At 38.5% G+C, this 41,204-nt stretch carries 34 protein-coding genes and 6 pseudogenes; 11 read left to right on the forward strand and 29 right to left on the reverse strand.

The features are described from left to right. From A3I7_RS0104700 to A3I7_RS0104730, 7 genes are all read right to left on the reverse strand, one after another. The coding region (locus A3I7_RS0104700) for an IS630 transposase-related protein (RefSeq protein ID WP_018375625.1) at window positions 1–236 on the reverse strand (236 nt) is incomplete at its 3' end. A 148-nt stretch (window positions 237–384) separates the two neighbouring features. After that, the gene (gene nadE, locus A3I7_RS0104705) at window positions 385–1,209 is read right to left on the reverse strand and encodes an ammonia-dependent NAD(+) synthetase (protein WP_018375626.1); all 825 of its coding nucleotides are present in this window, start codon (window positions 1,207–1,209) and stop codon (window positions 385–387) included. Beyond that, window positions 1,206–2,666, reverse strand: coding sequence for a nicotinate phosphoribosyltransferase (locus A3I7_RS0104710; RefSeq protein ID WP_018375627.1), 1,461 nt, complete (start codon window positions 2,664–2,666; stop codon window positions 1,206–1,208). The genes nadE and A3I7_RS0104710 overlap by 4 nt, the downstream gene beginning before the upstream one ends. A 425-nt stretch (window positions 2,667–3,091) precedes the next feature. Next, complete coding sequence (gene trxB, locus A3I7_RS0104715) at window positions 3,092–4,006, reverse strand: thioredoxin-disulfide reductase (protein WP_018375628.1); 915 nt, start codon at window positions 4,004–4,006, stop codon at window positions 3,092–3,094. A 62-nt stretch (window positions 4,007–4,068) separates the two neighbouring features. Beyond that, window positions 4,069–4,293 carry a DUF4059 family protein gene (locus A3I7_RS0104720; RefSeq protein ID WP_018375629.1) on the reverse strand — a complete coding sequence of 75 codons (225 nt, stop codon included), beginning with the start codon at window positions 4,291–4,293 and terminating at the stop codon, window positions 4,069–4,071. 85 nt (window positions 4,294–4,378) lie between these two features. After that, window positions 4,379–5,122, reverse strand: coding sequence for an amino acid ABC transporter ATP-binding protein (locus A3I7_RS0104725; RefSeq protein WP_018375630.1), 744 nt, complete (start codon window positions 5,120–5,122; stop codon window positions 4,379–4,381). Then, window positions 5,122–5,925: an amino acid ABC transporter permease gene (locus A3I7_RS0104730; RefSeq protein WP_018375631.1), complete on the reverse strand. Its 804-nt coding sequence runs from the start codon at window positions 5,923–5,925 to the stop codon at window positions 5,122–5,124. Before A3I7_RS0104730 ends, A3I7_RS0104725 begins: the two co-directional genes overlap by 1 nt. 173 nt (window positions 5,926–6,098) lie before the next feature. On the opposite strand from A3I7_RS0104730, the pseudogene A3I7_RS14850 reads away from it, so the two are divergent. The 3 pseudogenes from A3I7_RS14850 to A3I7_RS13590 all read left to right on the forward strand — a co-directional run. Continuing rightward, window positions 6,099–6,236: pseudogene (locus A3I7_RS14850) on the forward strand (IS30 family transposase); the annotation flags it as partial. Window positions 6,237–6,499: 263 nt separating this feature from the next. Further along, a pseudogene (locus A3I7_RS14855) lies at window positions 6,500–6,690 on the forward strand (IS3 family transposase); the annotation flags it as partial. Further along, a pseudogene (locus A3I7_RS13590) lies at window positions 6,656–6,853 on the forward strand (transposase); the annotation flags it as partial. The pseudogenes A3I7_RS14855 and A3I7_RS13590, both read left to right, overlap by 35 nt. A gap of 33 nt (window positions 6,854–6,886) precedes the next feature. Here the strand turns inward: A3I7_RS13590 and A3I7_RS13595 are convergent. The 7 genes and pseudogenes from A3I7_RS13595 to A3I7_RS0104780 form a co-directional block, all read right to left on the reverse strand. Further along, a pseudogene (locus A3I7_RS13595) lies at window positions 6,887–7,517 on the reverse strand (IS630 transposase-related protein); the annotation flags it as partial. A 108-nt stretch (window positions 7,518–7,625) separates the two neighbouring features. Continuing rightward, window positions 7,626–7,802 (reverse strand): preprotein translocase subunit SecE, encoded by a 177-nt coding sequence (gene secE / locus A3I7_RS0104755; protein ID WP_018375637.1) that lies wholly within the window; start codon window positions 7,800–7,802, stop codon window positions 7,626–7,628. 26 nt (window positions 7,803–7,828) lie between these two features. Then, a complete protein-coding gene (gene rpmG / locus A3I7_RS13600) occupies window positions 7,829–7,981 on the reverse strand; it encodes a 50S ribosomal protein L33 (protein WP_083907206.1) in 153 nt (50 codons plus the stop codon). 979 nt (window positions 7,982–8,960) lie between these two features. Beyond that, on the reverse strand, window positions 8,961–10,211 hold the full coding sequence (locus A3I7_RS14040; RefSeq protein WP_018375639.1) for a glutamate-5-semialdehyde dehydrogenase: 1,251 nt from the start codon (window positions 10,209–10,211) through the stop codon (window positions 8,961–8,963). Window positions 10,212–10,220: 9 nt separating this feature from the next. Further along, window positions 10,221–11,024 carry a glutamate 5-kinase gene (proB, locus tag A3I7_RS14045; protein WP_026217128.1) on the reverse strand — a complete coding sequence of 268 codons (804 nt, stop codon included), beginning with the start codon at window positions 11,022–11,024 and terminating at the stop codon, window positions 10,221–10,223. A 52-nt stretch (window positions 11,025–11,076) separates the two neighbouring features. After that, complete coding sequence (locus A3I7_RS0104775; protein ID WP_026217129.1) at window positions 11,077–12,693, reverse strand: hypothetical protein; 1,617 nt, start codon at window positions 12,691–12,693, stop codon at window positions 11,077–11,079. A gap of 5 nt (window positions 12,694–12,698) precedes the next feature. After that, a complete protein-coding gene (locus tag A3I7_RS0104780) occupies window positions 12,699–13,433 on the reverse strand; it encodes an ABC transporter ATP-binding protein (protein ID WP_018375642.1) in 735 nt (244 codons plus the stop codon). 317 nt (window positions 13,434–13,750) lie between these two features. Here A3I7_RS0104780 and A3I7_RS13360 point away from each other — a divergent pair, with 317 nt between their 5' ends. From A3I7_RS13360 to A3I7_RS0104795, 3 genes are all read left to right on the forward strand, one after another. Further along, window positions 13,751–14,515 (forward strand): hypothetical protein, encoded by a 765-nt coding sequence (locus A3I7_RS13360; RefSeq protein ID WP_018375643.1) that lies wholly within the window; start codon window positions 13,751–13,753, stop codon window positions 14,513–14,515. A gap of 164 nt (window positions 14,516–14,679) precedes the next feature. Next, window positions 14,680–15,270: a hypothetical protein gene (locus A3I7_RS12505; protein WP_018375644.1), complete on the forward strand. Its 591-nt coding sequence runs from the start codon at window positions 14,680–14,682 to the stop codon at window positions 15,268–15,270. After that, window positions 15,270–15,764, forward strand: coding sequence for a YgjV family protein (locus A3I7_RS0104795; RefSeq protein ID WP_018375645.1), 495 nt, complete (start codon window positions 15,270–15,272; stop codon window positions 15,762–15,764). Before A3I7_RS12505 ends, A3I7_RS0104795 begins: the two co-directional genes overlap by 1 nt. Before the next feature lie 75 nt (window positions 15,765–15,839). Here the strand turns inward: A3I7_RS0104795 and A3I7_RS0104800 are convergent, their stop codons facing one another. Then, entirely contained in the window at window positions 15,840–16,685 is an 846-nt protein-coding gene (locus A3I7_RS0104800) for a DegV family protein (protein ID WP_018375646.1), read from the reverse strand. Window positions 16,686–16,884: 199 nt separating this feature from the next. Here A3I7_RS0104800 and A3I7_RS0104805 point away from each other — a divergent pair, with 199 nt between their 5' ends. Continuing rightward, the gene (locus A3I7_RS0104805; protein ID WP_018375647.1) at window positions 16,885–17,445 is read left to right on the forward strand and encodes a TetR/AcrR family transcriptional regulator; all 561 of its coding nucleotides are present in this window, start codon (window positions 16,885–16,887) and stop codon (window positions 17,443–17,445) included. Between the two features lie 29 nt (window positions 17,446–17,474). Here A3I7_RS0104805 and A3I7_RS0104810 read toward each other — a convergent pair whose 3' ends face one another. From A3I7_RS0104810 to A3I7_RS0104830, 5 genes are all read right to left on the reverse strand, one after another. Further along, window positions 17,475–18,284: a Cof-type HAD-IIB family hydrolase gene (locus A3I7_RS0104810; protein WP_018375648.1), complete on the reverse strand. Its 810-nt coding sequence runs from the start codon at window positions 18,282–18,284 to the stop codon at window positions 17,475–17,477. Next, the gene (locus A3I7_RS0104815) at window positions 18,277–18,900 is read right to left on the reverse strand and encodes a trimeric intracellular cation channel family protein (RefSeq protein WP_018375649.1); all 624 of its coding nucleotides are present in this window, start codon (window positions 18,898–18,900) and stop codon (window positions 18,277–18,279) included. Before A3I7_RS0104815 ends, A3I7_RS0104810 begins: the two co-directional genes overlap by 8 nt. A gap of 78 nt (window positions 18,901–18,978) precedes the next feature. Beyond that, entirely contained in the window at window positions 18,979–19,185 is a 207-nt protein-coding gene (locus tag A3I7_RS0104820; protein ID WP_018375650.1) for a heavy-metal-associated domain-containing protein, read from the reverse strand. 551 nt (window positions 19,186–19,736) lie between these two features. Next, the gene (locus tag A3I7_RS0104825; RefSeq protein ID WP_018375651.1) at window positions 19,737–21,974 is read right to left on the reverse strand and encodes a heavy metal translocating P-type ATPase; all 2,238 of its coding nucleotides are present in this window, start codon (window positions 21,972–21,974) and stop codon (window positions 19,737–19,739) included. Then, complete coding sequence (locus A3I7_RS0104830) at window positions 21,971–22,408, reverse strand: CopY/TcrY family copper transport repressor (RefSeq protein WP_018375652.1); 438 nt, start codon at window positions 22,406–22,408, stop codon at window positions 21,971–21,973. The genes A3I7_RS0104825 and A3I7_RS0104830 overlap by 4 nt, the downstream gene beginning before the upstream one ends. Window positions 22,409–23,079: 671 nt before the next feature. Here A3I7_RS0104830 and A3I7_RS0104835 point away from each other — a divergent pair. After that, on the forward strand, window positions 23,080–23,916 hold the full coding sequence (locus A3I7_RS0104835) for a hypothetical protein (RefSeq protein ID WP_018375653.1): 837 nt from the start codon (window positions 23,080–23,082) through the stop codon (window positions 23,914–23,916). A 101-nt stretch (window positions 23,917–24,017) separates the two neighbouring features. On the opposite strand, the pseudogene A3I7_RS14500 reads toward A3I7_RS0104835, so the two are convergent. The 7 genes and pseudogenes from A3I7_RS14500 to A3I7_RS0104865 all read right to left on the reverse strand — a co-directional run. Further along, a pseudogene (locus A3I7_RS14500) lies at window positions 24,018–24,315 on the reverse strand (Smr/MutS family protein); the annotation flags it as partial. A gap of 353 nt (window positions 24,316–24,668) precedes the next feature. Further along, complete coding sequence (locus A3I7_RS0104840) at window positions 24,669–25,442, reverse strand: AraC family transcriptional regulator (RefSeq protein ID WP_018375654.1); 774 nt, start codon at window positions 25,440–25,442, stop codon at window positions 24,669–24,671. Window positions 25,443–25,909: 467 nt separating this feature from the next. Beyond that, window positions 25,910–27,007: a beta-glucanase gene (gene bglS, locus A3I7_RS14730; protein WP_018375655.1), complete on the reverse strand. Its 1,098-nt coding sequence runs from the start codon at window positions 27,005–27,007 to the stop codon at window positions 25,910–25,912. Between the two features lie 63 nt (window positions 27,008–27,070). Next, on the reverse strand, window positions 27,071–28,339 hold the full coding sequence (bglS, locus tag A3I7_RS14735; RefSeq protein ID WP_018375656.1) for a beta-glucanase: 1,269 nt from the start codon (window positions 28,337–28,339) through the stop codon (window positions 27,071–27,073). A gap of 315 nt (window positions 28,340–28,654) precedes the next feature. Next, complete coding sequence (locus A3I7_RS0104855; protein WP_245538840.1) at window positions 28,655–29,503, reverse strand: carbohydrate ABC transporter permease; 849 nt, start codon at window positions 29,501–29,503, stop codon at window positions 28,655–28,657. 9 nt (window positions 29,504–29,512) lie between these two features. Continuing rightward, a complete protein-coding gene (locus tag A3I7_RS0104860; RefSeq protein WP_018375658.1) occupies window positions 29,513–30,448 on the reverse strand; it encodes a carbohydrate ABC transporter permease in 936 nt (311 codons plus the stop codon). Between the two features lie 55 nt (window positions 30,449–30,503). Further along, on the reverse strand, window positions 30,504–31,877 hold the full coding sequence (locus A3I7_RS0104865) for an ABC transporter substrate-binding protein (RefSeq protein ID WP_018375659.1): 1,374 nt from the start codon (window positions 31,875–31,877) through the stop codon (window positions 30,504–30,506). 567 nt (window positions 31,878–32,444) lie between these two features. On the opposite strand from A3I7_RS0104865, the gene A3I7_RS0104870 reads away from it, so the two are divergent. Both A3I7_RS0104870 and A3I7_RS0104875 read left to right on the forward strand, forming a co-directional pair. Beyond that, window positions 32,445–35,144: a GH36-type glycosyl hydrolase domain-containing protein gene (locus tag A3I7_RS0104870; protein WP_018375660.1), complete on the forward strand. Its 2,700-nt coding sequence runs from the start codon at window positions 32,445–32,447 to the stop codon at window positions 35,142–35,144. Window positions 35,145–35,646: 502 nt separating this feature from the next. Continuing rightward, a complete protein-coding gene (locus A3I7_RS0104875) occupies window positions 35,647–38,058 on the forward strand; it encodes a glycoside hydrolase family 94 protein (RefSeq protein ID WP_018375661.1) in 2,412 nt (803 codons plus the stop codon). Window positions 38,059–38,772: 714 nt separating this feature from the next. On the opposite strand, the gene A3I7_RS0104880 is transcribed toward A3I7_RS0104875, so the two are convergent. Further along, complete coding sequence (locus A3I7_RS0104880; RefSeq protein WP_018375662.1) at window positions 38,773–40,134, reverse strand: sensor histidine kinase; 1,362 nt, start codon at window positions 40,132–40,134, stop codon at window positions 38,773–38,775. Beyond that, window positions 40,118–40,789: a response regulator transcription factor gene (locus A3I7_RS0104885; protein WP_018375663.1), complete on the reverse strand. Its 672-nt coding sequence runs from the start codon at window positions 40,787–40,789 to the stop codon at window positions 40,118–40,120. The genes A3I7_RS0104880 and A3I7_RS0104885 overlap by 17 nt, the downstream gene beginning before the upstream one ends. Window positions 40,790–41,005: 216 nt before the next feature. Here A3I7_RS0104885 and A3I7_RS13125 point away from each other — a divergent pair. Beyond that, window positions 41,006–41,204, forward strand: a pseudogene (locus A3I7_RS13125) (IS4 family transposase); the annotation flags it as partial.

Below are 41,204 nucleotides of genomic sequence, written 5' to 3' on the forward strand. Positions count from 1 at the left end.
TCAGTCAAATAAGCATCCGGATGGTCATTAAAATAGTTTTTGAGTCTATCTCTATCAACTTTTCTTGGTTTTGTTCCTTTTGCTTGATGGTTTAGCTTCCCTGTTTTCTCTTTTAGTTTTAACCAGCCATAAATGGTATTTCGTGAGATTTGGAAAACATCTGATGCTTCTGTGATACTACCTGTTCGCTTACAATAGTCGAGAACTTTTTTACGAAAATCTAATGAATATGCCATAAAAACATTATATCACATTATGTACTATTTGTGTTTCATTTTACTATAAGTAAAAAGCAGAGTTAATCCAAACTTCTGCTTTCTGTATCTAATATAGAAATGATTTATATGTCTAGGCCCAAGCCAATAAGTTGTTTTTCGAAGAGTACTATTTCCAAAAATCATCGAAAAGAGTGATTGGCAAGTGGCGTTTATGCTGACCTTTGTGCCACCAATTTTCAATTTTAGTCTTAGCTTCTGATGAAACTTTTTTACCTTCCAAATAATCATCAATATCATTGTAGGTCACACCCAAGGCGATTTCATCTGCAATTCCTGGCTTATTTTCCTCAAGATCCGCAGTTGGAATCTTTTCATAGATAGCTTTATCAGCTCCCAATTCTGCCAAAAGTTGTTTTCCTTGGCGTTTATCAAGGCGGTAAAGTGGCAAAATATCTGCTCCGCCATCTCCAAATTTGGTAAAGAAAGCAGTGATATTTTCAGCAGCATGATCCGTTCCAATCACTGCTCCACTGTACTGACCCGCTATGGCGTACTGGGTAATCATACGCTGACGTGCCTTAATATTTCCTTTGTTAAAATCAGAAACTTCAACACCTGCCGCTACTAAAGCTTCAACCTGACCATCTACAGCTGCTTTGATATTCACCGTCAAACTGACGTCTGGCTGAATAAAAGCAAGGGCGCGTTGGGCATCTGCCTCATCAGCTTGAATGCCATAAGGTAAGCGAACCGCAATAAACTGATAACTGTCGTCCCCAGTCTCTGTTCTTAATTCTTCAATAGCAAGCTGGGCGAGACGACCAGCCAGACTAGAATCCTGACCGCCAGAAATACCTAAAACGTAGCTTTTCAAAAAAGTATGCTTTTTAAGATAGCCTTTTAGAAAATCAATGGATTTTCTAATTTCTTCTTTAGCATCTATGACTGGCTTTACGCCTTCATAGGCGATAATTTCATCTTGTAAACTCATTTGACTTCTCCTTTTGCATGTGCTTCTTTTCGAATACGATCAATCAAATCCATCTTATTTTGCCATACATCTGGCGCAAGATCGACAGGATAATCTTGAGGATTAAGAACACGTTTGTATTCATCCCAGAGTTTGTCAAATTCCTTACGAGCGTATGCCTGAATATCCTTCAGCTTAGGAAGTTTATAAACTAATTTTCCTTGGTCAAAGATATCTACTAAAAGTGGAACAGCATCAAAATCACGCACCGTCTTATTGATGTAAGTATAAGTTGGGTGGAACATGTAAAGTTCTTCAAGTTCACTAACATCAACATCTGTGAAGGTGATATAGTCTCCTTCAGATTTCCCTTTGGCACGGCTCGTAATTCGCCAAACTTGTTTTTTACCTGGGGTGGAAACTTTTTCCGCATTATTGGAAAGCTTAATGGTATCCTGCATAACGCCATTTTCATCTTCTATGGAGACAATTTTATAAACTGCACCAAGAGCTGGTTGATCATAGGCGGTAATTAATTTTGTTCCCACTCCCCAAACATCAATTTTAGCGTGTTGCATCTTCAGGTTTAGGATAGTATTTTCATCTAAGTCATTAGAAGCATAGACCTTAGCATTGGGATAACCAGCTTCGTCGAGTTGTTGGNGGACTTTTTTAGACAAGTAGGCCATATCTCCTGAATCAATACGAACACCTAGAAAATTAATTTTATCTCCCAATTCATTGGCTACACGAATGGCTGCTGGAACACCTAGTCTTAGTGTATCGTAAGTATCTACTAAAAAGACACAATCTTTATGGGTGCTTGCATATGCCATGAAGGCTTTGTAGTCATCACCATAAGTTTGAACCAAAGCATGGGCATGCGTTCCAGAAACGGGAATATCAAACATCTTACCTGCGCGAACATTTGATGTGGCATCCGCACCACCGATGACAGCCGCACGGGTTCCCCAGATAGCAGCGTCCATTTCCTGTGCTCGGCGCGTTCCAAATTCAAGCAAAGGTTCATCTTCAATTACCGAGCGGATACGAGCAGCCTTAGTAGCAATCAATGTTTGAAAATTAACAATATTGAGCAGAGCTGTCTCAACTAACTGACATTGGGCTAATGGTCCTTCTACCTGAACAATGGGCTCATTAGCAAAAACCAAATCCCCCTCTTGAGCTGATCGCACCGTTAACTCTAATTTAAAATGTTTTAGGTAGTCAATAAACTCTGCGGGATATCCCAAATCTTCTAAATAAGCAATGTCCGTTTCAGAAAATTTGAGTCCTTCAAGATATTCAACCATACGCTGTAACCCTGCAAAAACAGCATAGCCATTACTGAAAGGTTCTTTGCGAAAATAAACTTCAAAAACTGCTCGTTTATTATGAATGCCTTGTTCAAAATAGACCTGCATCATGTTAATTTGGTACAAATCTGTGTGTAGCGTTAAACTGTCGTCCTTATACATCGCTAACTCCTTTTTCAAGTGTATCTCACACAATATTGTGACTATTATAACACATTTTCAGATATTTTCGGAAAATCGCAGAGCAAAAAACAAAAAAAGCAGGCAAAACCTGCTCAAAAGAGTTTTATTTGGTGAACCTCAATTCTTTGAAAATCAAAACAATACTTTATCACCTTGTTCTTATGAACTTAAACTTTAAGAACCTGTACTCACCATTCAGCACTTCCATCTAAGGCTAGTTTTTAAGCTACTCATCGCTAGTTTTTTTTTCAAAATACAGGCAGTATTTCCTAAAAAACTGCCTTGCTTAGCGAAAAACTATCTCTTATATAAAAGCACCTAACTTGTGAATACACCTTCTAATTACGACTTCTTTTCATGATTTTCATTGAATAACCAAAGCGGTCAAATACTCTTAGTTATTTTCAAAAATGTTCTGTAATATAATGATAAACTCCTTGACCAGCAATTGCCCCTTCACCCACAGCTGTTGCAATCTGACGCAGATCTTTCTGACGAACATCACCAATAGCATAAATTCCTGACTGACTGGTTTCCATCTTGTTATTTGTCAAAATCCAACCTGCTTCATCTGTGATACCTAACCCAGTCACCATATTTGAGACGGGATTCATTCCGACATAGATAAAGATTCCGCCAAACTCGTGATCACTTATTTCACCTGTTTTGACATTTTCAACGGTCGCACCGGAAACTTTGACATCACCGCCCTTGATTTCTTTGACAACAGAGTCCCAAATGAACTTGATTTTCTCATTAGCAAAGGCACGATCTTGCAAGATTTTCTGCGCACGCAATTCGTCACGACGATGAATGATGGTCACAGACTTGGCAAATTGTGTCAAGTAGATGGCTTCTTCAACCGCAGAATCTCCGCCACCAACGACTAGTAAATCTTGGTTACGAAAGAAAGCTCCGTCACAAACTGCACAGTAAGAAACACCACGACTCGTATACTCCTCCTCGCCAGGAACATCTAACAATCGATACTTAGCCCCCGTTGCAAGAATAACCGTTTTTGCCTCAAAAGTTTCATCTTCTGTCACAACGCGTTTGATAAGTCCGTCATTTTCAATGCTTTGAACAATACCATAAATATGTTCAACGTTGAATTTTTCCAAGGGCTCATACATCTTCATAGACAATTCTGGTCCTGAAATATGCTCGTAACCAGGATAGTTTTCAATTTCAGAAGTGTTATTCATCTGACCACCTGGAGCCCCTTGTTCAATAATCCCAACTTTGAGATTGGAACGTGCGGTATAAAGTGCAGCCGTCATTCCAGCAGGTCCTGAACCAATAATTAAAGTATCATACATTTACTTTTTTCTCCTTACATTTTCTCTCTTCATTGTACCAATCTAAACAAATAATGCAAAGATTACGACTTCATCATCAGTAAAATTGCCATATAAGCAAAGGAAAGAATTGGAGCAGTCATCACAGCAATCATCAGTGTCTCGTACAAAATTGCCTGTCTAGCTTTAACCGTCTTATCTAGCTTTCTAACGGCTCGCCAAACCATCCACAAACTTCCAACAATGAAAACCGTCACAATAGATAATATCAGCCCTTGAACATAGACGGCAAAAATTTCTAAAAACATCTTATCACCTTTACCAATCGTCCCATCTCTAATAGAAAAGGAGCGAGAATTTCTCAACTCCTCTCATTATATCAAAAGTCTAGCATTAAATGTACGTTTTTGCATAACTAGCAAAAAATTCCTTGGTACGTTCTTCTTTGGGATGATTGAAAATCTCATCTGGGCTACCCTGTTCAAGAATTTTTCCCTTTTCTAAGAACAAGACCTTATCAGCAACTTGATAAACAAAGTTCATGTCATGACTGACCAAAACCATGGTCTGACCTGATTTAGCAGCATCAGCAATTGATTTTTCAACTTCGCCTACCAACTCAGGATCAAGAGCGGACGTTGGCTCATCTAGGAGCAAAACATCAGGCTTCATAGCAAGAGCACGCGCTAAGGCAACTCGCTGTTTCTGACCACCAGATAAGTGACGGGGATAATGGTTTTCGCGATCTGAAAGACCAACCTTGCGCAGTTCCTCCTTTGCAATGGCTGTCGCTTCTTGGTCGGACATTTTCTTGACAACTTTAAGGCCCTCTTTAACATTTTCAAGAGCCGTACGACGCTCAAAAAGATTAAACTGCTGAAAAACCATGGCAAGTTTACGACGCAGGGTTAAAATGTCATCTTTGCTAATCTTAGTGAAATCAACCTTAAAATCATCAATCTGAATACTTCCAGAATCTGGCTGCTCAAGGTAATTCATGCTACGCAGAAAAGTTGATTTTCCTGCACCCGATGCCCCAACCAATGCAATCACTTCTCCTTTTTGGATATTAAGAGTCAGACCATCTAAAACCTTCTGACCGGAGAATTCCTTTGTTAAATTTGAAATGGAAATCATTAACGAACACCTCCTGGAACATCGCTAGTAATATTGTCAGGAGAGGTAATCTCCATCCGCTTTTCAAGCAAGCGACCTATATTTTCAATGATAATGCTGACTAACCAGTAGATCAAGGCAACAGAAATATAGCGTTCAAAATATCGGTAGTCCGAGCCGCCAAGAATTTGAGCCTGAGCAAACATTTCAACAATCCCAGCATTGAATGCCAAGGATGTTCCTTTCGTTAGACCAATCAAGCCATTGATTAAAGTTGGTGTGGCAATGACCGCTGCATTTGGAATAATAACGCGACGATAAACTTGAAACGAAGTCATTCCCAAACTGCGTGCAGCCTCGATTTCTCCCGAATTAACCGCCTGAATAGCTGCTCGAATGGTTTCACTGGTGTAAGCTGCTTCATTGAAGGCGAAGGCTGTGATAGCAAAAATTTCTGCTGGTATAGCATTGATATTCCAATCAAAACCATATTTTTGATTTAGAAATTTCAAGAAAAGAGGAATTCCATAGTAAGTCAGCATAAGCTGTACCAAGATCGGAGTTCCCCGTAAAAAACTGACAAAAACAGCTTGGATTGGATAGAGAATTTTTACTCGATTGATTTTAACAATCGCAAAAAGCAAAGCTAATAATAAGCCAAAAACAGCACCAGCTAAGGTTAAGCCTAGCGTGGTTGGTAGATGCTCTAAAATGCTGGGAATAGCATCAAAAACAGCATGCCAGCTAAATAATTTTCCTTCTGGAATTGGCTTAATAAGTTTTTCATACCAAGCCCAACCCGATGTTAATATTGAAAAGATCATATTATTCCCTTATATCTCTAGTTTATCTTAGTATTCTAACACGTCAATAGTTAGTCTGTAAATTATATTCTTTCTATCACAGCGATAAAGAAAACCTATCACGACTGATAAACCAAAAAAGATTAACCCTCTAGGGAAAGAAAAAATGAAAAGGAGGTGATTCCATACCTATCAAAAGCAGTTACTTGAAAGCTGTGGAAGAGACATTGATTCAGGAGTGGGAAGATAAGTTAAATAATAGACCAAGAAAATGTCTTAACTGGAAAACATCTTATGAGATATTTTATGGAAAAGATGTACAATTATTTTGACAATTCAAAAGCATAAAAACACCTATAAAGCTTATACCAAGTTAAAGAAAAGTAAACAGGAAGATTTTTATAACGAGCAGACAGCAAAAATTATTTTATTTACATAAAGTAAAATGGAGTACCTAGCTCTTCAACTAGTGGATAGATGGCGAAATCCTTGCCTCTGGCCGATGTGGAGGTTTTCAAAGCCTCTTTGGGAAAGAGAGTACAGAACTGTTTTATGACTGAAAATATGGACTTGCCTATTCTGTCAAGAATTTTGAAGACTAGATAAAATTGAGTTTATTCATCAAAAAAACTTCCACTCGCTGGAAGAATTAACCCTTAAACTAAAGATTATGTTCACTATTGGAACCGCCATCAAATTCGTAGTAGTCTCAACTACCAAACACCAATGACCACGCAAGTATTCTTAAGCTCTCAAATACAAGGCTCACATCATCAATGCTCTTGAGCTGCCTTATTCCAATGCCAAGTTGGAGGCTCCCAACAAGCTTATCAAGGAGATTAAACACCAAACTTTTGGCTTTCGAAACTAAAAAAACTTCAAAACCAAACTTCTCATCGCTTTGAACATGCAAAAAGAGAGAAGTAATTCGATTCTCTCTCGTTGCTAATTATAAGTCACCCACTACAGCTGACAAAGAGGCTAAAAGTCTATACCCCTGCTCCTTACACAAGACTTTTAGTTGATTCATCCTATGAAACTTTGCATTGTCCACAATGATAACTGATGGTGCCTCTAAGGTGGGGAGTAAGAATTTTTAGAACCAGGCTTCAAAAGAGTCACTAGTCATAGTGTCTTTGTATATCATTGGAGCAATAAGCCCACCATTTATGAGACCTGCAACTAAAGACAGCCGCTGGTATCTTCTTCCAGAGACCATACCCTTTATCAATTGCCTTAAGCTATTAAATTCTTTAAGGAACAGGTCTACTTTTTCAGGGTCTTGTTCGTTGTAGATACAGCTTTTTTCGAGTATATCCCATAGCTTTGAGAGCNTAATGAATAGCTGTTGGATGACAGCCAAATTCAGAAGCTATTTCAGTCAAATAAGCATCTGGATGAGTTTCAAGATAATTCTTTAATTTATCCTTATCAACTTTTTATGGCTTGGCTCCTTTAACTTGGTAATGAAGCTTGCCTGTTTTCTCTTTTAGCTTTAGCCATTGATAAATGGTGTTGCGCGAAATTTGGAAAACAGCAGCTGCTTCGGTAATACTGCCAGTTTTGTCACAGTATGCGAGAACTTTTTTACGAAAATCTAATGAATCTGCCATAAAAACATTATATCACAAGCGTACTGTTTTTATTTCATTTTACTATATTACTGACGAAGAATTAAAAATTTGTCATTTAGACAATGTACCTACACTTAGTCTATAAGTTTAAAAACGATTGATCAGATCAATGACACCAAAAGCTAACAATTTATCAAAAATATAGATAACCAGGGTAAAGAAGGCCGTATACTCTAAAACCGAGAGAAAATCCTTCCAACGTTGATTATGGTCAGGCCATGTCGTGTCCTTTAAAACAGTGAAAATACTTCCTATGAATCTCACTTTAATCTCCTTTACTTATTCTATGATTAGCGCGTTTCTTTATGCAAGGTATATTTTTTACAGTGTTTACAAAATTTATTAACTTCTAATCGTGTTGTTTTAGTTGTGCTACTAACTGCAATCGAATAGTTACGACTGCCACATTCTGCACATGCCAAACTTGCTTTTTTTTGTGCCATAACGCCTCCGTAAGCTTGATTTTACCACATTTATCTGTTTCTGGCAAATTAAAATCAAAATCTGAATTTTCCTACTATCTTTTACTAATAATTGATTTGAGGGTTGCATTCTTTTAATCATAGGATCACCTCTTGTAACTTTACCAATCATACTCCCAAACATTTGAAAATTCATATTGAAACTATAGTTGTGAATTTTAACCTAGACTTGTTCACTAGAGTTCATTTCAGGTTTGTTATAGTAAAATGAAAAGTAAACTCTATATTTTCAAGCACATCCAATATCTGAAACTTATACCCTACGGAATTATACTTGGTTGGTTCTTTGTAGCTCTATAGAACTGCAGATGATAGTTAGCGTAGAAATTTATTCAACCAATCGCTATTATAACCACCAATATAATGAAAAACGAATTCTCTGCACATTCCTCCACTGATCCACAACAAGGATAGCAGGCATAGGTGTGAAGACCGTCTATATGCTTTCTTTTAGACAGACATTAAAAATTGTTCTTTAAGAAAAACTTCTTCTACTTCAAGGAAACGTCTGTAAGAATGACAACGTTCACGACTCTTCCCTTAGGAGCAATCTTTTCATCTAATTAACGAGTCAGTAGATTTTGTACTGTTTGATGGATAAAACCTATGTTTTTGATTTTTTTGTTAGCTATTAGACTATTTCTTTCTAAACGAAAAACATATGTCCGTCCTGAGCATTACGCCCACGGATAACCACTTTTGACAAGTTAATTTTACTATCTATTAATATTTTCAAGCATATAGTACTCCGAAAAAGCAGCTTACATTTTTTTGATTTTTACTAACGTAGAATAGATGATACAATTATCCATTCGAGAAGCATAGGCTCCTCAAAGCTTTCACGAAATCTAGAGCAAGACCTCAGAACTCCTTGCAAATGTTTCATTTTCACCTCAGCAATGAAAATTTAGCCTTAGGAAGAACGTTGTACCTCACTTCTTTATTGTCTTACCTGTCCTTGACCATTAATGTAGAACTTTGTAGAAGTTAATGCCTCAAGTCCCATTGGACCTCGAGCATGCATTTTTTGTGTTGAAATACCGATTTCTGCTCCCAGACCGAAAACAAACCCATCTGTAAAACGTGTTGAGGCATTGACATAGACGGCTGCTGCATCAACTTGGTCTTGAAATGATTCAGCGTGTGTAATATTTTGGGTGATAATTGCTTCCGAGTGATGAGTCGTATGCCTATTTATCCAATCAATAGCCCGATCTACGGAAGTGACAAGTTTTACTGACATGATGTAATCAAGAAACTCAGTGTTAAAATCTTCCTCGGTAGCTGGAACTGCATTTTTAAAGAGTTTTAGCGATTCCTGATCAGCTCGAAATTTAATAGGATGTACTTTGGAAATTTCTTCCTCTAATTTTGGAAGAAATTGCTCTGCTATTTTTGCGTGAACTACCAAGGACTCTGCAGAATTGCAGACACTTGGTCGCTGCGTTTTAGCATTAATGACGATGTTAATCGCCATATCTAGATCGGCACTGTCATCAACATAAATATGACAATTTCCTACTCCTGTTTCAATAATTGGGACTTTTGATTTTTCCTTAACTGTTTGGATGAGGCGTGCTCCTCCACGAGGGATAAGGACATCAACATAGTCTACAGCTTGCATCAATTCTTCCGCTACAGTATGACTTGTGTCTTCAATAAGTTGAACGACATCGGCATTGATTCCAGAAGTGGCGAGTACCTTTCTAATAACGGAAACAAGAGCTGTATTGGAATGAATGGCATCTCTGCCACCACGAAGAATAATGGCATTCCCTGTCTTGAAAGCTAGTGAAAAGGCATCAACAGTAACATTTGGCCGACTTTCAAAAATCATAGCGATGACACCTAACGGCACACGCTTTTGCACTATTTTAAGCCCATCCAAATTGGTATAACCACGAACAACTTGACCAATGGGGTCTTGTAAATCAGCAACTTGATTCACTCCTTCCGCAATGCCTTTGATTCTTTCTTCGGTCAAACGTAATCTGTCTAGCATAATATCTGAGATTCCATTTCCCTTGGCTGCCTTCAAATCACGGTCATTCTCTGAAAGAATATAATCAGTTTGAATAATCAAAGCCTGAGCAACTTGTCGAAGAATGTTATTTTTTTCTGAACTTCCCAGTCCAAGCAAGGTTTGACTAGCTGCTTTCGCATTTTTCCCTAAATTATCAATATATGTCATTTGAGCCTCCTATTTTTCTTGGGCAAACCAGGTACCAATCTGGTCACCGCTTAAAACACGAAGTATATCACGAGGTTGGGCACCATTCATCAAAATCATTTGGCTTTGATTTTCAAAAACCATCTGAGCGCTCTTTACTTTACTGAGCATTCCACCCGTTCCAAACTTACTTCCCGCACCTCCTGCTGAGGTGATGATTTCGTCTGTGATTAACGAAACATGACTTCGTAATTTGGCATCATCATAAATATTAGGATTCTTATCAAAAAGTCCATCAATGTCTGACAACATGATAAGTAAATCAGCCTTTGTGATTTTAGCAACGACAGCAGAAAGGCGGTCATTATCGCCAAACTTAGTGATGTGATCCATCTCATCAACACTAATAGCATCATTCTCATTTACGATAGGCACAACTCCTATTGAAAGTAATGATTCAAAAGCATTGGTGACATTAGATAAGCTTTCAGGGTACTCAACAACATCACGTGTGAGCAAGATTTGAGACACTGTTGTTTGGTAGTGTGAAAAGATCTGTGAGTAGAGACTCATCATAGCTACTTGTCCGACACTTGATACTGCTTGTTGTTGGGATATTTCAGCCGGTCGTTTCTCCAAACCTAAAACATCCAGTCCAAATCCCATGGCACCTGATGATACTAAAATTACTTCTTTCCCTGTATTCATCAGGCTAGAGATAACAAAAGCCAGTTGATCAATTTTGGATAAATTAATCTTTCCATTAGGCAAAACAAGGGAACTTGTTCCAATTTTAATTACAATACGTTTTACAGTTTCAAAATTTCGTTTCATAGGTATAATTATACTATAAATACCGTGCGTATGCACGGTATTCTTTTTGATATTAACCAAGTTGTTTCCAGAATATCTTATTCACAAAGAGCTGGGTAAGCCCCAATAACAATACAGAAGCTATTGTCACAGCGCTGTTAACTGCTAGAGGATTTTTCGTTATGATACTGGCGAATATGGCTATAGCAACAACAATACCCCCAAATATGAGATTTCCAAACATAAAAGCCATCATCGTCCACTGACCCGCACCGCGGGTAAACAATTGGGTGACATCTTGCCATTTCAAATCTAACAATTTGTAATCACGGCGATAGACGAACTCCCCTTGCAAGCTTGCCATTAAAATGAACCCTAACACAAAGGAAACTACAAGAATTGGATGAAATTTGAGAACTACCAATCCTAGCCCTGCATAAACAAGAACAGGAATAATCACTTGAAGTCCTAGCAAAACAAGAAACTTTTGATGTAAAAATCGTTTGAAATTTAAAGGTAGTGATTTAAAGAATGTATAATTTTCTCTTTCAAGCGAGATCCCTACACCAAGAAAAGAGGTCGGAGTACTACACATACTTCCTAAAATCATGCCAACTAGTAAAGCAATGCCAAAGTAGTCTGGGGTAATCATCGTTGAAAAATTACTACCATTAATTGCCATGGGCATAACAAAAGAAACTGCAAAAATGAGCGGCATAAGATAAGTTTGTGTCAAAAGCGTCGCGTTTTGGAGTGTTGATAAATGATGACGAATCAAAACTTTAGATAAGGATGCATCAATAGTTTCTTTAGGCTTTCTAATTCTCCGTGCTTGACTTTTAGCATTGACGTAAAGTGCTTCTTGATAGTAGTTTGGCATGATATATTTGATAATACCCACAATCAACAAAACAAGAACTAGTAATGGTAACCAAAAGTTTAGCAAGGCATTTAAACCAAAAGGTGCTACAACAACATCATGAAATCCTCTAAAATAAGGAACGATTCCTCGGTCAGAGATAACTCCTTCTTCAACCATACGGGTCTGATTGGTTGCATTTAGATAAAAAATGAGACCTACAGCACCAAATGTCGACAAAAACATCAGTGCCGTCGAAATCAATTTACGTTTTGGGCTTCTGACAATAACGCGCCCAATGAGGCTGTTAAGGTAAAGTGCGAGCGTCATAGAGGAGACCAGCAAAATCGCAAAAAGTAAGATAGCCAACGGAATCGCAACAAACGCACCAGCTATTTGCCAATAAGCAATACCAAAGAGAGATAGAAGGGGCATAAGAAAAACAGACCCCATCCCCAAGGAAGAAATAATCTTTGCAACGTAAAGTTCGGATGATTTTACAGGTAAATAGACATAAAGCTTAACATCATTACTCTCATAAAAAATAGTATACATCGCTGTGAAAGCAGATATAGTTGCCATGACAAAGAAAATAGCCACATAAAATGAAAAATATCCTGGATAACGCGCAAAATCCATACCAACAAACATAAACAAGTAGATAACCATAAAGACGGCAATCATAATTGCCTGTTGCTGAAACATGCTCTTGTAGGCTGAAAACTTTTTATTAGGTTTACGTTCTTGCTTCTTCTTTAGCGCTGTCAGTGTTTGAGGATTAGAGTATAAGATGTTAATTTTAACGAGTTCCCAAATAATCTTCCAATTCATCTTATTCACCCCACTTCTTGTGATTTGCGACCAGCCATTTCCAAATAGATTGTTTCTAGGTCTTTTTCTGGGTGGTTTGCTTTAAGCTCATCTAATGTTCCAACAAAAATTAGTTTCCCTTGTTTTAAAATTCCAATTCGATCACACAATTGCTCTGCTACTTGGAGTACATGTGTGGAGAAAATTACTGTATTTCCCGCTTTTGCGTGCTCTTTCATCAATTCCTTCAAGTCAAAAGAAGCCTGAGGATCAAGTCCTGTCAAGGGTTCGTCCAAAATCCAAATATCAGGATTTGAAACCAAAGCACCGATAACGATAACTTTTTGACGCATTCCATGTGAAAAACTATCAATCATTTCCTCTTTCTGAGTAGAAAGATCAAATAGTTTGCTCAACGTCTCAATGCGCTCCTCTGCAAGATTCTTATCAATATCGTAAATTTTTGCAAGAAAGTGCCAATATTCATTGGCGGTCAAATTTAGGAAAATATCTGGTGAATCTGGAACGTAACCAATCTTTTTCTTTATTTCATCACGGTGTTGTGACAAGGCCAAGTCATCCAAATATACTTCTCCATAACTGGCTTCAATAATAGATGTTAAAATACTAATTGTCGTTGTTTTACCAGCTCCGTTATGACCAATCAATCCAAAAATTTCACCATTGTTAATGGTCACATTAAGGTCGCTTAGAGCTTCTTTTTCACCATACAATTTTGATACATGATCAAATTTTATCATCTTAATCCTCCTCGTAAAACTATTCATTTAATCTCACACTTTTGTTCTATCAAAGCAACACAAAAGTTACTATCATTATACTCCTCATTTCTCATTTGTCAAGCGTTTCCAATTCGTTTTTAGCCATTTTTATTCTTTAATGAAATATTTTGAAGCAGCTGACCGAATTCTCTTCTGATAAAAGTTATTATCACTTATATACAATTTAATTCAAAAATGGTCGTATACCCACAAAAGAAATGCAGGGCTTTTTTATCAGAAAATTAAAAACATCTCACTTTTATGTTATAATAGTAAAAAAGTCGAGGAGATACCGTATGAAATTTGAAAAGAAAGAAATGTTAGCACTTGCTGCCAGCTCTGTATTGCTATTGTTTGCAGCGACAATTTTTTTTGTACATGAAAATAAGGCACAGTCAGCTGCCAACAAAAAACTTGATTCATCAAAAGAATCACAGGTAGATATTGCAAAAATTCAGAGTTTATTGACAAGTATTGAAAAAGCACCAAGCGATGCCAGTATCAAGAACATTGATAACTTATTGAAGAAACTCCCAGATTCTGAAAAAAAGCAAGATCTCATCAAACGTTTGGATACTATTAAGATAAACTTAGCCAAAGAAGCCGCAGAAAAAAATGCTATCGCAGAAGCAGAAAACGCAGTTAAGACCTTGGAAGATAATCAAAATCAAGACAATTTGACTGCTGCTCAAGAAGCTATCAATAAAATTGCCAAAGAGGAAAATAAGAAAGCGTTACAAGAACGTCTTGCTGCTGTTAAGGCTAATTTAGAAGCTATTGCAGAAGCAGCACAGGCAAGTGCCAATACAGTAATTCAAGATAACACCTCTCAAACACAACAAAACAATAGCAATAACTACACTTATAGTACACCTAGCGTTGTTGTTCCTAATACAAATTCTTCTGTTCCTTCACAAACACCAGTACCAAGTCAGGAGCCCACACCTAATCCTACGCCTACCTCTGAGCCACAACCATCTGAAACACCTAGTACTTCAACTCCCGAAACAGCACCATCATCAAATACTGAATCTAATGAGAATGTTTCAGCTAACAATTAAAACCACTATGCCCTGGAGGTTATAAAGACTAAGTTCTTATAACCTCTTTACTGTGAAACTATGTTACTTTCTACCATAATAAACTTACGAAAGTATTGAATTATTGAAAAATCCGGTTTATAATGGATGTATTGGAATTTTTTACAAATGCGAAAGGGATTTTAATGAAAACTTCTAAAAGTGAGATTGTCTATCTCATTCTAAGTATCCTAATGGTTGCTTTAGCAGGTAGCGTTTACTTCCTTTTTGGAAATAAAAATAATGCTACAAACTCATCAGTAGCTACTAAACAAGTATCCACTGAACAATCTACTCATTCAGAATCAAAAGAGCTTAGTGCTGCCAAAGCTGCTGTTGAAGCTTTGGAGTCTAATCCTAGCCAAGAAAATCTGACTGCTGCTCAAGAAGCCATCAAATCTGTTAAAGATGACGTTAAAAAGACTGAATTGCAGATTCGCATCGATACGGTCTCAGCTGAGTTAACCAAACAAACAGCTGCAGAAGAGGCTGTTAAGACTGCTGAGGAGACGCAAACTACTGTAAATGTTGCTGCTGCTCAAGAAGCCATTGATGCCTTAACTGATAACTCAAAAAAAGCTGAACTTCAGGTACGACTTGATGCTGTCTCTAAAGCTATTGCTTCTCAAGCTAGCGCAGTTACTAGTTATGACTCTATGAATACTTATTATTCTAATACTTATTCAAATCAAGCACCATCAACTTATACATCTGAAATCATTCAGCAGGAGCAATAATGTCTATTGGACTTATTTTCTCTGCTATCGGTGCTAGCTGTCTTGCCGTCTCGGCTTTTACTAAACACAAAGATAGAATGCTTGTTTGGCAGGTTGCTGATTATGTTTTTACAATGATAGCTAATCTCCTCCTTGGAGGCTACACTGGAGCTATTTCTATTAGTATTTCTATCATTCGCAACTTATTAATGATTAAGAAATGGTATTCTTGGGCGACTGCAACCTTATTTGTATTTCTCCAACTTAGCTTAGGGGCTTACTTCAATAATCTTGGTTGGGTTGGTTTTTTCCCCATTATATCCTCTATTTCTTATACCCTTGCAACGTTTATGACCAATAAAATACAATGGTTACGCTGGGTTATTATTGAAAATATGTTACTTTGGTCTTTCTATGATTGGACTATTAAAGCTTATCCTGCCCTAATAATGGATTTTTTCATTATTACTACAACACTCATCGCTATCAAAAAAAGTAAGAGGAGCAAGATTTAATCTCGCTCCTTTTGTTTGCATGATATTTAAATTTTTCGTCAATCAAGTCAATAATATTTGCTTTTCAATGGATAACTAGGAAATTTCGTAACCTAATAATACACCACCTTCTTCAGCATAAAAGCTACATAAACCAGATGTTGCAAGGAAAGTGACTTTAGCTTCTGGAAATTTTTCTTGAATTTTTTCTGCCAATTGTTGGCAGATTTTTATATTATTGGCATGTGCAATGACAACACGACCACCTTTATAACCTGCTTTGAGTAATTCTTCAACAGCAATAATTACAGATTTCTTATGGCCACGCGCCTTTTGAAGAAGTTCAAGTTTTCCTTCACTACTTGCTTCTCCCACCATACGAATATTTAAAAGACCTACAACTTTGCCGACAAGCTTACTAAGGCGCCCATTTTTGACTAGATTATCAACTTTAGAAAGAATAAATAACAGTTTTGTCTTAGACTGATAATCAGTGATGGCCTTCACAACTTCCTCAAAACTCAGTCCCGCTTCAATTAGGCGTATAAGTTCCAAAACAATCAAATCCATTTCTCCTCCTGCTGACAGTGAGTCAATCACGTGAACATTGACAACAGGATTTTCCTCCAAAAGTAGGTTTTTTGCTAGTTGAGCGCTATTTTGGCTACCCGAGAGAGAACCTGTAATAGTCATGGCAATGACATTTTCTGCTCCTTGGTAAGCTTGTAAAAAGGCATCTGGACTGGGACAACTTGAACCTGCTGATGATTTGGTGGCATACAATGTCTCCATCATTTGGTCAATATTTAACCCTTCGTCATCAACAAAAATTTCAGAACCAATTTGAATGGTTAAAGGTACATTTTGAAAAGACACTCCCTCAGGTAAATTTTCTACAGTTTTAAAATCACATCCAGAATCAACAACAATTTTCCATTTCATCTCTACTTCCTCCAGTCTAATTCTTTCTAATGATAAAATTTCAGGACAATTAGTCTATAACTCTGCCTTGAAGCCTGATTTTACGTATTTATTGCTTACTTTATTTGACAAATAAAGCCTTTTCACTTAAAATTATACCATTAAAGACTTTTTTTCTTTTTGAAAAAACGTCCGCTGTCACAACTAAGGAGAATTTGTCATGACTGAAAGGCAGGTTTCAGCTAATTCTATCAGAAACTTAACCCAATTCAATACAGAAAATCGCTCTTTAACACGGGAGGCCATAGAGACTGCTCTGCTATTTTTTATGGAAAGTAAGCAACTTTCTCAGATTACTATCTCAGAATTGGTCAAAAAGGCAGGCGTTTCACGTAATGCTTTTTATCGTAACTACCACTCAAAAGAAGATATTTTGGAAAGCCTCTTGAAACAGACTGTCCGCCAGGTAGGGCGTGGTCTAAAACAATTTGAGCTAAAAACACAGACTTATCAAGCCTGGCTTTATCTTTTCCAAGAAGCTCGCAAAGAGGCTCATATCCTTGCTCTAATTTTCAAAAACCATTGCGAAGATTTGTTGAACAAGATTATAGCCAAACGAATTGCCGCCTACCAGCGGTATAAACGCAAATGTCTCATTGCATACAGCAATTCTTTTTGGAGTAGTGCCATCATTTCTGTTCTTCGTAATTGGATTACAGATAACATGCGTATTGCCGAAGAAGATTTGGCTGCCATGGATTTACCTCTATTGCCATTTTAAAACAACAAAGGAACCACAATGGGTTCCTTTTATAATGCATAATCGTAGATAGCCTTGGCAACCCCAGCTTCATCATTGCTGCTAGTCACATATCTACAGCGCTTCTTGATATCCTCTGTTGCATTACCCATAGCCACGCTGTGAGTAGCAAATTCCAGCATTTCAAGGTCGTTAGCCGCATCTCCTAGAGCCATGACTTGATCTGGAGAAAAGCCCAACTTCTCAGAGAGACTTTTAAGGGCACTGGCTTTGGTGTGACCTTTTGGCATCACTTCGAAAATGTAATCTTGGCTGCGCACTACACTGAAATCTTGAGATAACTCTGCCTCTTTGCTATTTTGGAAAGCATCTAATAACGACTCTTCAGCCATGTACATGGCTTGAAAGATAATCTCGGAGCTTTTCTTTACTTCTTCTAGGCTAATTGACTTAGCTTCCGCAAACACTAGGTCAGCATCATATTGAACAAGCATTGGTACTTTATTAGCGACAGCATAATAATTTTCTTCTCCTGTTAAGGTCAAACACACATCTGGATGACTTTGCGTTGCTTGATAAAGGCTTTCCAATTCTTTTGTAGTCACCTGAGCATAGTCCATTAACTCCCAGTTTTTTGTACTATAGATAGTACAACCATTGTTCATAATAATGTATTCTTCCTCAGTCAGACCAAGCTCCTCAAAATAAGGTAAAATTCCAGATTTGGGCCTACCTGTACACAGAACAACTTTGATACCAGCTGCAGCTGCCTTTTGGATAGCAACAATATTTTCTGCTGGTATTTTTTTATTGGAATCAAGAAGCGTTCCGTCCATATCAATTGCAATTAATTTAATCATTTTCGTCTACCTTCCATTTTATTTTAGGCAAATGCCATTGACGCCAATAGCCAATCATCCGTAAGCATGTTAAAACTAGCACCAAGAGATAATAATCTGGATCGTTTTTAGCAATTTTACAATAAAGTAATAGAGCAGCTAAAATAGACCAGCCAGCGTAAATCTCACTTCGCAGAACACTTGGTTTTCGTCCAGCTAATACATCTCGAACCACACCGCCACCAGCTCCAGTTAAGACAGCGGCAACGATAACTGCACTTAGAGGTTGATGTAACTTTACTGCATAAAGCGCCCCTTGGACACTAAAAGCCGCTAAACCGATAGCATCTGTTAGCACTTCAGCTTTCAGCCAACCTTTGCCTACCCATTTTGGGAAAAATATCAGCAAGATCATCGCAGCAAAAGCAAAATGAAAAGCTTGTCCTTGACTCCACAACGCACTGATAGGCAGACCGATGAGAACATTCCGAATAGCACCGCCGCCAAAAGCCGTCACAAATCCTAAAATAAAAATCCCCAGCAGATCAAAGTCTTCCTCCATGGCTACGATGGCTCCTGACAGAGCGAAAGCCACACTGCCAACAATACTTAAAATTTCCCAAACATCTATCGTCATTTGTCACCTAAGCAAAATTTTCCTACTCCATAAGTTTATCATTTTTACAACTAAAAAAACAGGAGGACTCCTGTTTTTTTAGCAAACTTCTTTGCCTAATGTAAACTTTGTCCCTTTGAGAGCACGTTTGAGTGACCATACCCAAGGCTTACCAGTTACGGTAGCTTGTTTTTTGTCCAAGTCAACAACGACTTTTTCAACACCACGTACGGCTGAAAGTTTTTCCGTTACAGTTTTGACGCAACCGTCACATTTCATGCCAGCTACTTCATATGTTTTTTCCATGATAGACTCCTTTTTATTATCATTATTTTTAATTATAGTCTTTTCAACTTAATATCTTAATATCATTTTCTGCACTTTTCTTTAGGTGGTGGGAGGCGGAAGCGACCTCCTATGGACGATAGATACAAGCTTTCGCTTGCCCTATTTCCAACCTTTAACAGTCTCCCAAACTGTTAAAGCCATTCCTTTTCAGCGAGCCTAGGTCTCGCAGACCTCCACCCCTAGAACTTAAATGTTCTAGGGATCATAGCGCAGCGGTTAATTGGTGCTAAAGCACCTATACTATTGTGGTGAGCTACGCTCACTTCATTTCCAACCTCAAAAGGTTCCCCAAACCTTTTGAGCTATGCGGGGGTGAGAGTGAAACAGTCCAGTGAACTGTTTCAGGTCGACATCTAGAAATCGGAAAGTGGAGAGAACCATAGAATTGGGGTTCTGCCCCACTCCCACGGCGGAAAGTGCCTGTTGGTGAGCGGTAAAACTGCCCGTAGTACTCCTTATATTCTGAAAGTAAAAGAGGGATTTCTATTAAACCATCAATCAATTAACTACTACAAATCCAACTTGATGTATTTCAAGCGGAGAGCGTTGAGGACAACCGACACAGAGCTGAATCCCATGACAAGGCCTGCAATCATTGGATTGAGGAGCGGTCCACCGAAAAGATGGAGGAGCCCCATGGCAACGGGGATAGCCAGAATATTGTAGATGAAAGCCCAGAAGAGATTTTCTTTGATGACACGAATGGTATAGCGACTAATGCTGAGCGCCTTGATGACATCAGAAATTTCAGGCTTCATGAGAATAATATCTGCTGACTCGATAGCAATATCTGTCCCCGAACCAACAGCGATACCAATATCGGCAGTCGCTAGAGCAGGGGCATCATTGATACCATCACCAACCATAGCAACGATCTTGCCTTGACTTTGTAGATTTTGGATGGCTTGTGATTTTTGATCTGGTAACACTTCGCTGATGACAGTCTTGATACCAACTTGGTTGGCAATGGCTTGCGCAGTTTTTGCATTGTCACCAGTCAACATCACCACGTCAATACCCATCTCTTGCAATTTAGCGACAGTAGTCTTGCTGTCTTCCTTGACTAAGTCCGCTACGGTGATAAGTCCCAGTAGATTTGCATTAGCCGAGATGAAAATCGGAGTTTGACCTTGCTCGGTCGCAGCCTGCACCGCTTGCTCAGCTGCGCTTAAGTCAACACCTTGTTCTTCCATCAATTTGCGGTTCCCGACATAGAGGATTTGCCCTGCTAGGTCAGCTGTTAACCCCAAGCCTATCAAGGAGGTAAAATTCGTCACCTCAAGCAAATCTACTTGGTCTGCGCTAGCTTTTTCCACAATAGCTTGACTCAGAGGATGTTCTGATAATTTTTCAATAGAAGCCACTTGTGCAAGAAGGTCTTTTGCTGTTCCCTGATAAGCAAAGATGTCAACCACTTGGGGTTTGCCCTGCGTGATAGTCCCCGTTTTGTCAAAGACAATGGTGTCAATATGATGGGCATTTTCGAGGGTGTCACCACGCTTATAGAGAATACCATTCTCAGCGCCACGACCAGTACCAACCATGATAGCTGTCGGTGTTGCAAGCCCAAGAGCACAAGGGCAAGCGATAACCAGCACTGCAATAGCAACAGTCATGGAAAAGACAAAGGTTTGACTCATAACGAAATACCAGAAGAGAGCTGACACAAGGGCGATGGCAATGACTGTCGGAACAAAGACACCCGCAACACGGTCAGCAATCTTGGCAATAGGCGCCTTGATTTGTTGGGCGTCCTCCACCAGCTTGATGATTTGTGCCAAGAGGGTCTCATCGCCAACTTTTTCTGCTTGAATGGTCAGTGCGCCAGCGCCGTTGATAGAGGCGCCGTAAACCTTATCGTCAGCGACCTTTTCCACGGGAATAGATTCACCCGTAAGCATGGACTCGTCAATGGCAGAATGTCCTGATAAGACCACGCCATCTACAGGAATTTTTTCACCAGGTTTGACCAAGATGCGGTCGCCGATAACCACTTCCTCAATAGGGATAGCCTGCTCGACACCGCCACGGATAACGGTGGCTTCCTTGGCGGACAGCTTCATAAGCTTTTGAATAGCATCTGATGTGCGTCCCTTAGACAAGGTTTCAAAATATTTACCCAAAGTTATCAGGGTCAAAATCACAGCAACCGACTCAAAGTAGAGCTCGTGGGCGTGATGGGCGTGTCCCAGCGCAATGTGGTAAATGCCGTAAAGGCTGTAAAGGAAGGCAGCCGACGTTGCCAATGCCACCAGCGCATCCATGTTAGGATGGCCTTTAAAGAGGGTGCGAAAGCCATTGATATAAAAGCGGCGACCAAAATGCATGACAGGCAGGGTCAAGACCAATTGCACCAGCCCATAAATCATAGGGTGGAGCGACATATTGACAATGTCTGGCACCCAAAGTCCCATCATGGAGCCCATTGACAAGTAAAGTAAGGGGAGTGCAAAAACGGCTGACCAGAGGAATTTATGCCACATATTTTGTGTGGCTTCACTCTGGCGTTCGGCTTGACTTTTAGCAGTTGACGGGTCAAAGACCGTTGCCCCATATCCTGCATCAGCAACCGCCTGCTCAATCTGGTTCTCGCTCACCACATCAGGATTGTAGTCCACCGTCATCTTCTCCGTCGTCAAATTGACCACAGCTGTTTCAACCCCTTGCAACTTTTTGACAGCATTTTCCACATTAATCACACAGGACGCACAAGTCATGCCATCAATGACAAACGTTTCTTCTTTCATACACTCACCTCCACATGCTCCTTACAGCGACATTGCCCCGGCGTGCAGTTACAGGGCACTTCCTCGACTGCCGATGCTTTTTTGGTCAATAGCAGAGCTTGCAGAGCATCGATATCCGCCATTGTCATAGGGGTGCTGTCCAGCAGATGCTCTAAGATAGCCCGATGCTTGCGCTGGCAGAATTTAGCGAAAAGCTCATCAGCTTGCTCGTTCTGAGCATCTTCCTCAGTCAAGCACGCGCTATAAATGAAAGACTTACCGCTTTTGACCGTGGTCAGATAACCCTTATCCACTAGGCGTTTGAGCATAGTTTTGACAGTTGACACCGTCCAATCGGTCTTTTGACTAAGTACAGTCAAAATCTCACCGCTGGTGGTCTGCTCCTTGGCCCAAACTACCCGCATGATTTCCCATTCTGCATTTGAAATTGGCATGGCAAACTCCTTTCGTTTACATTTGTAGATTTATTTTATCTCATTCGTCTACATTTGTCAACGATAAAGGCTTCTTTGGCTACGTTACATTCATTATGAAGAATTTACCTAACTATCAGCCAATAACCAAGTTAACACTCTGCTCTAAGCGAAAAAAAGTCACTGCTAGTATTGACAATCACCTCTCACCTAAGAAAGTTTGGGCGATGTAAACTTGCAAAACACTTTCACTCCTGAATGTTTAGCGATGAAGTCATTCACTAATATGCAGCGATATGCTTTTTAGGAAAATGGGGCACCGTTTTAATTTTAAAAACAGCAATTTTCTTAATTTTTTATCAAACAGAGACAGCTCATGAAACTATTTTCAGAAAATAGTAAAAAATCATCTAAAAATGACATAGCAGCCTCCAAAATCATCAGCCAAACTTCACTTTGAGCCAAGAGAGAACTCAAGTAAGAGGACAATGAGTTTAAAGTATAATTAGTTAGAATTATACTTTAAACTCTCTTGAAAAGAGAGAGAGTTTAAAAATTTAGGAGGTGGAGATATGGTTAGAGATACGAAAGACTATTTCTGACTCTTTATACAGTTAAGGATATGAAAGCCAACTCATAGTAAAAATAAGTAATAACCAATTTTATTCTGACATTTAAGAAAGGAGACTGGCATGTCTGAGAATAATCAAAACAAAATGTATGAAGTATTAATCCAAACAGTAACTGCCGCTAGCCAAATGCCATTTGTAAAAGTAAACCGTGAAGAATTTTTGAGAAAAGAATTCTCTGGTAATGAACACATCGAAAAAATTATTAAAGACGGTCCTCAAAGTGTCTTTACCAGTCGAGCATTGCGAAAAAGAGCTCAAAAAGTTATAGCCAATACTACAAACAAGACCTCTATGGCTTCCTTTTTAACCGGCATCCCCTCTAGCCCTGTTACTGCTGTTGCATCAGGTGGCGCAGATATCATTCAATATTTTGGTTTTGCACTCAATTTGTCACAACAGATTGCTTATTTATTTGGTGAAGATAACCTATTTAACGGTGATTATGATAAATTACCAGAGGAAGTACAAATTCGTATCATCTCTTATCTTGGTATTATGTTTGGTGCAGGTGGTTCCTCTGCCCTAATTGCTAGTATTTCTAAAACAGCTGGTAACAGCATTGGAAAAAAGATAACACAAAAAGCTCTGACTAAAACGACTTGGTATCCCTTGGTTAAGAAAATAGGCAGTACATTAGGATATAAAATCACTAAGCAAACAGTTGGAAAATCCATCACTAAGATCGTACCAGTCATTGGCGGTGTAGTTTCTGGAAGCTTAACTTATCTAACCTTTAAACCAATGGGCAATAGGTTGGCAGATACATTTGCAGATTTATTAGATGGAAATATTTCTGATAACTATGAAGTATTTAACGAATATAATGATGATTTTAAACAAAGTCAGGACCAAGACAATGATGGCATAATTGATGGTGACTTTACGGAGACTATCTAACAATAACACTCACTAAGCGCCGTAAAGGGTAAACTCTTATTGGCAACATATCACAAAACCATGGGGGCGTCCTCATGGTTTTTGCTTTGTTCTAATGTTTTTCACCCCAAATTAGCAATAGTGCAGCCTGAGCTACCTGTACTTTGTGGGGCGTAGCCAAAGGATTTGACATGTTTGTTATGACAGAAGTACTTAGTTACACCTTCGCGAATGCCACCTGTACCAATACGTAGATGATGTCCATCTGGTCCTTATTGAGCAGGACTTAGTCCATAAAGTCATCCAATTTTTGCATAGCTTCTTCCGTAGCGTTTGGCACACAGAACCAAGCGAGTACGTATCACAGAACTCGTCTTAGCTTTTTTAACCACATTTCTTCTTAGGTTTCTGTACTTCTTCTTACACGCGCGCCAAGGTAAACTTATTTTATTTCAATATCATCTTTGAAAATATAGAAAGAGAAAACTATTCGTAATGAAAAGGAATCACGATAATTTGGGTGCTGACAGCTAAGAAAAGATTTGAACTTGCTATTTTTGATTTTTTTGAGGTTAGATAAGTCTGTAGCTAAACGATACAGGCTACTGTTTAGTTCATCGGAATTATGGGATGAGAGGCAATTCACAACCATACGCTTGTCCCTTGTGAAAACCAAAATAACACTTAGTCAACTTACCTTTCTCAACTTTAATTTTACTCATGCATTTCGCATTTAGTTAATTTCTTTGAATGAGAATTTGTTGCTGACCTTGTTATTCCTCATTTTCTTTCGTTGAAACATTTTTATCCCATTTGACAGTATGATGGGTATCTCGATATTTCTTAGGAGTAATGCCTACCGTCTCTTTAAATTGTTGAATAAAATGGCTTTGGGAGGAAAAGGACAGGTGATTAGCAATTTCAATCATGGAATAGTCACTAAATTTTAGCAAATCTTTGGCAACTTCCATTTTCTTACCCCTAACATAAGAACTTACCGAAACGCCAACCTCTTTTTTAAACAAACGTGATAGATAACTTGGGGAAACTCCGTATTCCATAGCCATCTGTTCAACGGTAATACGCTCTTTGATGTGGCAATAAATGTAATCCTTACAAGCTGCAACGTGTTTAGAAGTTACATCCTTTTGAATACTTCGCCTCATTTTTTCAGTATAATCAATAACCATCTCATCATGTAAATTTTGAACCTCTTGAACAGTGTGGATGTCATCTAACTTTTGAATATAAAAATCACTAAGACGAAATGCTTGTTCAAGTTCCATGCCGTTTTGTCCACACATGCGTGTGATAAGAGCCGTTGTGATGACAAAATGGTATTTCAAATTTGTCACCGGATTTCGTGAAAGCTGACCAACACCGTCTTTTTCTGTAAAACGCTCTTGTTCACAATTTTTTCGGACAGCTTCAACATCTCCAGTAGAAACTGCTTGATAAAACAAGAACTCTTCAGTTAATGGTCGGTGTTCCATCTCATCAGCACTATCACTAGCAGCAAACAACTTCCATTCGTTTTGGTAGTTCATCAGTTCCTCCAAATATTAAACGTAATCGGTAGCTAGCTACTTTGATAAAAGCAATGTTCCACCAAAGGAATTCAAAAAAGAGAGCAATACCGTAATCCATTATATCATATTCCTTGTGCCAATTCTTTTAAAGGTAACTCCGCTGCACGACATACGCATGAAGAAAAAAGTTCCAATAAATTTCTGAAATACAAAAATTTATTCTGAAAAGTTAGGGTGTCAAGAACAATAGTTACAGAAAGCAATTTTTTCAAGAGCTATTTTGGGAAAAGAAGACAACCATTTTTGAGTAAACTCTCTCGAAATACCTAAAAATTTGAGATTTTTAGGTTTTCAAACGTTTTTCAACAAATGATTTTCTTCATGCGTTTATCCTGAACTCTGCTGCTGTCACTTCCTTTAAAAATATAGTTCTTATCCAAGAAGTCTTATCAAAAAACAGAACTTATATAACCGCCAGTCATACATCATTCTGCAAGGTCAATCCACCAACTTTGTGCTGGGCTATCAACATCATGATAGACTTCAACATTAGCATTTCTATCTTTACTGGCATAAGAAACATTTAATAGCAACCCTGTCTGTCGATTAGCAATCTTATAAAGGTTATCGCCAGTCGGAATAATCTCCCATTCTTGACTTGGAAGATACTGGTACTCCCACTGGCATACATTGCCACCATTTTTTGCTGTCTTATCTTGAGTAGCTAGGACCTTCCCTGATACACTATTTTCAATGACATAATAGCCATTTGAAATGGGTTTTAACAACCATTTTTGGTTTAAGTTACCTTGATAGGGGTATTGTAAAATATTGGCACCATTTTTACTATCGCCCCAAGCAAGGTCCAAGGCATAACCACTATTTTGGGAAACGATTTTATAAGTTTTTCCAGATGAAAATGAAACATTAACTTTGGTAACAGATTCATCGTAGCTAATCCAGTCATAGTAGGCATATAATGGAGTGTATCCATTATACGATGCTAGCCAATCATCAACGCCAATTCCTGGCCAAGCATTCATCATGATTTTTCCTGGCGTTTCCGGTACATTTTCGGTTGCCGTATAAACAGCTTTACCATCTACATACCAAGTAATACTATCTTTTTGCCAGTCAAATCCGTAGGTATGAAAATCCTCTGATGCATCAAATCCAAGTTCAAATAAATACTCATGTTCTCCTTCACCATCCGTGAAATAGTTAAACTGAACTTTAGTTGTATCCTTTCCTAAAAATTCAATATCAATTTCATCCCATTTCGTTCCATCACTTGGTCCAGTATAAGTGAAAAAAGAACTGACAACACCTGGATTTTTAATAGCTTTCATGGAAACTTGATAGAACCCATAATGATAATAGTCTCTGGTGCGCCATTCACCTCCTGTATAACCTCCTTGTCCATCACTGTCGATTTTCAAGGACATGAGCTCATCCTTAAAAGTGACATTTTCTGGTTTCCAAATACAGTTGAACATATCTCCATTTGAACCTGTTCTAAGTTCCATAAAGCTATCATCATAATATTCAAACTTTGTCCCAAATTGGGGATTCGTATTTTTCATTACAACAGTTTTCCATCCTTATCTAAATTAGATTTATTGACCTTTCATTAGTTCCAAAAGGAGCTATCCTTTTCTTCTTTTTGGTTTGAAAATAGCAGCTCCAACTAGAAGAAAACTACCAGCTAGAGAAGCCACTAGACCTGATTTTTCACCAGTATTCGGTAATTTTTGATTATCGTTTTTAGCAATCTTTGCAACACTAGTTTTTTGTACTTCTTTTTCTGCTACAGGAATCTCAGTTTTGTTCGTTTTCTCTATGCAATCTTTCTTAGTTGGTACTTCAACAATATCGTCTTTAGCTGGTTCTTTGTCAATAGTCGGTATTTCAACGTCATCATCCTCAGTTGGTTCTTCCGTTGGAAGTGGTTTGAAAGTAGCTTTCTCGTAACTCATCCAGTCATAATAAGCAACAAGGGGTGTTGTTCCGTCATAGGGTTCCAACCAATCATCAACACCTTTACCTGGCCAAGCATTCATCATGATTTTACCTGGAGTCACTGGAATATTTTCAGTTGCTGTATAAACGGCTACTCCATCGACATACCAAGTAATCTTGTCTTTTTGCCAATCAAAAGCATAGGTGTGAAAGTCCTCTGCAGCATCAAATCCTAAATCATGGATATATTCATGTCCTCCCTGACCATTTGTGTAGTAGTTAAATTGAACTTTACTTGTATCTTTACCAAGAAATTCAATATCAATTTCATCCCAAGGGTTATCATCGCTTGGACCTGTATAAGTGAAGAAGGAACTCACTGTACCAGGTTTTTTAATTGGCTTCATGTTAACTGTGTAAATTCCATAGTGGAAAAATTCTTGGGTACGCAATTCACCTGAAATAAATTCAACTGGTGCACTTGTATCTGTTCCGTTATCAATGGTAAGCGTCATGATACCGTTATCAACTTTGACATTTTCTGGTTTCCAGACAGCTCCAAAAGGATTACCATTCCACCAGTCAGCTTTAGCCATAGTGGCTTCATCAAATTTATCAAATTCAGTTCTAAATTCAGTTGGCAAAGTTTTTTCTGTTGTATCTGCTGGTGCAGTTTCCTCCACAGGTGCTTCTGCAGTTACAGTTGCTCCGGCATCCTCAACAACTGTCGTAGCAGCTTCTGTACTAGTAGTATTTTGAACAACATCGCTTGCTGAAGAAACGTCAGCAGTTGTATCAACAGGATTAGTTTCTGTGACTGTAGGAGTAAGCTGAGTTGTGTCCGCTTGTATTGAAACTGTCACATCGTCTTCGGCTGAAACAGTTGCCAAACCAACATGTAAGCTACATAGCGCCGCAGCATAACATACATATTTTAGAACATGTTTTTTTGTCATAAAAAATCTCCATTTTCATATTTTTTAATAATTAAATTTAAACTAGCAAATTGAAATATCAATAAACTAGGAGAGGGAATTATACTAGTGTAGTTAAATATAGCGAGATCAATCTGGTCTCAATACACCCTATACAGCTCACGCTTCCTAGTAACATACGACTTTCAATAATCGCTCTGCTATTTTCAATACATTTCACTTAGAAACGCTTTAAGTATGATGTCAATCAAAAAGATATTAAACCAGCAGCTCTCATCAGAGCTTAGAAATTGCTGGAAAAATATCAATTTAAAGTTATAAAGGTAGGGGCTAATCCTATTCTTTGACACCACCAAGAGTCACACCCGCAATAATGTATTTAGAGAGGAAGAGATAAACGATGATAATTGGAACGATGGCTACCAAAATCATGGTGTAGATTTTACCCATGTCAAAACTCATGTAGTCCGCGCCACGGAGAGTGGCAATTAGAATTGGCACAGTCATCTTATCTTTGGATTGAATGACCAAAGCTGGAATAAAGTAATTATTCCATGAGCCAACAAAGGTAAATATAGCTTGAACCGCAATAGCTGGTTTCATGATAGGAAGAACAATGGTGTTGAAAGTGCGAAATTCATTAGAGCCATCAATTCGTGCAGCTTCTACTAAGGAAAGTGGTAAGGAAGCTTGCAAGTAGCTATACATAAAATAGAAAACAGCTGGTGACGCAATGCTTGGAATAATCAGTGGTAACAAACTATCGTACATTCCCATATTAGTTATCAAACGAAGAAATCCCATAGAAGTTACTTGAGTTGGCATCACTAAAATTGCCAAAATAAAGGTGAATGCAATTTTCTTTAATTTAAAATTGTAAACATACAGTCCATATGCTGTCAAAGCTGAAAAGTAGGTACAAATAGCTGCCGTAAAGCCTGAAACTATCAAACTATTTAAAATACCTCGGAACATAGGGAAACTACCATCATTGGCAACTTTTGAAAGATTGCTAAAAAGGGAATTCCCTGGCAAAGCTGAAAATCCTTTTTGCAGTTCAGCATGTGAGTGTGTTGCATTGATAAATAGAATGTAGAAAAAGAAGAGACACATGAAAGAGAGAACTATCAATACGAAATGTGCCACAATAGTGCGTAACCGATTTTGTGCTTTTGTTGACATCATACCACCTCATTATGCCTTTCTAGCCTTCATTTTGCGTTTCGTTGCCTTAAGTTCATTATTAGTCATCCTATAAACAAACCAACAAAGAAAAGCACTGACAACGAATAGGTAAACCGACAAAGCACCCGCCATACCATAGTTTTTACTCTTCAGGTGATTATTCAAGAACATGATGAGTGTTGTAGAGGTTCGGTCTGGTGCTCCTTGTCCATTGGTCAAAATTTGCGGAACATCAAACATTTGTAGTCCACCGATAATAGATGTAATTAAAGTATAGGCAAGAATTGGACGAATCATCGGAAGAGTAATATAGAAGAAACGTTGACGACTATTACACCCATCAATTTCAGCAGCCTCAAAAATATCTGGACTAATTCCCATAATAGCTGCCATGAGCATGATAGTTGTATTTCCGAACCACATCAGAAAGTTCATTACACCAACCAGTGAACGCGTACCAAAAGCCGTTCCCATGAAATCAATTGGCTCTTTAATCCAACCAAGAGAGCTTAAAATAGAATTGATTGGACCATTAGTTGAGAAAAGGGTAAAAAAGAGCATGGCAAAGGCTGAGGCCATAATCAAGTTAGGAAGATAGATAACTACCTTGAAAAATTGTTTACCGCGGATTTTCAAACGTGCATCTACAAACCAATTAGCCAAAAGAAGAGCAATTGTAATCTGAGGAACAAAACCAATCAACCATAAAATCATAGTGTTTCCTGCATATTTCAACATATCTGACTTCAATAAGCTGATGTAATTTTCCAAGCCAACAAATGTTGGTCCGATTTCTCTAATCCCTGAACGGTAGTATTCGTAAAAACTGTAACGAACCGTATCAACCAACGGAATAAAAGAGAAAATAAAGAAACTTAGGAAGAAGGGCAGTATGAAAATATAACCCCATTTACCATAATCAATACGTTTGCGTTTTTGTTTCATCTTTCTTACTCCTTTAGTTATCCGCAGTGCTAATTAACACCGCGGATACTATTTTCTATTTTGGCCATTTAATTTCTGTGATTTCTGGATAACGTTCTTTTATGGCTGTTTCAAAGTTGGATTTTGCCTTGTCAAAGCTTACTTTACCTTGGAGATAGTCGTTAAATGAATTTTGGAAGATTTCGACACAACCTTGGTCATAAGCTGATAATGGCGCGATTTTAATTCTTTCTGCAACTGGTGAGAAGTATTCAAAGGCATTTTGTCCGCCAAGGAAATCTGATTTAAAGCTGTCATCTTTAGCTGCTTCTTCCATACCAGATTTAGTATTTGTGAAATCTTGGTAATCTTTAGAAATTTTCAACAGATTTTTCTTATTACCAGTTAAGGCTAATATAATGTCTTTGACATGTTTGGGATTATCTGTTCCTTCAGCACCATGAATGTAAGAACCGCCCCAGTTATATTCTTGTGGTGGATTTGTGACAGCCCAAGCTCCCTCAGCACCATCCCAATTTGGTTTCAAGGTAAAATCAATTCCCCAAGCTGGGAAAAGAAAAGCAAAGACATTTGATTTAGATCCCATAGCCTTGTTCCAATCATCCGTCCATTGACCTTTGACGGTCTTATTAAAGTAACCTGCATCAAGCCATTCTTTAGAATCTTTAACCCAGTTCATTACTTCTGGACCAACATTAATAGTTGTTTCACCAGCTTTAACCCAAGGAGTTTTGATACTATTTCCATATAGGCGGAAAGTGTCTGCATAAGAAGCAAATGTTAAGTAGCCTTTATCTTGCAATTCCTTAGACGTAGCTTTTAGGGTATCCCAGCTTTTTACTTTTTCACCAATAGCTTCTGGATCATCTGTTCCAAAAACAGCTTTGGCGATATCACGGCGGTAAACAAGGACACCTGGACAAGTTTGCCATGTTGCCCCACGTTGAACACCATCTTCATCAGAAGCGGTTACTTTTGTAAAATCATACTGATCAGCCAAATCTTTCTTCGGATTGATTCCTAAATCTTTCAAAGGCATCGCTGCATTAGCTTCCTTGGAAGAGTATTTGTTGACGTAATCCGTTTCAGATAAGAAAATATCAACCTTGTCATCTGCAGAAGCTGAATCTTGTTTTAGCAGAGCCTCATCAAGTTTTTGTTGATAGACACCATCCTGGTTAGGATTAACAATCCAATGAATTTCTGTTCCATCTTTCAAGGTTGTCACTGTTCCATCTTTTGAAGTTTCCTTGACTTCTGGATAAACTGCTTCTACACGTTGACGAAATTCATCATTCCAAGAATAGATGTTGATAACTTTTCCTTCTTTAGCAGATGTTCCTGCTGAAGAACTGCTTTTTGAAGAGCAACCAACCATTGTTCCAGCTGCAAGAGCAATCACTATTAAAGCGCTTACTTTTTTATTCATAAAAATTCTCCTTTAATTTTCTGAGGAACTTCCTCATGTATTTTGTACTTGAATTATACCTTGAATGCTAGGGGGGTTATATTATATTTTTTCAAAAAATATCAGATTTTTGACCTCATTTCATTTTTTTCTTTTTTCAATTTTTATTTCTTTCAAGGTATTTATATAGAACATTTTTATCTCAAAATATCTATTTAGTGCTATAAAACATTAATATAATAGCATTTGAAGGTTTTAATCGCTTTAAGTCCAGACAAATTCAACGAAACTATTTTAAAATTCCATTTTATTGTTTTTTGACTTGATGTCAGATTTTTGATATTTTTCGCTTTTTTTTTATTTTTTAAAGAAAGCCTTTTCTTTAAAATAAAGCACGTAAGATAACTTAGACCTTGTATTCACAGTTCAGCACTTCCATCAAGGACCAGTTTTTAAACTACTCATCGTTAGTTTTTTCAAAATACAGTCAGCATTCTCTTAAAAAACTGCCTTGATTAGCTTAAAAACTATCTCTTATATAAAAGCACTTTACTTGTGAATACAGGTTCTTAAAATAAGGAGACTAAGATGGAGCATTTAACATTTACTAATAATAATGGTGATTTCACCCTTGATCACCCTGAAAATATCAATTCTTTGTACTTTCCTCTTGCTTCAGAAGTTGGACTAAAAAGTGCCATTAGTCCAAATTTAGGAGGAGATTCAAAAATTGATCAAGAATCCTTCCTGATAGAACCAGTTAGTATTGATAATTTACACAATAACCGTTCTACTCGAAACTTTTGGATAAAAAATCAATTTGGACAAATTGCCTCATTAACGGGAGCCTCTGCTAGACAGGAAGCACAGAAATTCAGCGATGAACAAGAAGAAAGTCGCATAAGTGCAGGTTTCATGTGGCAAAAATTGGAGCGTCAATTAAAAAAACCACAGCTGACAGCAACCCTTACTTCCTTTATTCCACACAACGAAAATGTTGAAATTATGCAAATAGACATTATTAATAAATCCGAGGTGGAACAAATCCTAACCCCTTATGCTGCTATTCCAATTTTTGGACGGAGCGCAGACAATATTAGAGATCATCGTAATGTAACCTCTATGCTACACCGTATCAAGACAAATCAATTTGGTGTTGAAGTTCGTCCAACAATGTCCTTTGACGAACGTGGCCATCGTCTTAACAATAAAATTTATTATGTTTTTGGTTTTGACGACAAAGAAAAAGGACCACAGACCTTCTATCCTACCGTTGAAAGTTTTATCGGTGAAGCTGGAAACTTTACCCACCCTGCTGCTGTTTTTAAAGATTCAACAGGTTTCGATTCACAAACAAGTATTGATGGTCGTGAAGCTATGGGAGCCTTTCGCTTTGATTCCTTTACATTGGATGTTGGTCAAAGCAAATCTTTTATTATCCTTATGGGAATTGAAGAGGAAGAAAAAGCCATACACAATATGGCGAAGAAATATAGTAAACTCTCTCAAGTTCGGTCTAGTTTAGTAGAAACACAAAACTATTGGTTAGATAAAGTTAGCGTTGGATTCCATACTAAGGACATTAATTTTGATAATTACATGAAATGGGTTTGTTTTCAGCCTTATTTACGCCGCATTTTCGGTTGCTCCTTCCTTCCACATCATGATTATGGTCGTGGAGGACGAGGTTGGCGTGATTTGTGGCAAGATTGCCTCTCACTTCTGCTCATGGATCCTAAAGCTGTTAGTAGTATGATTATAAATAATTACAAAGGAGTTCGTCTTGACGGTACCAATGCTACTATCATTGGACAAGGGGAGGGAGAATTTTTGGCCGATCGTAATGGTATCAGTCGTGTTTGGATGGATCATGCACTTTGGCCACTCATCACAACAAAACTTTACATTGACCAAACTGGTGATATCGATATTCTGACTAAAGAAGTCTCCTACTTCAAAGATTCTCATGTTAAACGTGGAACAGCAATTGACAATCTCTGGACTGAGACCTATGGTAATGAACAGCGAACTGCAACTAATGATCTTTATACTGGTTCTATCTTAGAACATCTGCTTATCCAACATTTAACAGCTTTCTACGAAGTCGGCCAACACAATGTCTATCGCCTCCGTGGAGCTGATTGGAATGATGCCCTTGATATGGCCGATGAGAATGGCGAAAGTGTTGCCTTTACTGCAGCCTACTCTGGTAATCTTATGGAATTGGCTTCACTCGTTCGTTTACTAGAGAGTAGAACTAATATAAAATCCATAGAAATCTTGGAAGAAATTGGATTGCTTCTGAAAAGTGATTCGGATATTTACGATAAAATTAATCGTAAACATCACATTTTAGATGCCTATACTAATCAATGTCAACACAATACCAATGGTCACAAAATAAAATTAAGCCTATCAGAAATTTCGCTCAACCTTATTCAAAAAGCAACTTGGTTACGTCAACATTTACAACAAAACGAATGGTTAGATATCAATGAAGCAGAAGGCTGGTACAATAGCTACTACGACAACAGCGGCAAAGCAACCGATGGCTACTATAACGGCAAAATTCATATGATGCTAACCGGACAAGTCTTTACCATCATGAATTATGTAGCTACTGATGAACAAATTCGTAAAATGACTGCTAGCGCTGACCACTATCTCTATCACCCAGAAATCGGTGGTTATCGCTTAAATACAGATTTCAAAGAAATTAAGAGTGATTTAGGACGTATGTTTGGCTTTGCTTATGGCGAAAAAGAAAATGGGGCTGTTTTTTCACATATGACTGTTATGTATGCGAATGCTCTTTACCGTCGCGGTTTTGCCAAGGAAGGCTGGAAAGCACTTAAATCCTTAGCTGACACTGCTTTAAACTTTGAGACTAGCCGCATCTATCCAGGAATACCTGAATATTTTCGCTCAGATGGTCGAGGTGTTTACCACTACTTGACAGGAGCAGCTAGTTGGTACATGTTGACCATGGTCACTGAAGTATTTGGACTTCACGGAAAATCAGGTGACTTAGTACTCTATCCTAAGCTCTTAGCAGAACAATTTGATGAAAAGGGCATAGCTTCTATCACCGCACCATTTGACAGTAAGACTTTTCATATCACTTATGAAAATCGTAAGCACAAAGATTTTGGTGACTATGTGATAACAGAAGCCAATTGTGACGGTCAGAACTTAGACATTACAGATGATGCCTTTGTCCTCATCTCTAAGACACAATTAGACCAACTAGATGATGCAGAGCACCGTATTACTATTGTTTTGAATTAAGAACCTGTATTCACAGTTCAGCACTTCTATCTAAGGCTAGTTTTTGAGCTACTCATCGTTAGTTTTTTCAAAATACAGTTAGTATTCTCTCAAAAAACTGCCTTGATTAGCTAAAAATTACCTCTTATCTATAAACACTTCGCTTGTGAGTACGGGCTCTAAAATACTTTTTAGGTTATTCCTCACAAGGAAAATTTGCAACAGTTTTAAAAATCTTATAGTTACCTAGAGTCAACCTCTAACCCTATTATGCTTCGAAAATTTAAAATCAGGTCTTTTAGCCTTGATTTAATGAACTTCAATTCGTATTTGTAAGTTATTAATACGAACAACGTTTACTTTATTCCAACCTTCAACTGCCCTCTCCCAGACTGTTGAAGCTAGTCTGATTTTGATTTTCGTTAAGTATAAGTAATAACTGTAAGGCAAAAAGTTAAATCTAGTTTCACATACCATCCCCAAAAGGGATTATAGTAAAACAATAATTGTTAAGGAGAATTTCATGAAGTACGGATATTTTGACGATGTCAATCGTGAATATGTAATCAACAAACCTGATACACCAAGACCCTGGGTTAATTACCTTGGTTCACCAGAATATGGTGCCATCATTTCCAATAATGCTGGTGGCTATAGTTTTGCTAAATCTGGTGCAAATGGGCGTATCCTACGTTATATCTTTAATCATTTTGATCAACCTGGCCGCTATATTTACTTGCGTGATGACGACAGTCAAGACTTCTGGTCTGCCTCTTGGCAGCCTGTTGGAAAGGACTTAGAAAATTATCATAGCGAGTGTCATCATGGTATGGGATATACGAAAATGATCGCTGATTATGCAGACATTCATTCAGAAGTCACCTATTATGTTCCAAAGGGGCAAAGCTACGAAGTTTGGGCGCTTACAGTGACTAACAACTCTAACTGTACCCGGCACCTAACTCTGACTGGTTACGCTGAATTTACCAACCACCCTAACTACGAGCAAGATCAAGTTAACTTGCAATATTCATTATTTATCACGCGCACTCTTTTTCAGCACAATCATCTTATTCAACAACTCCATGGGAATTTAGATACTTTAGAATCTGATGAAGAAGTTGATGAAAAAACTGTTACAGAACGTTTCTTTGGTTTGGTTGGACAGGAAGTTTCTTCTTTTTGCGGCGATAAAAAGGCCTTTCTCGGATCCTATAATAGCTATGACAAACCTATCGGAGTCACCTCTGGTGATCTTGGAAATATCACAAGTTATAATGAAAATGCCTGCGGTGCGCTAGCAAGTAAAGTTACTCTTAAACCCAAGGAAAGTAAAACACTTGTCTTTATTCTTGGTGAAAAGTCATCTCTTGAAGCGCAGGCTATTCTCCGAAACTATAACGTTCCTAAAGCAACTGTTGATACTGAAGTCAATGATCTTCGATTAGAATGGGAAGATCGTCTAATCAATCTGCAAGTAAAAACACCAAGCCCTGAGTTCAACACCATGATTAACACTTGGAACGCCTACAACTGCTACATGACTTTTATCTGGTCACGTGCAGCTTCACTTATTTACTGTGGTTTACGCAATGGCTATGGCTACCGTGATACAGTGCAGGACATCCAAGGCATCATCCATCTCAAGCCCGAAATGGCTGCTGAAAAAATACGCTTTATGCTCTCTGCACAGGTGGATAACGGTGGCGGATTGCCATTGGTTAAATTCAATCACAATCCAGGGCATGAGGACACGCCAGACGATGCCTCTTATGTCCAAGAAACGGGGCATCCAGCCTATCGCGCTGATGATGCTCTCTGGCTTTTCCCAACGGTTTACAAATATGTGGCTGAGACGGGAAATCTTGCCTTTCTGGATGAGGTCATTCCCTATGCAAACAAAGGGCAAGCTACAGTTTACGAGCACTTAAAGGCAGCCATTACCTTCTCTCTCAACAATCTAGGCCCACATGGGATGCCCGCAGGTCTTTATGCTGACTGGAACGACTGCCTACGCTTGGGAGCACAAGGTGAGTCATCATTTGTTGCTCTGCAATTTTACTACGCCTTGACTATCCTCAAAAATTTAGCAATTGCTAAAGGTGATACTAACTACATAACTTTTCTTGATACTAAACTGGAGAATATGGCTACAAAAATTCAAGAACTTTGTTGGGATAATGACCGTTTTGTACGTGGATTTACTGAAACAGGCGAACGCATTGGTGAGGCTTGTGCTCCGGAAGCCAATATGTGGCTCAATCCACAAAGCTGGGCTATCATTAGTGGACTAGCCAGTGATAGACAGGCTGACTTAGCCATGAACAATGTCTTCAATCGCCTCAATACGAAATATGGTGCTATTCTCATGGATCCCCCATACCACAAATATGCCTTTGATGGCGCACTTGCAGTTATTTATAATCAAGGTAATAAGGAAAATGCCGGCATCTTCTCACAATCACAAGGTTGGCTTATCTTAGCCGAAGCCCTACGCGGTCAAGGTGAGCGTGCCTTCACTTATTTTATGGAAAATGCTCCGGCTGCACAAAATGATCGTGCTGACATCCGTCAGTTAGAACCTTACTGTTATGGGCAGTTTACTGAGGGACCTGCCAGCCCACACTTTGGTCATTCACACGTTCACTGGTTGACAGGAACAGCTTCAACTGTTATGGTAGGCTGTGTTGAAGGTATTCTGGGGTTGCGTCCTGACCTCAAGGGACTCAAACTCAGCCCCGCCATCCCCAAAGATTGGGATAGCTTCTCTATGAACAAGACCTTCCGCGGCAAGCAATTGCACATTACCGTTCAAAACCCGAACCACAAGGAATCAGGCTTTAGCAAACTCTTCCTAAACGGACAAGAGTTAGATAGCCCCTACCTGCCAGAGCAACTCTTATCAGAAGAAAATGATGTCATACTTATTTTGTAACACAAAAACAATTATATTATTGCTTTATAATTTTTATCTGACCGACCACTGGCAGAAATTATGATAAAGCATCCTTTCATCTCTCACAACTTGCTTTTATAGTCTTTCATTTTACTTTTAGCAGGCAGTCCTCAAAGCAAGGTGACGGAATAATTAAAGAAAAGCTGAATGAATCTACCTGCCTAATGAAATGATTTAATCACACCTCAATTATTGAGTTTCTCTGATAATTGAGGTGATTTTTTCATGAAATTAGCCTAAAACAGAAAAAATTGAATTTGATTTCATATCATCGGATACAAAATCAACTCAGATAACCTATTCATTATTACTATTTCACCTTGAATTGTTGTTTTGAGTGAATAAAGTGATATTATTCTTGATATTGTCAATAATTTTGTATAAATAGCTAACAGACAGCGACAAAAAGTAGAGGTTGAGCCCAAGCCCAGCACCACTCCTTAGAGCTAGCGTCAACAACTCAGCGCAGTGGTTGATTGGCAGATTTGTTTGTTTCTCACACTCCCTTTTCTACAACGAATTTGTAAAATTAAACTTGACCTTCTCGGATGCCTTTGAAGATCTTCTAGATAGTCTACTTCTCATCGCCTATCTTTAGTCATACTCTTCGAAAATCAAAATTATCCGTTGTCAACTTGCCTTGATGAACTCAAGTTCTATCGTCGGCTTCGTTTCCTAGGCTACTTTTGATTTTCATTGAGTATCAGTTCTCAAAGGTATAGTCACAATAAATCGTGCCCCTTGATTTTCTGATGACATCACTTCAATTCTTCCGTGATGCTGGCGAATAATTTCTTGGACTAATGACAGACCTAGTCCGACGCCTTGTTGTCCTAACTTACTACGGGCAGCATCCACCTGATAGAATTTTTGCCAGATTTTTTCCTGTTCAGTCTTTGAAATGCCCAAACCATTATCCGCAACGACTAGCTGACACTCCTTGTCTTGCACCTTCAAGGTCACTTCAATCTGATTCTTGGTAAATTTCATGGCATTGGAGAGAAGATTGTCCAGAAGACGGTTGATGAGAAGTTCATTGCCAGAAATATGCAGATTCTCGTCTATGTCACTGTTTAACTGGATGGCTTTGTCTGCTAAAAGCCGTTGATAATCTTGGAGCTTTTGCTTCGTTAGGTTTGACAGGTTTAGTGATACTAGAGATAATTCCTCATGACTTTCTAAGCGGGATAATTCCAAAATCTGCTCAACCATGGCCTTCATCTGCTGCGCTTGTCGATGAATTATGGCGTTGGACTCCTTGGCATCCGCCAAATTGTCCGCATAGGTCTGACCGTACTCGCTTTCTGACAGGATAACGGTCAAGGGTGTCCGCAATTCATGGGAAACATCATGATTGAACTGCTTCTCACGTTCAAAGGAAGCATCAATGGTTTCCAACATCTTATTGATAGTTGCCGCTAGCTGGGTTAATTCATCCAATTGATCCGCCACAGGGATACGCTGAGAAAAATCCTGACTTTGCGTGATAGACTGAGCCGTCTCAGAAATACGCATTACTGGCACAAAGGCTCTCTTCAAGATAAGGTAACCACCCCAGACAATAAAAACCAAAAGCAGTGGTGCAATAATTCCCAGAGAAATTAGAAAAAAACGGTACTCTTCGCTGATATGATTCTTTGCTCTCACAGCTCGCAACCAGCGGTTAGAATTCTCAATCTTAACATCATAGTAGTAGAAGGAACTTTCACTGGTTTGAGTCGTACCAATTTTACCTTCTGAAAAAGGTAGACTGATATCGAAATTTTTAGGGAAAGTGCCTCTTTGCAAGTGACCATCTGTGGTATAAATAGCGTAGTAGATACCATCATCAAAAGTTTCATAATCTTCAATATCCTGACTCATCTCTAGCGCAGCATTTTCCAAACGTTGTTTGCCTATAGAGTTTGCTAAAGAGCCTGACATGAAGAAAGCCAAAGCAAAAATCCCTAGCAAGAGGAGAAAGATAAAGATTGAATACCAAAGAGTGACCCGTTTGATGATACTAGAATTTTTTTGCTGAGGGCGAAACTGTTTCAGCTTATTTGTGAATAACATAGCCCAACCCCCTCTTGGTCTGAATGAGCGACTCCTTGCTACTTTCGTCCAATTTCCGTCGAATATTTTTTATTAGGACATCAATAATGTTGGAGTCTCCCTCATAATCATAGTCCCAGACATGTTCACGAATCTTATCACGGCTCATGACCACCCCTGGATTACGGGCTAGAAATTCCAGTACTTCGTATTCTTTAGCCGTCAGCTCAATAGCTTGACCATTTTTTGAAACACGACACCCTGCAAAGTCAATGGTCACTGGACCAAGCTGGATATTGCTGGTTAGAACTTCTCGGTTGTCACGTCGCAACATGGCACGGAGTCTCGCCAAAAGCTCGCCAAACTCAAAGGGTTTGACCAGATAATCATCCGCACCCAAATCCAATCCTGTGATCTTATCCTCTACCGTATCCTTGGCTGTCAACATGAGGACGGGAACCTTAGATCCTGACTGTCTAAGTTCCTGGATAAAGGTAAAACCATCCATCTTTGGCATCATGACATCCAAAATTATCACATCATAGTCAGACACTGCTATAAAGTCCATTCCCTCCTCGCCATCAAAAGCACTATCAACGCTGTATGACTGAGTCTTTAGTAGTTTAGTAAGGCTAAGATTTAAATCACGCTCATCCTCAATAATCAATAACTTCATAGGAATCCACCTCTCTTTTCTCATCCATATTATACCATAGGCCTGCTAGACTCTAGTTCTCTCTCCAGCAAAGAGAATTTTCCCGCGAGTTGGTTTGCTATAAGCTTCAAAAAGATGGAGCCCTTTGCTCCCAATGTCATTAAGTTAACTAACCTATCACGTTTTGTGGTAGGTTAGTTTTTTCTATGGTACACTAAAAATAAAAGGGGAAAAGTCATGTTAGATCAGATTAAAGCTCATTTACTTGATAGTATTAACAACATCGTTTCCACCGCAAACCAGTTTGTGCTTCATCCTGAAAAAGATTTTAGTCGGAAAAGTCAGCTAACGATGAAAACCATGATTCAAGCTATACTGACCATGGGTGGTAATACCTTAGCCAAAGAGCTACTTGATTTAGATTTGCCTGTCTCTC

Origin of the sequence: Streptococcus orisratti DSM 15617, assembly GCF_000380105.1 — a bacterium.
Classification (GTDB): Bacteria; Bacillota; Bacilli; order Lactobacillales; family Streptococcaceae; genus Streptococcus; species Streptococcus orisratti.

Bases quoted from the DNA above. Each gene is read 5' to 3' on its own strand.
- nadE (WP_018375626.1), bottom strand. From the start codon at position 1,209: ATGAGTTTACAAGATGAAATTATCGCCTATGAAGGCGTAAAGCCAGTC.
- trxB (WP_018375628.1), bottom strand. From the start codon at position 4,006: ATGTATGATACTTTAATTATTGGTTCAGGACCTGCTGGAATGACGGCT.
- A3I7_RS0104720 (WP_018375629.1), bottom strand. From the start codon at position 4,293: ATGTTTTTAGAAATTTTTGCCGTCTATGTTCAAGGGCTGATATTATCT.
- A3I7_RS0104725 (WP_018375630.1), bottom strand. From the start codon at position 5,122: ATGATTTCCATTTCAAATTTAACAAAGGAATTCTCCGGTCAGAAGGTT.
- A3I7_RS0104730 (WP_018375631.1), bottom strand. From the start codon at position 5,925: ATGATCTTTTCAATATTAACATCGGGTTGGGCTTGGTATGAAAAACTT.
- rpmG (WP_083907206.1), bottom strand. From the start codon at position 7,981: ATGGCACAAAAAAAAGCAAGTTTGGCATGTGCAGAATGTGGCAGTCGT.
- A3I7_RS14040 (WP_018375639.1), bottom strand. From the start codon at position 10,211: ATGACATATATTGATAATTTAGGGAAAAATGCGAAAGCAGCTAGTCAA.
- proB (WP_026217128.1), bottom strand. From the start codon at position 11,024: ATGAAACGAAATTTTGAAACTGTAAAACGTATTGTAATTAAAATTGGA.
- A3I7_RS0104775 (WP_026217129.1), bottom strand. From the start codon at position 12,693: ATGAATTGGAAGATTATTTGGGAACTCGTTAAAATTAACATCTTATAC.
- A3I7_RS0104780 (WP_018375642.1), bottom strand. From the start codon at position 13,433: ATGATAAAATTTGATCATGTATCAAAATTGTATGGTGAAAAAGAAGCT.
- A3I7_RS13360 (WP_018375643.1), top strand. From the start codon at position 13,751: ATGAAATTTGAAAAGAAAGAAATGTTAGCACTTGCTGCCAGCTCTGTA.
- A3I7_RS12505 (WP_018375644.1), top strand. From the start codon at position 14,680: ATGAAAACTTCTAAAAGTGAGATTGTCTATCTCATTCTAAGTATCCTA.
- A3I7_RS0104795 (WP_018375645.1), top strand. From the start codon at position 15,270: ATGTCTATTGGACTTATTTTCTCTGCTATCGGTGCTAGCTGTCTTGCC.
- A3I7_RS0104800 (WP_018375646.1), bottom strand. From the start codon at position 16,685: ATGAAATGGAAAATTGTTGTTGATTCTGGATGTGATTTTAAAACTGTA.
- A3I7_RS0104805 (WP_018375647.1), top strand. From the start codon at position 16,885: ATGACTGAAAGGCAGGTTTCAGCTAATTCTATCAGAAACTTAACCCAA.
- A3I7_RS0104810 (WP_018375648.1), bottom strand. From the start codon at position 18,284: ATGATTAAATTAATTGCAATTGATATGGACGGAACGCTTCTTGATTCC.
- A3I7_RS0104815 (WP_018375649.1), bottom strand. From the start codon at position 18,900: ATGACGATAGATGTTTGGGAAATTTTAAGTATTGTTGGCAGTGTGGCT.
- A3I7_RS0104820 (WP_018375650.1), bottom strand. From the start codon at position 19,185: ATGGAAAAAACATATGAAGTAGCTGGCATGAAATGTGACGGTTGCGTC.
- A3I7_RS0104825 (WP_018375651.1), bottom strand. From the start codon at position 21,974: ATGAAAGAAGAAACGTTTGTCATTGATGGCATGACTTGTGCGTCCTGT.
- A3I7_RS0104830 (WP_018375652.1), bottom strand. From the start codon at position 22,408: ATGCCAATTTCAAATGCAGAATGGGAAATCATGCGGGTAGTTTGGGCC.
- A3I7_RS0104835 (WP_018375653.1), top strand. From the start codon at position 23,080: ATGTCTGAGAATAATCAAAACAAAATGTATGAAGTATTAATCCAAACA.
- A3I7_RS0104840 (WP_018375654.1), bottom strand. From the start codon at position 25,442: ATGAACTACCAAAACGAATGGAAGTTGTTTGCTGCTAGTGATAGTGCT.
- bglS (WP_018375655.1), bottom strand. From the start codon at position 27,007: ATGAAAAATACGAATCCCCAATTTGGGACAAAGTTTGAATATTATGAT.
- bglS (WP_018375656.1), bottom strand. From the start codon at position 28,339: ATGACAAAAAAACATGTTCTAAAATATGTATGTTATGCTGCGGCGCTA.
- A3I7_RS0104855 (WP_245538840.1), bottom strand. From the start codon at position 29,503: ATGATGTCAACAAAAGCACAAAATCGGTTACGCACTATTGTGGCACAT.
- A3I7_RS0104860 (WP_018375658.1), bottom strand. From the start codon at position 30,448: ATGAAACAAAAACGCAAACGTATTGATTATGGTAAATGGGGTTATATT.
- A3I7_RS0104865 (WP_018375659.1), bottom strand. From the start codon at position 31,877: ATGAATAAAAAAGTAAGCGCTTTAATAGTGATTGCTCTTGCAGCTGGA.
- A3I7_RS0104870 (WP_018375660.1), top strand. From the start codon at position 32,445: ATGGAGCATTTAACATTTACTAATAATAATGGTGATTTCACCCTTGAT.
- A3I7_RS0104875 (WP_018375661.1), top strand. From the start codon at position 35,647: ATGAAGTACGGATATTTTGACGATGTCAATCGTGAATATGTAATCAAC.
- A3I7_RS0104880 (WP_018375662.1), bottom strand. From the start codon at position 40,134: ATGTTATTCACAAATAAGCTGAAACAGTTTCGCCCTCAGCAAAAAAAT.
- A3I7_RS0104885 (WP_018375663.1), bottom strand. From the start codon at position 40,789: ATGAAGTTATTGATTATTGAGGATGAGCGTGATTTAAATCTTAGCCTT.